Raw genomic sequence first — 57671 nt, forward strand, 5'->3', positions numbered from 1 at the left:
CAAGCACGTTTTCGCACCCGGGGCAGGTGCTCCTACGGTGCGGTGATCCCCAGGGAGGGACGAGCACCAGCTCGTCCGCAATACGGGGTGTAGCGCACCCGCGCTACGCCATTCGCACCCGGAACGTAGTGGTTTTGTTGGTGTAGGAGCACCGCCTCGGTGCGAACGGGGCCAGCACCTTTCTGCATCCGGGAGGGCGTTTTCGCACCCGGGGCGGGTGCTCCTACAGCGCGGTGGTGCCCTGGGAGGACGAGCACCAGCTCGTCCGCAATGCGGGTGTAGCGCACCTGCGCTGGAACTCACACCTCGGGATAGAGGCTTTCCAGCTTGGGTGCGCTTTCTTCTTCGGCTTCGCGGCGCTGGCTCTGGATGACCATGCGGACGGCGCGCCACAGGGGTTTGCCTCGCCATTGGTCGCGGGCGCGGCCGAAGAGGCAAGCGTTGAGGTCGTCGAGGGCTTCTTCGAGCTCCAGGTGGTTGTGGCTCAGGCCGATCAGCCCTTCGCTGTGCTGCTGTCTGGCCCAGAGCTCCAGCGCCTTGCGGGCTTCGGCGGGGCGGTTGGTGCGGCAGGCGGCCTGCAGATCGGCCAGGGGATTGCCCTGTTCCTGATCGTCGAACTGCTCTTCGGTCTCCGTCAGCTGGTACTCCGCCAGTGCCTGCCGGGCGCGGTAGAGGAAGTACAGGCTGACGGCCAGCGCCAGTCCCAGCAGGGCGCAGGCCAGCTGCCAGGGCCAGAGCAGCGCGGGCTCCTCGGCAGCATAGCTCACTGGCGGGCTTGCGCTGCCGAAGTCGGTGTCGCGGCTGACGTTGAGCACCACGCTGTCCAGGGTCGCCGTCTCCAGCCGGTCCTCAAGGGTATTCCACCAGTGCACCCGCAGCGCCGGCAGCGTGTAGGAGCCTTCCTCAAGGGCGACCAGGGCGGCACTGTCATGACGGATGCCCCGGGCACCCTGGTCGCTGTAGTCGGTGTGCAGTTGTGGCTGATCAGCGTACTGGCGCAGCTGGTTGTCGTTGTCCGTGTCGGGGTTCAGGCTCTGCAGGGCCGGCAGTTGGGCGGCGGTGAGGCCATCGGCGGCAAGTATCAGGGTGCGGGTGAGCGGCTCACCGCTGAACAGGTCGATGCCGGGGTCCGGCTGCCAGGTCTGGGTCAGGGTCAGGCTGCGGGCAGGGATCCAGGGGGTGTCAGCGGGGTAATCCGTCGGGATGGGCCTGACCTGCAGGGTGATGCTCGGTGAACGTACCTGCACGACCCGACCGCTGCGGGCGCTGGAGCGGCCCGTGCCGGGTTGCAGGGCGGTGGCGCTGAACAGCTGGGATGGAATCTCCAGTTCTCCGCTGTGCTGCGGGTAGATGGCGTAGCGCACCTCGATCACGCCGTGGCGAACGCCATTGATCACCCGCTCGAAGTTGCGGGGCCGGCCGAGGCTTTCCACCCGGGCGTTGGGTATCTCCAGCCCGCTGAGGCTGGAGTCGTCGAACAGGGATACCGAATGGTAGATACGCAGGGTCAGCAGTACCTGGGCCTGTACGTAGGGATTCTCGATATCCACTTCGCTGTCGATGAACACCGGGGCCAGCTGCGCGCCCTGATCGGCGGCGGCCTGGGTGGCGGACAGCACATGCAGACTGATCGGCTGGCTGCTGGACTGGCCCAGATGCACCGGCGGTACCACGAGGAAGCCGGTACGCAATGGCCGCAGGGTAATGACCCAGCGGGTGATCGGTGTGGTGCGGCCGTCCACCTTGCTGACCAGACTCAGCTGGCGGCTGCGCTGAATCTCGAAATGTTCACCCAGCGGGCTCAGGTCCAGCTCGCTGAGTCGCCCCACGGCAGGCGTTTCCAGGGTCAGCTCGACGCTCTCGCCTTCGATCAGGCGGGTGCGGTCCACACTGGCTTCGAGGGCGGCGTGGGCCAAGGGGCTGAGCAGCGTCAGCAGGCAGATGACCAGCAGGCGAATCATGGCGTGGTGTCCTGTTGCTGTAGGTGCTGATAGAGGAATTTGCGGCGCAGCAGTTCCGCCGGGTCGTCGGGAATCTCGCGCAGCCATTGTTCCAGTTCCTGTTGGCGTTCCAGAGTCTGGCGTGGCAGGCGGCTGCCGTTGGCGCTGGCGGGGGCCTCGCCGTCTTCCGTGCCCGGATCATTGCCGTTGGCCGCTTCGCCGTCCGTGGACAGGCTGCCGGTAACCGCCGGGCTGCTGCCGGTGGCACCCGGGTCCTGGCCCGGGGCCTGATCACCGGCGCCATCGGCCGCCTCCTGGGCGCCGGGGCCACCCTGTGTCGTACCATTGCCCGTGCCGCTGTCCTGACCGCCATTCTGGCCAGCGCTCTGGTCGCCGTTCGCTGCTTCGTCTGCGTCGCCCTGTTGCTGCTGCTCCTGCTGCTCGCGGAGCTTCTCCAGAAAGTCCTCCAGCGCATCGCGGTTATGCCGTGCACCCTGGTGTGTCGGGTCCAGGGTCAGGGCATGTTCATAGGCTTCCAGTGCAGCGGAATAGTCACCGGCCATGGCCAGAGCGGTGCCGCGATTGAAAAGATATTCCGGGTTGTCCGGCTGTATATGGCTGAGCGTTGCCCACTCCTCGGCGGCGGCAGCATGCTCACCGGCTTGATAGAGCGCCCAGGCACGCCATTCGGGATCGCGGAAGCGCTGCGCGGCGGCCGCCGGCTGCTGGTCCCGCAGCAGTTGCATGGCCTGCTGATCCGGCCGTTGCCAGAGGTCGTTCCAACTGAAGGCGAGGGCGTCCTGCGGCAGCAGCAGGGCGCACAGCAGCAGCCCCAGCCAACCCCGGCGGGCGCCCAGGGCGGCAATCGGCAGCAGCAACAGCACCAGCCAGTGGCCGTGGTCGACCAGCAGGACGCGGTCACCGGTGGCTGCGGTGCCTGAGCTCTGCAATGGACGCAGAAGATAGTGCAGGTCACGATCGCTGGTGGTGATCTCGTGATAGCGCGCGCCATGCTCGCGGGCCAGATTACCCAGTTGCTGGCTGTTCAGTCGCGGCAGCAGGATGCGGCCCTGGTCGTCACGCAGAAAGCCACCCTCGCTCAGCGGGACAGGGGCGCCTGAGCGGGTGCCGACGCCGAGGATCGACAGCTGCGGACCGAGCTGCCGGGCATGCTCGGCCAGGACATCCCGGGCGCCATTGTCCAGGCCGCTGGTCACCAGCAGTATCTGACTGCCCTTGCTCGGTAATGGAGCGATTGCCTGACGGGCCATGTCCAGGGCGGCGCCCAGATTCTGGCCGTCGGAAGGCATGATGTCCGGGCTGAGGGCGCCGAGCAGGTTGGTCAGGGTGGCGTGGTCGTTGCTCAGCGGCGTGACGCGATGGGCACTGCCGGCATAGACGATCAGCGACAGCTGGCTGTCACCGTAGTCCTGGATCAGGGAGCGTATCTTGAGTCGCGCACGCTCCATGCGGTCAGGCGGCAGGTCATTGGCCAACATGTTGCGTGACAGATCCAGCACCACCACCAGGGCGTTGTCATCGACCCGGCGCGATTCGGCGCCGGTTTCGACGGCGGGGCCGGCCAACGCGACTATCACCAGGGTCCAGGTCAGGCCCAGGGCGGCGAAACGCAGACCGCGGCTGCCCCCGGGCTGACGCCGCAGCAGCCATTGATGCAGTGGTCGCGGCAGCAACTGCTCCCAGTCCGAGTGCTGCCAGCCGTGGCGGTGCAGCTGCACCAGCAGTATTCCGGCGGGGAGCAGGGCCAGCAGCCACCAGGGGCGCAGCAGGGTGAAGCCGAGCAGCTCAGTCATGTTGTCGACTCCTTGCCACCGTCAGCAGTGCGAGGCCCAGACTCAGCAGCAGAGCGGCGCCCAGCGGCCAATGGTACAGGGCGGTGGCCTGCCGATCCGGCAACCCGGCGCGCAGGGCGGGCTCCAGCTCGTCGAGCCGCTGGTAGATGGCCTGCATATCGCTGGCGTTGCGGGCGCGGAAGTACTCGCCGCCGGTCAGGTGGGCTATTTCCCTCAGGCTGGCCTCGTCCAGCTCGATCGACGGGTCCGACTGCAGCCCGAAGAAGCTGAAGGCGCTTTCCTGGGGCAGGGCATCGGCGCCGACACCTATGGTGAAGATGCGGATCTGGTGTTCGGCGGCCAGCCGTGCGGCGCGCAATGGGCTGACGCTGCCGGCGGTGTTGGCGCCATCGGAGATGAGTACCAGTACCCGGCTGGCCGCCGGCTCGGCCTGCAGGCGCTTGATGGCCAGACCGATGGCATCACCGATGGCGGTTTCACGCCCGGCAAGACCGATGAAGCTTTCCTCCAGCCATTGGGCAATGGCATCGCGGTCGTGGGTCAGGGGGGCCTGTACATAGGCCTGGCTGCCGAAGAGCACCAATCCGAGGCGGTCGCCGCGCCGGCCTGCGATGAAGTCGGCGAGCAGCTCCTTGACCATGGTCAGGCGGCTGACCTCCCGACCATCGAGCTGCATGTCGCGAAATTCCATGCTGCCGGACAGATCCACCGCCAGCATCATGTCGCGACCGCTGGAGGCGGTGGGCAGCGGATCGCCCAGCCACTCGGGCCTGGCGGCGGCCATGACCAGCAGCAGCCAGACGACGACATGCGGCCATTTGCGCCCGGCGCTGCGGATCTCGGGCGAGAGGCTCTGCAGCTCCTGCAGGCGACTCATGAAACTCACCTGCAGTGCGGCCGATCGGGTCTGGGCCGCCGGCAACAGGCGGCGATACAGCCAGGGCAGGGGCAGCAGGAGAAAGCTCAGGGGCCAGGCGAATTCAAACATCGTCGTGTCGCATCCACTGGCGCAGTTCGCGGAGCAGTGCCTCGCGCTTCTCCTCGCCCAGCTGCACCTGGGGGCGATAGAGATCGGCGGCCAGCGGCTGCAGGGCAGATCGCCGGGCGCTCGGGTAGCGGCTGCACAGGTAGTCGAGCCAGGCCTCGCCGAACAGGCGGGTGGCGGAATCTTCGCCGCGCTGTTTGAGCAATTGCTTGATCCGCGTGTTGACCTCCGCCAGCCAGTGGCTGTCGCTGAGGCCCGGCGGGATCGAGGAGAACAGGCTCATATGCGGCTGCACTCGTCGGCGACGGCGCCGCCGACCCTGACGTCGCAGCCAGGGGAGCAGAAGCAGCAGGAGCAGCAGACTCAGGGCGAGCACCCACCAGCCCGGCGCCGGTGGCCACCAGGATATGGGCGGCGGGGCCGCCGGCGGGATGAGCTGCTGGTGCAGTTGCTCGATCAATTCCGCCTCCGGGTGTGCTGTATCAAGAGGTGCTGGAGTTGGTCCACGGCGCTGCGACTGGTGTCCAGTGGATGCAGACTGGCGCGCAGCCGGGCGGCGAGTTTCTGCCAGTTCTGCTGGCGGGCCAGGAACTGGGCGGCCCATGCCTCACGCAGGGCGGTGCTGGTGGTGTTGAGCGTCAGCCGCTGCTCGCCCTGAGCGAACTCCAGCGCGGGGCTGCTGGGCAGGCTGGCTTCCAGCGGATCATGCACGGGCAGCAGCACCAGGTCGTTGTGGCCGGCCAGGGCGGTGATCAGGGGCAGGCTGATCTGGTCGATCGCCGAGTGGTCGCAGAGCAGGTAGAGCAGGCTGCCGGGGCGGATGATCTCGCGACTGCGGCGCAGGGCCAGATTCAGCGGCTCGTCGGGGACAGCGGCGGTTTCCGGGGACAGGCGAAGGTTTGCCTCCAGCAGCTGGCCGAGCAGTTGCAGAATGGCTCGGCGGCTGCGTCTGGGACGCACTTCGTGGCAGCCACCGGCACCGAACACCATGCCGCCAACCCGGTCGTTGTGCGCCAGCGCCATCCAGGCAGTGAGTGCGGCGGCCTCGGCGGCCAGCACCGACTTGAAGCGCGGCCGGGTGCCGAAGAACAACCGGGCGCTCTGTTCACAGATGATGAAGACCGGTCGCTCGCGTTCCTCGTTGAAGACCTTGGTGTGGACCTTGCGGGTGCGTGCGGTTACCCGCCAGTCGATATTGCGGATGTCATCCCCGGGCTGGTACTGACGGACCTGATCGAAGTCGATGCCGCGACCGCGCAGGCGTGAGTGCTGACGGCCGGCAAGGCGCCCGAGCATGGCCTGGCGCCGGGTGGCGGGCAAATCCTGACAGTGGCGGCGCATGTCCAGCAGCGTTTCCAGCGAGGTATAAGCCGCAGGTGCGTCCATTACCTAGACCACGGCAACCGATTCGAGCAGCAGGTTGATTGCCCGGTCCGCATCTATTCCGGCGGCCTCGGCCTCGAAACTGAGGATCAGACGATGGCGCAGTACGTCGTGGACTATCGCCTGGACATCCTCGGGACTGACGAAGTCCCGGCCGGCCAGCCAGGCGTGGGCCCGGGCGCAGCGATCCAGGGCGATGGTGCCCCGGGGGCTGGCGCCCATCTGGATCCATTCCGCCAGCTGCGGGTTGTACAGCTCGGGGCGACGGGTCGCCATGATCAGCTGGATCAGGTACTCCTCCACCGCGTCAGCCATGAACAGCCCGAGGACCTCCTGACGTGCGGCCAGGATGCTCTGCTGGGTGATGCGCTCGGCAATGCGCGGCTCGAAACCCTTGGCCTCGCCCCGGGCCAGATGCAGGATCTGACGTTCCAGTGCGGCATCCGGGAAGCCGATGCGCACGTGCATCAGGAAGCGGTCCAGCTGCGCTTCGGGCAGCGGGTAGGTGCCTTCCTGCTCGATGGGGTTTTGGGTAGCCATGACCATGAACAGCTCCGGCAGCGGCCAGGTTTCCCGACCGATACTGACCTGCTGTTCGGCCATGGCTTCGAGGAGCGCGGACTGGACCTTGGCCGGCGCGCGGTTGATTTCGTCGGCCAATATAAGATGATGGAAGATCGGCCCCTGCTGAAAGCTGAAACTCGCGGTCTCGGGACGGTAGATTTCCGTGCCGGTAATGTCCGCGGGCAGCAGATCAGGGGTGAACTGAATACGATGAAAGTCCGCCTCGATGGCTTCGGACAGGGTTTTTATTGCCTTGGTTTTAGCCAGTCCAGGTGCACCCTCCACAAGAAGGTGGCCGCCAGCGAGCAGGCAGATCAGCATGCGCTCTATCAGCGTTTCCTGACCGAAGATCTGCTGGGCCATGAAGGTTTTCAGTTGCAGCAGTGAGGCTCGATGGGGCATGGGTCTTCCTTTGGGCACCAATAATTTACGTCCTGTGTCGGGTACTTTACCGAAATCCACCCGGACAGGACTAATCTGGAATCAGCTCCAGAGCACATTTTACCTTTTACAGCGGCTTTCGCTCGGATTTGAGGGAGTAGGTTCATGAGTTTTATCGTTGCCAGCAGCAAGGCGGATTTTCAGCAGTACATCCGCCAACGGGTCAAGGAGCTGGCCGAGCCGGGCGAGCAGGAAGCCCTGGCGTTGTTTGCCGAAGAATATTTCGGTGTCACCTCTCTGGAGGATCTCGGCTCACGGCACGAGCGCGAGTTGATCGACGGTCTGCTCTGCGCCTGGCGGATGATGCAGCAGTCCGGTAATGCCGACGGCGAGCTGCTGGCGCGGTTTCGTGGGGGCTTCCCCCCGGGCTACAGCACCCGTTTCAGTCCGGCCACTGCCGTAGCCGACCTGCAGTTTCTGCAGGGGCTGAGTGCGGAAAACCCGCTGGCGATGAGTTTCTACCAGCGTGAGGGGGGCAAGGACACCGAGCTGCACTGCAAGCTCTATCATTTTGGCGGTTCGCTGCCGCTGTCGGACGTGATGCCGGTGCTGGACAACCTGGGCCTGCGGGTACTCGGCGAGTTTCCGTTCCAGATCACCCGGGATGACGGCCAGACGTTCTGGATCCATGACTTCGTGTTCTGCAACGCGCTGGACGCCGAGCTGGACATCGAGGATGTCAATGAGCTGTTCCGCGGCGCCTTCACTGCGATCTGGAACGGCAAGGCGGAGAATGATGCCTTCAACCGGCTGATTCTGCTGGCGGGTATCCACTGGCGCGAGGCGGCGCTGCTGCGTGCCCTGGGTCGCTATATCAAGCAGATCCGCATGGGCTTCGAGCTGCCCTATATCGCCGCCACCCTGGCCAACCATGCGCCCATTGCGCGGGAGCTGGTGCGGCTGTTCAAGACCCGCTTCTTCCTGGCACGCAAGCCCAGCGCCGGGGAGCTCGAGCAGAAGCTGGAGCAGGCCATCCTCAGCGCGCTGGACGGCGTGGCGGTGCTCAACGAGGACCGCATTCTGCGCCGCTATCTGGACCTGATCAAGGCCACCCTGCGCACCAACTTCTACCAGACCGACGCCGAGGGGCAGCCCAAGGAGTACTTCAGTCTCAAGTTCAACCCGGCGGCGATTCCGGAGCTGCCTCTGCCGCGGCCGATGTACGAGATATTCGTCTACTCGCCCCGTGTCGAAGGCGTGCACCTGCGCGGCGGCAAGGTGGCCCGGGGCGGTCTGCGCTGGTCTGACCGGGAGGAGGACTACCGCACCGAGGTCCTGGGGCTGACCAAGGCCCAGCAGGTGAAGAACGCGGTGATCGTGCCCGCAGGCGCCAAGGGCGGTTTCGTGCCGCGGCGTCTCCCGCACGAGGCCGGTCGCGATGCTGTCCAGCAGGAGGCCGTTGCCTGCTACCGCATCTTCATCCAGGGTTTACTGGATATCACCGATAATCTGGTCGACGGCAAGGTGGTACCGCCGCCGCAGGTGATCCGTCACGATGACGATGACTATTACCTGGTGGTGGCCGCGGACAAGGGCACGGCGACCTTCTCCGACATCGCCAACGGCATTGCCGCCGACTACGGCTTCTGGATGGGCGATGCCTTCGCGTCCGGTGGCTCGGTGGGGTATGACCACAAGGGCATGGCCATCACTGCCCGGGGTGCCTGGATTTCGGTACAGCGGCATTTCCGCGAGCTGGGTGTTGACGTGCAGAAGGACCCGATTACCGTCATAGGTATCGGCGACATGAGCGGTGACGTGTTCGGCAACGGTCTGTTGCGCTCCCGTTCGGTGCGCCTGCTGGCGGCCTTCAACCACCTGGAGATCTTCATCGACCCCAACCCGGTGGATGCCGGTCGCAGTTATGATGAGCGTCAGCGTCTGTATCATCTACCGCGCTCGGGCTGGTCAGATTACAACACCGAGTTGATTTCCGAAGGTGGCGGCGTGTTCTCCCGCCAGCTCAAGCAGATCACTCTCAGCCCGCAGATCCGGGAGGTCTTCGATATTGCCGAGGAGCAGCTGACTCCCAACGAACTCATCAATCGCCTGCTCAAGGCTCCCGTTGACCTGATCTGGAACGGCGGCATCGGCACCTATATCAAGGCCTCCAGTGAAAGCCACGCGGACGTGGGCGACAAGGCCAATGACGGCTTGCGGGTCAATGGCAGCGAAGTGCGCGCCAGGGTGATAGGCGAGGGCGGCAACCTCGGCATGACCCAGCTGGGACGGGTTGAGTACTGCCTGCGGGGCGGTGCCTGCAACACCGACTTCATCGACAACGCCGGCGGGGTTAGCTGCTCCGACCAGGAGGTCAACATCAAGATCCTGCTCAATGAGCTGGTGGCCTCCGGGCAGATGACCCTGGAGCAGCGCAACAGCCTGCTGGTGGATATGACCGACGAAGTAGCGCGACTGGTACTCGACAGCAACTACAAGCAGACCCAGGCCATCAGTCTGGCCCGGTCACAGGTGGTGCCGACCATGATCGAGTACCGTCGCTTCATCAACGTGATGGAATCCAGCGGCCGTTTGAGCCGTGTGCTGGAAGCCCTGCCCGAGGATGAACAACTGGCCGAGCGGGCCAGTACCGGTCAGGGCCTGACCCGACCGGAGCTGGCGGTACTGGTCAGCTACGCCAAGGCTGATCTCAAGGAGCGGCTGGTGGCTGCCCCTGTGCTGGACGATCCGCTGCTGGCGGCGACCCTGCAGCGGGCCTTCCCGCGGCAGCTGGTTGAAGGCCATGCCGAGGCGCTGGGCCGCCACAAACTGCGCCGCGAGATCATTGCCACCCAGCTGGCCAACGACCTGGTCAACCACATGGGCATCACCTTCCTGCGGCGCATGGAGCAGTCCACCGGTGCCAATGTGGGTCAGATAGTGGCCGCCTATGTGCTGGCGCGGGAGGTGTTCCACATAGCTGAAGCCTTCGAGGCCATCGAGCAGCTGGACAACCAGCTTCCTGCGGAGCTGCAGCTGGAGCTGATGCACGAGCTGGTGCGGCTGGCCCGGGGCGCCACGCGCTGGTTCCTGCGTCGCCGGGGGCCGGAGCTGCAGCCCTCCGTGGAAGCCGAGCATTTCGCACCCAGAATCCGGGCACTGAACGCCGGCTTCGACAGCATGCTGGAAGGCTCGGTACGGGCGCTGTGGCAGGAGCGATTCGATTATTTCACCCAGTCCGGGACTCCCGCCGCCATCGCCCGCCAGGCAGCCAGTACGGTACATCTGTATACACTGCTCGGGGTGATACGAGCCGCCGACGCGACCGGCCAGCCGCAGGAGAAGGTCGCCAAGGTTCTGTTCACCCTGGGCAGCGAACTGCAGTTGCCCTGGCTCGGCGAGCAGGTCAACAGCCTGCCCGCCACCAGCCAGTGGCAGGCCTTGGCCCGGGAGGCCTACCGTGACGAGCTGGAGAGTCAGCTCAGTGCCCTGACCATCAGCGTGTTACACAGCGGTCAGGCCGAGGCGTCGGCGTCGGAGCTGGTGTCGACCTGGCTGGAGGACAACCGGACGCCCATGCAGCGATGGCAGAGGCTGGTCGCGGAGCTGCGCGCCGCCGGCCCCAGCGACTATCCGATGATGGCGGTAGCAACGCGGGAGCTGGCCGAACTGGCCAGCACTGTGGACAGGTGACGAATGCAGCAACTCATCGTTGATCTGGCGTTGCCAGCCGACCGCTTCCTGGCCTGGTACAAGGGCCAGGCCGACCGAGTGCTGATGCGCAGCCGCGATGGGCGCAGCATCAGCCTCCCGGCCCACCACCTGCGCCCCTTTCTCACCCATGAAGGGGTGCACGGCAGCTTCGTCCTGAAGTTTACCGACGAGGGCAAGCTGCTGTCCCTGGAACGGCTGGGCTGACCTCTGTCACCTGCGTCTGTGCTGCCTTCGCAGCTGCGGCGCAGGTGACATTCCCTTGCAGCCGGTGATCGGTGATCCGGCGTTTATGGGGTATACTCCGCGCAGCTTTTTTCCTGCGGGGCATGCCATGTATTCCACCTTACGTTCCCTGATGTTCCGCCTGCCGGCGGAAACTTCCCACGATCTGGCGCTGGATATGCTGGGTGCTGCCGGGCGTCTGCGTCTGGCCAGGCATCTGGCGCGGCCGGTGGCGTCCCATCCGGTACAGGTGCTGGGCATGACCTTCGACAACCCGGTAGGGCTGGCGGCGGGTCTGGACAAGAACGCGGTGGCAGTGGACGGCCTCGCCGATCTGGGTTTCGGCTTCATCGAGGTGGGCACGGTCACGCCCCGGCCGCAGCCCGGCAATCCCAAGCCGCGCCTGTTCCGCCTGCCGGAAGCCAACGCCATCATCAACCGCATGGGCTTCAACAACCTCGGCGTGGACGCGCTGGTCGAGCGGGTTGGCCGGCTGCGCTACCAGGGACCACTGGGCATCAATATCGGCAAGAATGCCGTGACCCCGGTCGAGCGGGCGGTGGACGACTACCTGTACTGCCTGCGCCGGGTCTACGCCCATGCCAGTTACGTTACGGTGAACCTGTCCTCGCCCAACACCCCCGGTCTGCGCACCCTGCAGTACGGCGATACGCTCAAGGCACTGCTGGGCGAAATCAAGGCCTGCCAGGAAAATCTGGCGGCGGAGCAGGGCCGCTACGTGCCGGTGGCCATCAAGATCGCGCCGGACATGACTCCCGAGGAGCTGGTGCTGGTGGCGCGTACGCTGGTGGAGGAGGGGATGGATGCGGTGATTGCCACCAATACCACCCTGGATCGCACCCGCGTTGAGGGGCTGGAGCACGCGGACGAGGCGGGCGGGCTGTCCGGCGGGCCGCTGACCGAGGTGTCCACCGAGGTGATACGGGTACTGGCGGGCGAGCTGAAAGGCAGGCTGCCGATCATCGGCGCCGGCGGGATTCTCCAGGGTGCCGATGCAGCAGCGAAGATCGCCGCCGGGGCCAGCCTGGTACAGGTATACAGCGGTTTCATCTACCGTGGCCCGGAGCTGATCCGTGAGTGCGTGGATGCAATTGCGGCGCTGCCGTCGGCGGACCGGGGCTGACGAAGACGTAAAATCGGGGGCCTGAATGAAATGGCCCCCGGTGATGTTCCGGGGGCCTGGGCCTCTAGGGCCCGGCGCTTTGAGTAAGCGCCCTGGGAGAAAAAGGTCAAGCTTGAGGGGATTACCCTACTGCGCGCATCTCGTTGAGGCGATGCACGCCTGAAATTCCGGTATATCCTGCCCAGTGGTCGGCTCTGCCCTCACGCCAGCCGTTGATCCAGTTCTGTCTGTTGGGTCCGCCATTGAAGGGACAGGAATCTTGAGATTTGCCTTGAACGCCGTTCTGATACCCGCGCAAAAATGCTCGTTCCATCGGATCACGCTTTAGTCTTCTCATAAAGTACAGCCCTCATGTAGTAGGACAACCCGGACCGCGGTGTGCGGCCCGGGAAAGATACGGGACAAGGCCCGCATCGATGCAGGAGTTGCTCCTGCATCCAGGGATTCCGCAAAAGGCGAAATCCCTTGTTTGCACTTGAGTCCGTTGTACCCTATTGGGCAGGGTTCACAAAGATCAAATTGGCATATGTACAGCACCCTTAATCCTCAGGGTTGCCTGCCAGATATTACATAACGATGGAAATCAAACAGATGCGCGACACCCTTGAATTTTTTATTACCTGCCCGAAAGGAATCGAGGGGCTGTTGCTCGACGAGGTGCGCGCATTGGGAGCGCAAAGCGCCCGGGAAACCGTGGCCGGCGTCCATGCCAGCGGCAATCTGGAACTGGGTTATCGCCTGTGCCTGTGGTCGCGCCTGGCCAACCGGGTGCTGTTGATTCTCCAACGATTCCCGGCGGACAGCGCCCAGGCCCTGTATGACGGTGTGGCGACGCTGGACTGGGCGGATCATCTGGCCAGCGACGGCACCCTGGCGGTGGATTTCAGCGGTACGCTGCCGGGGGTCGACAATACCCATTTCGGCGCGCTGCGGGTCAAGGACGCCATCGTTGACCGCCTGCGCACGCCCTCTGGCGAACGGCCTTCGGTAGACAAGGTCAACCCCCAGCTGCGGATCAACGTGCATTGCCGCAATGGCGAGGTGCAGCTGGCGCTGGATTTGTCCGGCAACAGCCTGCATCAGCGCGGCTACCGTCTGCAGCAGGGCGCTGCTCCGCTCAAGGAGAACCTGGCGGCCGCCGTGCTGATACGTGCCAACTGGCCGGCCATGGCGGCCCAGGGGGCGGCATTGGCAGACCCCATGTGCGGTTCCGGTACCTTCCTGGTCGAGGCCGGGCTGATGGCCGCGGACATCGCGCCCAACCTGCATCGGCAGCACTGGGGCTTCAGTCACTGGCTGCAGCACGTGCCGGCGATGTGGAATCGGCTGCTGGAAGAGGCTCGCCAGCGTGCCGAAGCCGGCCTGGCCCGTACGCCGGCATGGATTCGCGGCTACGAGGCCGATCCGCGTCTGCTGCAGCCGCTGCGCAACAACATCCAGCGCGCCGGGCTGGGCGAATGGATCAAGGTCTACCAGGGCGAGCTGGCTACCTTCGCACCCCATCCGGACCGGGGGCAGACCGGTCTGATCGTCTGCAACCCGCCATACGGTGAGCGTCTGGGTGAGGCCGCGAGCCTGGTCTACCTATACCAGAAGTTGGGCGAGGTGCTGCGTCGGGAATGCACCGGCTGGCAGGCGGCAATCTTCACCGGCAACCCCGAGCTGGGCCGGCGCATGGGTATCCGCAGCCACAAGCAGTACTCGCTGTTCAACGGTGCCTTGCCCTGCAAGTTGTTGCTGATGGATCTGCAGCCCGAGCGCTATATCACCGGCAGCAATCAGCCGGATTCGGCGGGGGAGAAGGCCGGCGCTGCGCCGGCTGGCGAGGCGCGCCTGAGCGAATCGGCGCAGATGTTCGCCAACCGCTTGAAAAAGAATCTCAAGACCCTGGGCAAGTGGGCCCGACAGCAGGGCATCAGCTGCTACCGGCTGTATGACGCGGACATGCCCGAGTTTGCCGTGGCGGTCGATCTTTATGATGGTTGGGCCCATGTGCAGGAATATGCCGCGCCGGCCAGCGTCAGCGAGGAAAAGGCCCAGGCCCGGCTGCAGGATGTGCTGGTGGCCCTGCCGCAGGTGCTGGGCACATCCGCCGAGCGGGTGGTGCTCAAGCAGCGTCAGCGCCAGACCGGCAAGCAGCAGTACGAGCGCATGGATCGTCGGGGCGAGTTCCTCACGGTGCAGGAGGGACAGGTCAGGCTGCTGGTCAACCTCACCGACTACCTGGATACCGGGCTCTTCCTAGACCACAGACCCATGCGCTTGCGCATCGCCGAGGAGGCCCGCGGCAAGCGCTTCCTGAACCTGTTCTGCTACACCGCCAGTGCCACTGTGCACGCGGCGGTGGGTGGCGCACGGCGCACCACCAGTGTGGACCTGTCGAAAACCTATCTGGATTGGGCGCGGCGCAATCTGGCGCTCAATGGTTTGTCGGACCTGCACCAGCTGGTGCAGGATGACGTGATGAAATGGCTGGAGCAGGACAGGGGCGAGTACGACCTGATCTTCATCGACCCGCCGACCTTCTCCAACTCCAAACGCATGGACGACGTGTTCGATGTGCAGCGCGACCATGTGCAGCTGCTGGACATGGCCATGGCCCGTCTGGCACCCGGCGGGGTGCTGTATTTCTCCAACAACTTCCGCCGCTTCAAGCTGGACCCGGCACTGGAGGAGAAGTACCAGGTCGAGGATATCTCCGCCCAGACCCTGGACAAGGACTTCCAGCGCAACCCGCGGATCCACCGCAGCTGGCGGATTACCCGCCGGCAGTAACAGCGCACCCCCGGCTTTGTACGAGCACCCGCCCCGGGTGCGAATGGGGCTGGTTCGGTGTCTTGGCTGGAGTCCGCTTTCGCACCGGGGCGGTGCTCCTACAAATGAAGCTGCCACCACCTCGCACCGTAGGAGCACCCGCCCCGGGTGCGAATGGGGCTGGCTCGGTGTCTTGGCTGGAGTCCGCTTTCGCACCGTGGCGGTGCTCCTACAAATGAAGCTGCCACCACCTCGCGCCGTAGGAGCACCCGCCCCGGGTGCGAATGGGGCTGGCTCGGTGTCTTGGCCGGACTTCGCTTTCGCACCGGGGCGGTGCTCCTACAAATGAAGCTGCCACCACCCCGCGCCGTAGGAGCATCCGCCCCGGGTGCGAATGTGGGCTGGGCCGGTTCGCACCGAGGGCGGTGCTCCTACACCCAAGCCGGGATTTTCCTGCACCGAAACCGGGATTCTCCCCGAACCGTAGGGGCACCCGCCCCGGCTCAGCGGCGGTCGGCTACGTCGGTGGGGCCGCGGCGGTGGACGTCGGTGAGGACCAGGTCCAGGGCTTCGCGGCTGCCGCCGGCGGCGGGGTGGTTTACGATGGCGGTGACGGCCCAGCTCTGGCCGTTGTTGTCGCGGGTGATGCCGGCGATGGCGCGGACGTTGCGCAGGGTGCCGGTCTTGATGTGGGCCTGGCCGGCCACCGGGGTATTGCGCAGGCGTCGGCGCATGGTGCCGTCCATGGCCGCCAGGGGCAGGGAGGCGACGAACTCGGCGGCATAGGGGCTGCGCCAGGCGTGGCTCAGCAGCTGACTCATGTCCCTGGCCGTCATGCGCTCCATGCGCGACAGCCCGGCACCGTTTTCCAGTACCAGCCCATTGGCCTGAATGCCCTTGTCGGCCAGCCACTGGTTGATGATGCGGGTGGCGGCCTTGTGGTCGTCGGCGTCCGCCGCACTGCGCTGTTCGCGGCCTATGGTCAGGAACAGCTGGCGCGCCATGGTGTTGTTGCTGAACTTGTTGATATCCCGGGCAACGTCCACCAGGTCCGGTGAGGTGCTGCGGGCCAGCAGGCGTGCGCCGCTGGACGAATGGCCGATGCGGTTGCCACCGTGGATACGCCCGCCCATTTCGTGCCAGAGGGTGCGGATCAGGCTCGCGGTATATACCGGAGCGTCCAGTGCCGACAGGTAGCGCTCGGCGCTGCAGCCCTGATGCAGGGAGCCGGTGAGGGTGATGGTGGCGCGCTGGCCGTCATCCTTCACCGCGTAGTGCACGTTCGGCCAGGGGCAGCTGTTGACCGGGGCCAGCACGCTCAGCTGATTGTCGATGGTGACCTCGGGCAGCGCCGGCTCCAGATGGGTGCGTACGCCCCCGGCTTCACCGTAGGTACGCAGCGACAACAGCTTGAGGTTGGTCAGCAGCGGGTCGGGTTCGACCAGAAAGGGGCGTGTCGGATCATTGCCGTCGTCCTGGAAGGGTGGCAGATCAGCGGGCATGCGCAGGTCCGCGGGCTGCAGGACCAGATCACCGCGCACCTCGCGCACGCCGGCGGCACGCAGATCGCGCAGCATCATCCACAGGCGTTCCATGGTCAGCTTGGGGTCACCACTGCTGCGGAATATCAGGTCGCCCTGGAGTTCGCCGTTGCTGACGGGGCCTGTACCGTAGAGATCGGTCTGCCACTGGTAATTGGGGCCTAGCAGCTCCAGGGCGGCGTAGGTGGTGACCAGCTTCATGGTCGAGGCCGGGTTGACCGGTTGATCGGCATTGACGAACTGGGCCATGCCCTGGCCCTCCAGCGGAATCACCGCCAGAGACATGGCATCGGTTGGAATCTTGGCCGCGGCCAGCGCGGAGCTGACACGGGCCGGCAGGGACCCACGGTCACTCTGGGCAAGGATCTCGCTGCTGGTCAGGAAACCGGCGAGCGGAATCAGGCTGCAGAGGAAGAGTTTTTTCAGGTGCAGCATCAAGGGTGACTCCCAGGGAAAACGGCGTTGGGGCTGTGCCGAGCATCCATTCCCGAAGGGACAGCCGATTGCGCACAGAATAGCTCAAGGGCGCAGGGGAGACTAGCTGGTAGCAAGGGGCTGGACGAGGTTTTTACTGCCCCCGTGTTTCAGCCGCTGCGCTTATGTCAGCTGGCTGCCATCAGGCGCGTCGAGGCGGAAGAAGGCGCGGGCGGTTGCTGTGGTGTGGGCGGCCAGTTGCTCGAGACTTTCCTCTCGGCAGCGGGCGACCATGGTGGCCACTTCGGGGATGAAGGCGGGTTCGTTACGACGGTTCTTCGGCTTGGGGTTCAGGGTGCGCGGCAGCAGCCAGGGCGCATCGGTTTCCAGCATCAGTCGTCCGGCGGGGATATCCCGAACCAGCGGCTGCAGGTGGGTGCCCCGGCGTTCATCACAGATCCAGCCGGTGATGCCGATATGCAGATCCAGATCGAGGTAGCGGTACAGGGCGTCCCTATCGGCGGTGAAGCAATGCACTACCGCAGCGGGCAGACGGTCGCGGAAATCCCGCAGGATGGCGCTGAGCGTGTCGCTGGCCTCGCGCTCATGCACGAAGACCGGATAGCCCAGCTCCGCCGCCAGTTCCAGTTGACGCTCGAAGGCGCTGATCTGCATCGGGCGTGGGGAGAAGTCCCGATTGAAGTCCAGGCCGCATTCACCGATGGCCCGCACCGGGTCGGACTGGGCCAGCAGGCGCAGATCGGCTTCGGTATCGGCACTCCAGTCACGGGCGTGATGGGGATGGATACCCGCCGTGCAGAACAGCCGGTGCGGGTCGGTGTTGCAGAGTGTCTGCAGGGCAGCGCACTCTTCCACGGTGGTGGCGGTCAGTACCATCTGGCTGACCCCGGACTCCCAGGCGCGTTCCAGCACCTGGTCCCTGTCCTTGTCAAAGGCGGCGTCAAGCAGGTTGACGCCGATATCGACCCACTGCATCAGTGGCTACTCAGGCACGCCGCGCCGGTTTGCTGGTGCGGGGCTTGCCGGCAAAATCCTTGCGCGGCGGGCGGGGGCTGCGCGGACGTTCGACTTCACCGGGTGGCAGCGGCCATTCGCGGATCTGCAGGGCGACGCCGTTGACTTCCACGCCGGCCAGCTTGTTGAGCACCGACTGGTCCAGCTGGGGCAGATAGACACCGGTGTGTTCGGTGAACATCTTGATGTGGCCGATCTGCTGACGGCGCAGGCCACCATGCTTGACCAGTACATCGACCAGCGGCTTGGGCATCAGGTTGTTGGAGCGGCCACCCTGGACCTTGTAGCGGACCAGGCCGGCGTCACGGTCATCACCTATCTCGCGCTCGCGACGTGGCGGGGCGACCGGCAGATCGGCCACGGGCTCGATCAGGGTCTTGGCGCCGGGCAGGATCGCCAGCAGGGCGGCAGCCAGCTCCAGGGGTTCCATGTTGGTCACCTGCAGCAGCTCCTCGACCAGCTGCCGATGCAGCGAGCCGGTGCCTTCGGCAGCGGTCTGCAGACGGGTGGCCAGCTTGCTCAGGCGACCGCTGCGTACCGCGTCGGCGGTCGGCAGTGCCTGCTGCTCGATCTTCTGGCCGGTAGCCTTCTCCAGCAGGTGCAGCAGTCGACGCTCGCGCGGGGTGGCGAACAGGATGGCGGTCCCGGAGCGACCGGCGCGACCGGTACGGCCGATGCGGTGTACGTAGGATTCGCTGTCGTGGGGCAGATCGTAGTTGAGTACGTGGGAGATACGCTCCACGTCCAGACCTCGGGCCGCCACGTCAGTGGCCACGACAATGTCCAGCAGACCGCGCTTGAGGCGGTCGACCACCTGCTCACGCAGTTGCTGACTGAGGTCGCCGTTCAGCGCCGCGGCGGCAAACCCACGGGCTTCCAGACGCTCGGACAGCTCCAGACTGGCAGTCTTGGTGCGAACGAAGACGATCATGGCTTCCACCGGCTCGACTTCCAGCAGGCGGGTCATGGCGTCCAGCTTGTGGTGGTTGGCCACTTCCCAGACTTTCTGGGTGATGGTGTCCAGGCTGCTGCTCTTGCCGCTGTGCAGACGGATTTCCTTGGGCTCGCGCATGTGATTGCGGGCCACGGTACGCACGCCGGCGGGCATGGTGGCGGAGAACAGCGCTTTCTGCGTGTGCTCGGGCACCTTTTCGAAGACGGCTTCCAGATCGTCGGCAAAGCCCATCTTGAGCATTTCATCCGCTTCGTCGAGGACCAGGAAACGGATGTTGTCGAACTTGATGCTGCCACGGCGCATGTGGTCGGTCAGACGACCGGGGGTTGCCACTACCACATGGGCACCACGTTCCAGCGCCTTGAACTGGGGGGCGAAGGGGGAACCACCGTACAGGGCCAGTACGGAAAAACCGCGCATGTTCTGCGCATAGCGCTGCAGCGCTTCGGCGACCTGCAGAGCCAGCTCGCGGGTCGGGGTAAGAATCAGCGCCTGGGTGGCGCGCAGGCTGACATCGATGCCTGCCAGCAGGGGCAGGGAAAAGGCAGCGGTCTTGCCGGTGCCGGTCTGGGCCAGGCCCAGCAGGTCCTCGCCGGCCAGCAGCGTCGGGATCGCCTCGGCCTGGATGGGAGAAGGTGTTTCATAGCCGAGGCTGTTGAGGGCCTCAAGAAGCGGTGCAGGCAAGCCAAGATCGGCAAATTGCGGTGCCGCCGGAGCGGTATCGGACATACGGGAAGTAAACCTTGGGGGATTGAAGATCGCGTAGTATACGCACTTTCAAGACCGATTGCTTGAGGCATTTCGTTCAGCCGACCACCTGCAGCAGGTGATGGAAGGAGTAGCCGTTGAAAACCCCGTTGATTACCCGTCAGGGTTACGAGAATCTGCGTCAGGAACTGGACCATCTCTGGCGCGTGGAACGCCCCGAGATCACGCGCAAGGTCACCTGGGCCGCCAGCCTGGGCGATCGCAGCGAGAATGCCGACTATCAGTACAACAAGAAGCGCCTGCGGGAGATCGACCGGCGGGTGCGCTACCTGCGCAAGTGTCTGGAATACCTGAAGGTGGTGGACTACCGGCCGGAGCAGGAGGGCAGGGTGTTCTTCGGCGCCTGGGTGGAGATCGAGAATGAGGAAGGGCGCAAGCTCAGATTCCGGATCGTCGGTTACGACGAGATCTTCGACCGCAAGGACTACATCTCCATCGACTCGCCCATGGCGCGGGCGCTGTTGAAGAAGGAGGTGGATGACGAGGCGCAAGTGACCACCGAGGCGGGGACGACGGTGTGGTATATCAATTCGATCGAGTATGAGAAGAGCTGAACTCGGGCACCCGCTCGACGACAGGCGTTGTCTCGCGGACCAGCACTCAGGCGTAGCGCAGGTGCGCTTCACCCCGGCAGCCCGTGGACGAGCTGGTGCTCGTCTCTCCCAGCTCCTTCCGGGAGCGCCGAGCCCACTACCCCCTGCGCAACAACCCCAGCGGACTCTGATTGACCACTGCCCGTGTGCCCAGCGCTCCCGCCAGGCCGATCAGCAGGGCGCCGGCGCCGGGGACCAGCAGCCACAGCAGGTAGTGCGGTTGCCATTCCAGATTCAGGGCGAAGCGGTAGAGCAGCCAGGTGACCAGCTCGGCGGCGAGCACCGCCAGCAGGCCGGCGAGGGTGCCGAGCAGGGTGAACTCCAGGCGGTTGGCCTGGCGCAGTAGTTGCCGGCGGGCGCCGAGGGTACGCAGCAGGGCGCCTTCGTATAAGCGGGTATCCAGGGTCGACTGCAGCGAGGCGAACAGTACCGTGAAGCCGGCCAGCAGCACGAATACCAGAACATATTCCACGGCGATGGTGACCTGGCGCAGGATGTCGCGCAGCTGGGCGAGAATGGCTTCGACTTCCAGCAGGGTCATGGCTGGAAAGGCGCGGGTCAGCTGGCGCAGACCCTCGCGCTGATCCGCCGGCAGGTGGAAGCTGGTCAGCAGCGTGGTGGGCATGCCGTCCAGCGCGCCGGGGGAGAACACCATGTAGAAGTTGGGGGTGAAGTTGTCCCAGTTGACGCTGCGGATACTGCTGACCTCGGCTTCCAGGGTAGTGCCGGCAATGACAAAGCCGAGCTGGTCGCCCACGCCTATGCCCAGACTCCCGGCCAGCTCCGCCTCGACCGAGACGCGATGGCCCTCTGCCTCGGGCAGGTCCGGCCACCAGTGCCCTGTGACCAGTTCGTTGTCGGGGGCCAGTTCGCTGGCCCAGGTCAGGCTCAGGTCCCGGTTGATGGCCCGCTCGCCCGGGCTGTCCTTGGTCACCTGGGTGCGCACAGGCTGGCCATTGATGCTGGTGAGGCGGCCCGGGGTGACCGGGTAGAGCGGGGCGCTGGTGGCGCCTATCTCGCCCAGCGCCTGGGCAAAGGCCTGTTCCTCATCCGGCAGTATGTTGAGGGCGAAGTGGTTGGGAGCGTCGTCGGGCAACTGGGCCTGCCAGGTATCCAGCAGCTCGGTGCGCAGAATGAAGATCACCACCATGGCCATGAGAATCAGACCGAAGGCCAGGACCTGACCTGCCGCAGCAGCGGGGTGCTTGAGCAGCTGGCCGCTGCCCAGACGCCAGGCCAGCCCGAGGTGGCGCAGCCGCTCGCCGCTGGCGCGCAGCAGCAGCCAGGCCAGGGTGCCCAGCAGCAGGGCGGCAATGGCGCCTCCTGTTATTACTGCCAGGGTCATCGGCAGATTATCGGTGAACTGCCACATCAGCAGGCTCAGGGCGGACAAGGCAAGCCCGTAGATGAACCAGCCGCTGCCGGGCAGCGGCGTCAGCTCCCGGCGCAGCACGCGCAGGGGGGAAACCCGGCCCAGGCGCAGCAGGGGTGGCAGGGCAAAGCCGAACAGGGAAACCATGCCGGTAGCTGCGCCCACCAGAAGAGGCCGCAGGCCGGCGCCTGGCAGGTCCGGCGGCAGCAGTTCGCGAAGCAGGTATACCAGCCCGGCCTGCATCAGCCAGCCGCTGGCCAGGCCGAGCAGGGTGGCGATGATGCCCAGACCCAGCAACTGCAGCAGGAACAGCCGCAGGGTGCGGGTGCGGCTGGCACCCAGGCAGCGCAGCAGGGCGCTGGTGTCGAAGTGGCGCTGGGCAAAGCGACTGGCGGACAGGGCCACGGCGACTCCGGCCAGCACCACGGCGGCGATACTGGCGAGCCCGAGGAACTGGTTGGCGCGGGTCAAAGCGCTGCCGATCTGCCGATTGTCATCGGCCACCGAGGTGATGCGCTGGTGACTTTCCAGGCGTGGTTCCAGCCAGCTGCGCAGGCGTTGCAGATCGGCCTCCTCGCCGCTGACCAGCAGGCGGTAACGCACCCGGCTGCCCGGCTGGATGACCCGGGTTGCCGGCAGGTCGCCAAGGTTCATCAATACCCGGGGAGTCAGGCTGTAGAAGTCGCCGGCGCGATCGGGTTCATGGGTCAATACTGCAGCCACCCGCAGCTGGGCATAGCCCACTTCCAGCAGATCGCCGACCTGCATGTCCAGCTGGCTCAGCAGCCTGGCTTCAACCCAGACGGTGCCGGGCTCCGGGATTGCGGTGGCGGTGCGCTCCGAGCCATGGGGCTCATCGCTGATGCGCACCTCGCCCCGCAGCGGGTAGCCCGGCCCGACGGCCTTGATGCTGGAAAGCAGCATCTCGGTTTCGCTTGAGGTGATGCTGGAAAAATCAACGATATCAGTGTGTTGCAGACTGTTCTTGATGGCTTCTTGAAGAGCCTCATCGGGCCATGGGTCCCGGGAAGAGAGGCGCATGTCGGCACCGAGAAACTCGGCGGCGCGGGTGACCATGCCCCGTTGCAGCCGGTCGGTGAAGAAGCTGATGGCGGTGCTGACCGTGACGGCGATCAGCAGCGCCAGGAGCATGACCCGAAGCTCCCCGGCACGCCACTCGCGCAACAGCAGGCGCGAGGCCAGTGGCAGATCGCCGCTCATGCGGAGTTCTCCTGCAGCCGTCCGGCGTCCAGGTGCAGGGCGCTGGCGCAGCGTTGGGCCAGGCGCTCGTCATGGGTGACCAGAACCAGGGTGGTGCCCTGTTCCCGGTTGAGTTCGAACAGCAGGTCGGTGATACGTGCGCCGGTGGCCGCATCCAGATTGCCGGTGGGCTCATCGGCGAACAGGATCGCAGGATCACTGGCGAAGGCGCGGGCAATGGCGACCCGCTGCTGTTCGCCACCGGACAGCTGGCGCGGATAGTGAGTCAGGCGGTGGTCGAGACCGACGCGGCCGAGCAGATGCCGGGCGCGGTTGGCGGCGTCGCGGCGGCCGTCGAGTTCCAGCGGCAGCATGACGTTTTCCAGCGCGGTGAGGCTGTCGAGCAACTGGAAGGACTGGAAGACGAAACCGACCTGCTCGGCCCGCAGGGCGGCGCGCTGGTCCTCGTCGAGCCCGGTCAGCGAGCGGCCGGCCAGAATCACTTCGCCGGTACTGGGCAGATCAAGCCCCGCCAGCAGGCTCAGCAGGGTGGACTTGCCCGATCCGGAGGCGCCGACGATTGCCACACTGCTGCCGCGGGAGATGTCCAGGCTGACATTGTCGAGGATGGTAAGCCTGGCTTCCGGGGCATTTACGACTTTGCTAAGGTGGCGGGCAGTGATAACGCTCTCTGACATGGAATCGGCCTTGATGACTGTCCTGAAAAGATGCGCCGCGGGCGTGTTGTTGTTGCTGCTGGCGCTGCCCGTGCCGGCGCAGAATATCCTGCTGATCGGCGATAGTATCAGCGCCGCCTTCGGTCTGGAAATCGAGCAGGGCTGGGTTTCACTGTTGCAGAAGCGCCTTGCGGATCAGGATTATCCCCACCGGGTGGTCAACGCCTCGGTCAGCGGAGAGACCACGGCGGGCGGGCTGGCGCGGCTTCCAGTGCTGCTGGAGCAGGTGCAGCCGGAGCTGGTGATCATCGAGCTCGGGGGCAATGACGGGCTGCGCGGATTGCCGGCGGCCAATATGCAACAGAATCTTTCGGCGATGGTGGAGCAGTCCCGGGCCAGCGGTGCGGATGTGATACTGCTGGGCATGCGCATCCCGCCCAATTACGGCCCCCGTTACAACGATGCCTTCGAACAGGTATTCGTCGACCTGTCGCAGAGCCTGGATGTGCCGCTGGTGCCTTTTCTGCTGGAGGGCGTCGGCACTGTTCCGGAACTGATGCTGGACGACGGCATTCACCCGGGCGCTGCAGCGCAGCCGCTTTTGCTGGATAATGCCTGGCCCGTCATCCGGCAGTGGCTGGACGGCATCGATTCACGGTAAGGAGCAGGTCAGGTGACATTGTCCTGGATGGCCAAGCGTTGGTGTGTAGTGGAACAGGACGAGCAGCAGGACCTGTTTGTGGGTGATCCCTGGCACGTACATCTGGTGGATATCAATCTGCGGCTGGATGCGCCGCTGGAGCGCTCGCTGTGCGGTGATCTGCTGCCGTCGCAGCCGGTGTACCGGGAGTTGCAGCGGCAATCGCTTCGCAGCCTGTGTCCGCAGTGCGTGGACGTGGCCCGAACCATGCGCGCGGCCGGTCGCCGTTCCGCTGCGCGCCCGGGAACCGGGACAGTGCCAGAGACTCAACAGTATGATCTGTATGCATAGAGGGGGAGCCCCGGTGAAGCTTCTGCAGCGATGGCTGGTGGCGTTGGGGATGGCTGTGCCGTTGTGCGGCGTTCAGGCGGCGGACTATCCGCTGACCGCGAGCGGGCAGCAACTGGTGGGTGAGGTTCGCGTCCTCAAGGCGCGCTATGAGGATACCCTGGCGGACCTGGCCGATGCCCATGGCTTCGGTTTCAACGAGATAGTGGCAGCCAACCCCGGGGTGGATCCCTGGCTGCCCGGCGACGGCACGGCGATCACCCTGCCGGGCATGCATATCCTGCCTGACGCGCCGCGCGAGGGCATCGTCATCAACCTTCCGGAATACCGGATGTATTTCTATCCCCGGGATGAGCAGCGGGTCAGTACCTGGCCGGTAGGTATCGGCCGGGAGGGCTGGTCCTCGCCGATAGGCCAGACCCGGGTGGCACGCAAGGAAGCCAATCCCTCCTGGTATCCGCCCAAGTCCATCCGCGAGGAGCATGCTGCCCAGGGCGAGATACTGCCGGCGGTGGTGCCGCCGGGCCCGGACAACCCGATGGGGCCGTACAAGATGAATCTGGCTCTGAGCGGTTACGTGATCCATGGCACCAACAAGTCCTTCGGGATCGGCATGCGGGTCAGTCACGGCTGCTTCCGCATGAACAACCAGGATGTGACCGAGCTGTTCCCGCAGGTGCCGGTGGGCACTCCGGTGACCATAGTCAACCAGCCCTACAAGTTGGGTGTGATGGACGGCAAGCTCTATCTGGAAGTACACACGCCGCTGGACGAGCATGGCTTCCCGTCTGTACTGGACAAGCAGGCGGCGATTCAGCAGCTGCTGCAGGAACGCAATGAACTGGTGTCCGGTTTCCGCCTGGACTGGCAGAAGATCCGTGATCTGGTGTTTGCCGAGGAGGGGGTACCGGAGGTGATTGGTGAGCCCTACGGGCAGTTCTGAGGGATTCGACAAACCCCTCCCCCCTGACTGCTGGAGGGGAGGGGATAAACAGCCCTGTTACTTGCGGCTGGAACGCTCGAGCATGCGCAGGGCGCGCTCGTTGGCTTCGTCAGCAGTCTGCTGTGCGCGCTGGGCGGCAGCCAGAGCTTCTTCGGCCTTGCGGTTGGCTTCGTCAGCGGTGGATTGAGCGCGGGCTGCTGCATTCTCGTTGGCAGACAGGCGAGCGCTTGTTTCTTCATAACCCTTGTTGCTTGCACAACCGACAGCCAGCAGAGCGGCCATGGACAGTGCCGACAGTTTCAGCGCAGTTTTCATCGTGATACTCCTTTAACTCTCATCGAAGGGACTGATCGTCAGGACCAGAATGAATGACGTCCTGCCGGTTCGCTTTTTAAGGCAGTTCGTCACCAAATGCAATTATGGCAGCAAATCTGACAAACGGATCTTGACACCCGTCATCACCAGATTGCTTTTCTGCATATTCAGCACAGTGACCTGTGCATTCACCGGTTTGTTCCCTACAGCAGCTGGGGTAATGTTGACGGCGCGATAACACAAACATAAAAAGGATTGCGTCGTATGCTGGGATACCTTGGCCTGTTCGCTGGTCTGGCGTTGTTGATCTGGTTTGCGCTGCGGGGCGTGAACATCTTTCTGGCTTCGGTCATCTGTGCGCTGGTGGTGGCTATCCCCAATGGGATACTGCTGCCCGCGGCACTGCTGGAGCATTATCCCTTCGGGCCCCTGGGGGCCTACACCTTCGCAGGCAAGTTCTTCCTGCTGTTTCTCTGTGGTGCCATTTTCGGCAAGGCCATGGCCACCAGTCAGGCGGCCAAGAGCATCGCCGTGGCCATTACCCGCGGGCTCGGGGTCAAGCACACGCTGCTGGTCGGGATGGTGGTCTGTGCGTTGCTGACCTACGGTGGAGTCGTGGTGTTCGTGGTGGTGTTCACCATGTATCCGCTGGGTATCACCCTGATGCGCGAGGCCAATCTGCCCAAGCGTATCTGGTGTGCTGCCACCTCCATTGGCGCAGGTACCTTCACCATGACAGCCCTGCCGGGCTCGCCTTCCATCCACAACGTGATCTCCGCCAGCGCCCTGGGCACCGACCTGTTCGCCGGTGGCTGGATAGGGCTGTTTGCCGCTGTGGTCATGGCCGGCCTGGGCATGTGGTATGTGGAGCGCGAGTGGCGTCTGGCCAGAGCCACGGGCGAGGGCTTTGTCGAGAACGAGCAGGACCGGCGCATGGAACAGCTGATCGGTGATCCGAACGAGGCCCCGCCGTGGGGGCTGGCGCTGCTGCCGCTGGCGCTGGTACTGGCGGTAATCATGCTGCCGCGACTGATTCTGGGCCTGGGCGACTGGTCAGGCGCAGAGGGTCTGTTTGCAGATCTCCTGCGCTTCAGTGCAGCGCAGCCGATCATCTGGCCGAGCATCGCGCTGATCGTCGGCTCCATTGCCTGTGTGCTGCTGTTCGGCAATGCCCGCCGCCAGGTGGGCAAGGTGTTCGGTCAGGGTGCCGAGGATTCGGTCATGCCGCTGCTCAATACGGCTGCGGTCATCGGCTTCGGCGGGGTGGTGACCCAGACCGCCGGCTTCGGCGAGTTCGCCCAGTGGATCCTGGGTGTGAATCTGCCGCCGCTGCTGTCGGTGTTCACCTCCATCAGTACCCTGTCGGCGATTGTCGGGTCCTCCTCCGGCGGGCTGCAGATCTTCATGCAGACGCTCGCGCCGAGCTATCTGGAGATGGGCATCCAGCCCGAGATCCTGCACCGTATCGCCGCCATTGCCTCCGGCGGTCTGGACTCGCTGCCACACTGCGGCGCCGTTATCGCCACCTTCATGATCATGGGTCTGAGTCATCGGGAGGCCTACAAGGACATGTTCGTGGTGACAGTGGCGGTGCCCGTGGTGGCCTGTCTGCTCTCCATCGGGTTGCTGATGGCGCTTGGGATGGGTGTCTCCGCCTGATGGGAATGCCGGGGTGGAATCTTTCACCCCCGGCTCCAGTCAATTTGTGTAACATCCCATTTCCATGCACGCGTAGGAGGTCGCCATGAATTCAGAGGTTGCGGTTCAGCACGATATCGAAGGCCGGATTTTCTATATCGATGATGACGCAGGGCGCGCCTATCTGACCTACATGGATCTGGGTAAACAGACAATGGATATCTATCGTACCTTCGTTCCGGAGGCGTTGAGGGGCAGGGGGCTGGCAGCACAGCTGGCCGCCGAGGCTCTGAAGTACGCAGCGGAGCAGGGTTACAAGGTGATCCCTTCCTGCTCCTACATGGAGCGCTACATGTCCCGCCAGCAGGCTGGCTGAGAACTGAAGCCGGATCCCGCGCCGGTCCGGCGTCGGGATCCATCGGGTCTGTCGATCAGGCCCGCTTGCGCTGGGGCAGTACGTCCTTGACCTTGGCATGCATGCTGCGCACGGCCTTGACGGTGGTATCCCAGTCGATGCAGGCGTCGGTGATGGAGACGCCGTACTGCAGCTGCGACAGATCCTTGTTGATCGGCTGACTCCCCCAGCCGATGTGGCTCTCGACCATCAGACCGACGATGGAGTTGTTGCCTTCGGCGATCTGGTTGGCAACGTTGTCCATCACCAGCGGTTGCAGCGCCGGGTCCTTGTTGGAGTTGGCGTGACTGCAGTCGATCATGATGTTGGGCTTGATCCCGGCCTTCTCCAGTTCCTTCTCGCACAGGGCGACGCTGACCGAGTCGTAGTTCGGCTTGCCGTTGCCGCCGCGCAGCACCACGTGGCCGTAGCGGTTGCCACGGGTGGTGACGATGGAGACCTGGCCTTCGGCATTGATGCCCATGAAGCGGTGCGGGCTGGCGGTGGACTGCAGGGCGTTGATGGCGACACCCAGGTTGCCGTCGGTACCGTTCTTGAAGCCGACCGCACAGGACAGGCCGGAGGCCAGTTCACGGTGGGTCTGGGACTCGGTGGTGCGGGCACCAATGGCCGACCAGGAAATCAGATCCTGCAGGTACTGGGGCGAGATGGGGTCCAGTGCCTCGGTGGCGGTGGGCAGACCCATTTCCACCAGATCGCTGAGCAGCTGACGGCCGATGTGCAGGCCATCCTCGATCTTGAAGCTGTCATCCAGATAGGGGTCGTTGATCAGCCCCTTCCAGCCGACGGTGGTACGCGGCTTCTCGAAATATACCCGCATGACCAGATAGAGGCTGTCGCTGACTTCGGCGGCCAGCTCCTTGAGCCGGCGGGCATAGTCCTTGGCGGCTTCCACGTCGTGGATGGAACAGGGGCCGATGACGATGAACAGGCGCTGGTCCTTGCCATCGAGGATGTCGCGGATCACCTGGCGACTCTCGGTAATGGTGGCCTCGGCCGCTTTGCTCATGGGGATTTTGGCCTTGAGTTGGGCCGGCGTAATCATTGCTTCGTTGGAAGCAACGTTCAGATCGTTAATAGGTAAATCAGCCATCTTCCTTCCCAGCGAGTCGGTCAGGCCGGCAAACCGCCAGCCCGTCATCAAATGGCGGACAGCTTAAAGCATGGATGCCTGCCAGGGCTAGCCTGTCAGGGCTATTGATCCGATCAATGTCACATGTTCGACCCCGGGCATTGTCGGCTTGGTGACTGTTGCCGGCGCGGTACAGGGTTTACCATGGGTGGCAATTCATACAGCACATGAAAGAGGGGACTGACGGATGGCGAAGCCACGTATCGGTGTGATCGGCACCGGCGCTATCGGTGGATTTTACGGCGTGATGCTGGCCCGGGCGGGTTATGACGTGCACTTTCTGCTGCGCAGCGAGTACGAAGCGGTCAAGCAGAATGGCATCACCATCGACAGCATGGTGCACGGGGAACTGAACCTCAATCCGGCTCAGGCCTATGACGATGCAGCGCAGATGCCTGCCTGCGACTGGCTGCTGGTGGGTGCCAAGTCGACCAGCAATGCGGCACTGGCACCGCTGATCGCCAAAGCGGCGGCTCCGGGCGCACGGGTCGTGCTGTTGCAGAACGGGCTGGGGAACGAGGACCAGCTGCGCGATGAGCTGCCGGCGGATCTGCATCTGATCGGCGGGCTGTGCTATGTGTGCCTGTACCGCAAGGGTCCGGGCGTGGTGGTGCATCAGGATAACGGCATGATCGACCTGGCCTACCATTCCGGTGGGGCGGATGCCCAGGCCCAGGAGCAGATCATTGCCGAGGGTGCGGCCATGTTCCGCGAGGCGAGCCTGCGTGCCCGGGAGCAGGACAACCTGGACAGCGCCCGGTGGCAGAAGCTGGTGTGGAACGCTCCCTTCAATGGTGCGTCGGTGGTACTTAACGCCGGCACCCATGCACTGCTTGCCAATCCGGCCAGTCGTCAGCTGATTCGTGATCTGATGCAGGAGGTGGTGGACGCGGCTGAGGCCTGTGGCCATCCGATGCCCGAAGCGCTGGCAGACAAGCTGCTCATGGGTACCCAGATGATTCCGGACTATCTGCCGAGCATGCATCAGGACTGGCAACACAAACGCCCCATGGAGCTGGACAACCTCTATGGTGAGGCGTTGCGCCGTGCCGAGCAGGCCGGCCGGCCGATGCCCCGGATCGCGGCCCTGCGGGATATGCTGCAGTTCATTCAGGACGGCTATCAGTAAGCGCAGCCGAACTCCTCCGATGCTCGTTGTCCCGGGCGCCCTGCGCGGCGCCTGGGGTTTTACCAGCACGCCATTGGTCGCTGTCTCTTCACTATCCCTGTTAATGGTCTAAGCTCTGCCTTGCATCTACCATTTCGGTTATAAAGGGTTCATGATGTTGGGCTTGCACGAACAGGGGGTTTGCATCGATGAAATTGCAGCAACTGCGCTATATCTGGGAAGTGGCCCATCATGGCCTGAATGTGTCGGCTACCGCTCAGAGCCTCTATACCTCGCAACCGGGCATCAGCAAGCAGATCCGCCTGCTGGAGGATGAGCTGGGCGTCGAGGTGTTTTCCCGCAGCGGCAAGCATCTGACCCGCATCACACCTGCCGGTGAGCGCATCATCCAGATTGCCGGAGAGATCCTGCGCAAGTGCGAGAACATCAAGCAGGTGGCGCAGGAATTCAGCCACGAGCGCCGCGGCACCCTGACGCTCGCCACCACCCATACCCAGGCGCGCTATGCGCTGCCGCCGGTGATTGCCCGCTTCATCGAAGCCTACCCCGAAGTGTCCCTGCACATGCACCAGGGCACGCCGACCCAGATCAGTGAGATGGCGGTGGACGGCACCGCTGATTTCGCCATTGCCACCGAGGGTATGGAGCTGTTCAACGAGCTGGTGATGATGCCCTGCTACCGCTGGAACCGCTGCGTGATAGTGCCCAAGGGGCACCCGCTGCTGGAAGCCGGCCCCCTGACCCTGGAGCTGCTGGCAGAACAGCCGATAGTCACCTATGTGTTCGGCTTCACCGGCCGTTCGAAGCTGGATGAGGCCTTCAGTCACAAGGGACTGCAACCCAAGGTGGTGTTCACCGCGGCGGATGCCGACGTGCTCAAGACCTACGTGCGACTCGGCCTGGGTGTGGGTATCGTCGCCCGCATGGCGGTGGACCCCAAGCTCGACAGCGATCTGGAGATGATTGATGCCAGCCACCTGTTCGAACCCAGCGTGACGCACCTGGGCTTTCGCAAGGGGACCTTCCTGCGTGGCTTCATGTACGATTTCATCGAGGCCTTCGCACCGCACCTGACTCGCGAGCGGATCGAAGAGGTCCTGCAGTGTGCCATCAGGGCAGAGGTGGAGGCGCTGTTCGAGTCGGTCGACCTGCCGACCTACTGAGCGGCTTATGTGTCCCGCTGTTGATAGAAAAAGCCCCGAGAGCCTGGCTGTCGGGGCTTTTTCGCGTCCGAGTCGATTGGCAGTCTTGTCTCAACCGACTCTGAAGAACCACCCCCCGAACAGTCGTTGCCAGCGACCGTTGCGGTCGGTGATTTCTCGGCAATGTGCCTTGCGAGGCGCGTAGGCGAGGCGATAGACGCGCCAGTTGTACCACTTCATTGATGATCCCTCATTGCATGATCTCGACCCTTTGAGTACAGGATCCTTCCTTTGTCTCAGGGAAATGATTTTTATCTGACGAGATCGGAAGTAGCAATGGGGATCTGTGGCTTAATGCTAGTTTTTTGCTATCAGATTGCCTGCATGCAGCCCGCACTCCTTCTGCGTGGCTTCTTCCCACCACCAGCGGCCCTCCCGTTCATGCTGGTTGGGCAGGACCGGACGGGTGCAGGGCTCGCAGCCAATGCTGACAAAGCCACGTTCGTGCAGCTTGTTATAGGGAATTTCCAGCATGCGGATGTAGTTCCACACGTCCTGGCTGCTGTAGTTGGCCAGCGGGTTGAACTTGATCAGCTGGCGGTCGGCAGTGGAGAAGGCCGAATCGACTTCCACCACAGGCACATTGGCGCGGGTGCCGGGGCTCTGGTCACGGCGCTGGCCGGTGATCCAGGCATCCACGGTGGCGAGCTTGCGGCGCAGCGGGGCGATCTTGCGGATGCCGCAGCACTCGCCGTGACCGTTTTCATAGAAGTCGAACAGGCCCTTCTCCCGGACGTAGGCTTCCAGCACCTGGTGGTCCGGCGAGAGAACCTCGAGCTGAATGCCGTAGTGTTTGCGTACCTCTTCCAGGAACTGGTAGGTTTCCGGGTGCAGACGGCCGGTGTCCAGGGTGAAGACCTTGAGTCCGGGATTGAGCTTCCAGGCCATGTCCAGCACCACGATGTCGTCGGCGCCACTGAAGGACAGCCAGAGATCATCGAAATGCTCGAAGGCCAGCTTTAACACTTCCTGGGGGGATTTGGCGGCATATTCGACCGCAAGGGCATCAACATCGAACAACGGGCTGGACATCAGGCTCTCCTGCATTGCAGCTCTCTTCGGAGCATCGTGTACCGCACATTCTACCCGCTGACACTTAGCACTTGTCCTTCTATTTGGTTATAGTTTTATGCCTCAGTGCTATTGATGATGGGCAGGCCGGCGGCTGGAGATTGCACCACGCCAGCGTAGCCGGTAGATTGTCACGCCATCCAATCAGCCATCCCATAATTGCTTCAGGAGTATTCTGTGGAAATCGCCTGCCTTGACCTCGAAGGTGTTCTGGTCCCCGAAATCTGGATTGCCTTCGCCGAGAAAACCGGTATCGCCGAGCTGCGCGCGACCACCCGGGATATTCCCGACTACGATGTGCTGATGAAGCAGCGCCTGCGTATTCTGGACGAGCATGGCCTGAAGTTGGGTGACATCCAGGAAGTGATCGGCACCCTGAAGCCGCTGGACGGCGCCGTGGAGTTCATCAACTGGCTGCGCGAGCGTTTCCAGGTGGTGATCCTGTCTGACACCTTCTACGAGTTCTCCCAGCCGCTGATGCGCCAGCTGGGCTTCCCCACACTGCTGTGCCACAAGCTGATCACTGACGAGAATGACCGTGTGGTGGACTATCAGCTGCGCCAGAAGGACCCCAAGCGTCAGTCGGTCATCGCCTTCAAAAGCCTCTACTATCGCGTGATCGCCGCCGGTGACTCCTACAACGACACCACCATGCTGTCCGAAGCCCATGCCGGTATCCTGTTCCATGCACCGGACAACGTCATTGCCGAATTCCCGCAGTTCCCTGCAGTGCACACCTTCGAGGATCTGAAAAAGGAATTCATCAAGGCGTCGAACCGACCCCTGAGTCTGTAAGAAGCTCTTCCCCCTCTCCCCAGCCCTCTCCCGCGAGGGGAGAGGGGGGATCCGCGCGTGCAGCACCTCCGATTTTACAGCTAACCTGAAAACCCCCTTCGATCCCGAAGACTCCTACCGGCCGCAGCCTCCTCTGATAATGCACCCATGTTCATGGCCGACTTCCACGTCGTCGGCGATACAGGGGGCTGTATGCATTCATTCGATGTAATCGTTCTGGGTGGCGGCAACGCCGGGCTCTGTGCTGCGCTGTCCGCGCGGGAGAGTGGTGCCCGGGTGGCGCTGCTCGAGCGTGCGCCGGAGCAGCAGAAGGGTGGCAACTCGGCCCATACCGGGGGCGCCTTCCGGGTCGCCTACCAGGGTAACGATGATCTGCGGCTGCTGATGCCCGATCTGCTCGACAGCGAACTGGAGAACAGCGACTTCGGCAGTTACACCGAGGACGACTTCTTCGGTGAGCTGGCGACCATGAGCCAGTACCGCGCTGACCCGGACGTGCTGGATACGGTGGTCACCCGGAGCCTGGATACCCTGCGCTGGATGACCACCAAGGGCGTGCGCTTCATGCCGATCTATGGCCGCCAGGCGTTCAAGGTCGACGGCAGGTACAAGTTCTGGGGTGGGTTGACCGTCGAGGTATCCGGGGGCGGGCGGGGGCTGGTCGAAGCCCTTAGCAGTCGGGCGCAACGGGAAGAAGTGGAGATCTTCTATGGTGTGCGTGCCAAGCGATTGAACCGCTGTGGTGATGGTCGCTGGCAGGTGCTCACCGCCGGCGGCGAGTTCTTTGCCGCACCCACGGTGATCATCGCCACCGGCGGCTTTCACGCCAACCTGCGCTGGCGCGCCCAGTACCTGGGGCCGGGCTGGGACCTGGCCAAGGTGCGGGGCTCGCGTTTCAACACCGGCGACGGTATCCAGATGGCGCTGGATATCGGTGCCGCAGCCCACGGTAACTGGTCGGGCTGCCATGCGGTGTTCTACGACCTGAATGCTCCGGCGATGGGCGATATCGACCTGCTCAACATGCAGAAGAACTATTTCCACCTTGGCGTGGTGGTCAACGCCGATGGCCAGCGCTTTGTCGATGAGGGTGAGGATTTTCGCAATTACACCTATTCCGGCATGGGCGAGAAGGTCCTGCGCCAGCCGGGTGGTGTGACCTGGCAGATCTTCGATCAGCACAGCGAACAGCTGCTGCCCGATGAATACCGGGTGCGTCAGGCTACCCGCATTCAGGCGGACAGCCTCGAGGAGCTGGCCGGCAAACTCGAAGGCATCAACGCCAGAGCGCTGTTGCAGACGCTGGACGAGTACAACGCGGCGGTTCGCACCGATATTGCCTTCAACCCGGCGGAGCGCGATGGGCGCTGCACCGAGGGCCTGGCGATCCCCAAATCCAACTGGGCCAACCCGCTGACCAAACCACCCTTTGTCGCCTACGCGGTGACCTGTGGCATCACCTTCACCTTCGGTGGGTTGCAGGTCGACAGCCAGGCGCAGGTGCTGGATGAACAGCAGCAGCCGATTGATGGCCTGTACGCCGCCGGCGAACTGGTCGGCAACCTCTATTACGTCAAATACGCCGGCGGTGCCGGGCTGACCTCGGGCTCGGTGCTGGGGCGTCTTGCCGGGGCGGGGGCGGCGGCGCGCAGTGCGGCCTGGCAGCAGAGCGGTGCACCTGGCTGCGCTGATAAACAACTTCACGAGGATCAAGCATGAGCATTCGTATCTGGCACCAGAGCTTTACCGTACTGACCGACCTTGGCGCCTATGATGCTGCCCTGCGCGCCCATTTCAGAAAGGTGGCGCGCCCGGATACGGTCATCGACATGCACGGCATGCAGCCGGGCACCTACCGCAGCAACTATCCCGGCAACGACATCAAGTACGCCGCGCTGCAATACCTGCATGGTCTGCAGTTCATGGCCAACGGCATCAATGCCGAGGCCCAGGGCTACGATGCCTATGCCATCAGCACCCTGCCGGAGCCTGCGCTGCGGGAGATCCGCAGTCTGCTGCGTATCCCGGTGGTGGGCTATGGCGAGTCGGCAATGCTTACGGCATGCATGCTGGGGCGCAGGTTCGGCGTGCTGGTCTTCATTGACGAACTGGCCGAACTGGTCACCGACAACGCCATACGCCACGGGCTGGGTGAGCGGCTGACCAGTGTGCGTCACGTCGGCTTCCATTTTACCGATGTGTTGGAAGCCTTCGAGGACCCGAGTCGACTGATCGAGCAGTTCCAGGCATCTGCCCGCGCGCTGATTGCCGACGGCGCCGAGGTGATCATTCCAGGGGAAGCGCCGCTCAACGTGCTGCTGGCCACCCATGGGGTCAATCAGGTGGACGGGGTGCCGGTACTCGATTCGCTGGGTGCCTGGATCAAGCAAGCCGAGGGCATGGTCGATCTGCAGCGCGCAAACGGCACCACCAGCTGCGATCGCAACTATTTCTCCGCCCGCCCGGAGCCGCAGCGGGTACGCGAGATCTTCGATTTCTATGGGTTGGGCGAGCGGCTGCTCGTACCCGCGGAGGGACTCTGACATGAGCAACTTTCTGAACACCCAGCTGTTGGTGGTCGGCGGCGGGCTGGCCGGATTTGCCGCAGCCCTGAGCGCCGCCGAGGCGGGCCTGCAGGTGGTGCTGCTGGAGAAGACCGCCGCCACCGGAGGCTCGTCGGCCATGAGCGGCGGTTGCCTGGCCTTTGCCGGTACGGATCTGCAACGCGAGCACGGCATCGAGGATTCCGCCGAGCTGCTGTTCCGCGATCTGGTCGAGGTGGGCAAGGGTGAATGTGACGAGGACCTGGTGCGGGCCTATACCAACAACCAACTGGCCTCCTACGAATGGCTGAAACAGCATGGCGTACGCTTCCAGCCGGTCATCGAAACCGCCTCGGGGCAGTCCGTGCCCCGAGTGCATAACGTGGACCCGGCGGACATGGTGCGGCAGCTGCAACAGGCTGCCCTGAATACCGGCCGGGTCGAGCTGCTGCACCAGACCCGCGCCCGACGCCTGCTGCGGGACATGGGCGGACGGGTGATCGGCGTAACCGCAGAACAGGCAGGCCGTACCCTGGAGATCCATGCCGAGCGCGGCGTGATACTCGCCTGTGGCGGCTTCGTGCATGACCGGGAAATGATCCATCGCTTCGCCCCCCTGTATGACGAGGCGGTATTCATCGGCGGTGAGGGTAACGAAGGCGATGGTCTGCGCATGGCCTGGGCGCTGGGCGCCGATGTGCGCGATATGGTGCATATCAAGGGCACCTTCGGTAAGCATCCGATGGATGAGAACAACCACCACGCCTGTCTGGCGGTCTACAAGGGCGCGATTGCGGTCAACCAGGACGCGCGGCGCTATGTTGATGAGTCGCTGTCCTACAAGCTGCTGGGCGATGCCTGCATGCAGCAACCCTATGCGGTGACCTACCAGATTCTCGATCAGGACATCATGCTCAGCGGTGATAACCGGGTACGCATCCTGGATTTCGAGCGGCGGCTGGAAGAGGGGCTGTTTGTCGAGGCGGACAGCCTGGAGCAACTGGCGCGGTTGCTGGAGTTGCCGGAGCAGGTATTTATCGATGAGGTCAACGCCTATAACGCAGCGGTCACGGCGGGGGAGACACCGGCGTTCGGGCGTCAGCATCTGGTGCATCAGTTCGGTGAGCTGCGTCCCATTGTTCGCCCCCCTTTCTATGCCTACCCGTCCACAGCGGCGGTGTTCGGCACTTACTGCGGGGTGCGAGTCGATCCGCAGATGCGGGTTCAGGACGTGTTCGGTGAGCCGATCGAAGGGCTGCTGGCGGCGGGGGAAATGGTCGGTGGCCTGCACGGCGCGGCTTACATGACAGGCTCGGCGCTGGGCAAGGCGGCCATCTTCGGTCGGCTGGCAGCGGCGACGGTGGCCCAAGGCTGACAGGAGGCGGAGATGAATATTCTGGTACTGCTGGCCGGGGTGGCGGACAGCCGCTATCCGCTGCATGAGGTCGGTCTGGAGAACGGGCTGATCAGCGAAGCAGGGCAATCCCGTCGCATTCTCAGCCCCTTTGACGAGGGTGCGCTGGAGCTGGCGCTGAAGCTGCGCGATCAACGACCCGAGTGCCGCATCGAGGTGTTGGTACTGGGCGGCAGTAATCAGGACAACCTGCTGCGCAGCGTCGCGGCTTACAAGCCCGATCAGCTGCGCTGCCTGCAGCTGCAGCCCAGTTGCCCGTGGGATGCGGCGCTGAGCAGCGAGCAGATAGCCGATCTGCTCGCGCGGGAGCATCTGACGCCGGAGCTGGTGCTGATCGGTCGCGAATTCGGTGATCTGGACGAAGGCGGTCTGCCGGTCATGCTGGCGGCGCGGTTGGGCCTGCCGCTGTTTGCGCTGGCGCAGTTCGCCGAATGGCAGGACGGCCAGCTGAGCCTGCTGCGCGAGCGCGGCACCCGCCAGCAATGGCATCGCCCGCAGGGGCCGCTGGTGGCAACGGTGACCAATGATCGTCGCAACAAGCTGCGCCATCCGCTGATGAAGAACGTGATGATGGCGAAGAAGATGAGTTTCGACTGCGTCCAGGCACCCGCGCAACGGCCGGAGACGGTCCAGCCGGTGGCGCTGTTGCCGGCGCGCGAGGTGCAGCGGGGCGGGCACTGTCACATGCTTGAGGGTGATGTACAGGCTCAGGCCACAGCCCTGCTGGCCTATCTGCGCAAGGAGCGTGAGGCATGAGTGAACACAGGATAATCGCGGTGATTCCGCTGGCGTGGGGGCAGGATGCACTCCTGGCCACCCTGGGTGCGGCGCAGCGGGTCAGCGCCGAGGCGGGCTGTGAGCATGAGGTGATATTGCTGGGTGACAGCGCCGAATCCGACCTTGTGCCCGGCGCAGGCTTTTCCTCTGCTACGCGGGTGCAGCTGCTGGTGCATGGCCAGCTTGCCGACGGGGAGAACCCGCTGGCGCTGGCCAGCGCGGCCGCCCAGGCGCTGGCCGGGCAGGGCGCTCAGTCAGTGTTGCTGGTGCCGCCGGGTGCCGAGGGGGAGGAACTGGCTGCCCAGCTGGCGGCGCAGCTGGACGCCACCCTGCTGGGACGCTGCACGCAACTGAGCTGGGAAGACGATGGCTGGGTGGCGGAACGTTCGGTCTGGGGCGGGCGGCGGACGCTGAGTCTGCGGCTGAATGCGGCCCTCGGCGTGGCCTGTCTGCGGCTGGGCAAGGCCGACTCCGGCGGCGGCCAGCTGGCGCCCGAGGTGGTGGAGCTTGGTGGCAGCTTGCCCTTGCCGCTGGAGCTGGAGCAGACCCGCAGCGAACAGCGCCTGGCTCCGGTACAGGGCGCCGGGCTGGTGGTCTCCGGCGGGCGCGGACTCAATGAACAGGGTTTTGCGCTGCTGGAGGAGATCGCCGCCCGACTCGATGCCGCGCTGGCAGGCAGCCTGCCTGCGGTGGATGCGGGTATGGTGCCGGTAGCCCGGCAGGTGGGGATTTCCGGGCATTTTGTCAGTGCCGACATCTACCTGGCGGTGGGCATTTCCGGTACCCCGCAGCACCTGGCGGGTATCAGTAACGAGACCTGCATTCTCGCGGTCAACAAGGATCCGGCGGCGGATATCTTTAAGGTTGCCAATGTGGGAGTGGTGGCGGAGTGGGAGCAGCTGCTGCCGGCGCTGCTGGAGCAGCTGCCAGGCTGATGCTGATGGGATGTCGGGTTGTCGTGCACCCGCGCGACGACTGACGCTTACCTGATAGTACTTTGATGCCGGATAGTTGGCGTGGCGCGGGGGCGCCACACCCCCGGTCGCTATTTGCGGCCGTGCTCCAGATTCACCTGCACCCCTGCAGGCACCCGCCGTTGCGCGTCCAGGCAACTCGCCATGTAGTCGATAAAGGCCCGGGTGCGGGGAGCAACGAAACGCGACTTGGGTGTGACACTGAAGAAGGTTCGGCCGTAGGTGCTCCATTCGGGCAGTATTTCAACCAGTAACCCTTTCGATATCAGAGGGTTAACAAACACATCCAGCACATAAATGTAACCCCGATCCGCCAGCGCTGCATCAATCAGTGCATCGGTACTGTTGAAGTGCACGGGGCCCTCGGGCTGCAGCTCGTAGTGCTCGCCGTCGCGGCTGAAGGACCAGACCGCCGGGTTGTAGCTGGCCTTGCGAAACAGTCCCAGACAGCGGGCTGCACGCAGCTCGCCAGGGTGCTGTGGTGTACCGGCCCGTTGCAGAAAGCTGGGAGTGGCGCAGGCCACATAGTGGGCCTGGTACAGCGGGCGGGCGACCAGGTCGGCATCGTTCACCGAGTCGATACGGATGGCCACATCCGTGCCGCTTTCAATCAGTCCCTCGGGATGGTCAGTCAGACGCAGGGCAATCTGCAACTCCGGATACTGGTCGGCAAAGTTCGCCAGCAGTGGGGCAATGACTTCCTTGCCGAAGGCCGCCGGGGACTCGATGCGCAGCTGGCCGCTGATGTTGCCGGTCTCTTCCATCACTTCGGCTTCGGCCTGGGCCACATGGCGCAGCAGATCGACACAGTGATGGAAGAAACGCTCACCGGGATCGGTAAGGCGCAGGGTGCGCGTGTTGCGGCTGAGCAGGGTGACGCCCAGGTAGGTTTCCAGGTTGCGTACGCTGGCAGTGACGGTGGCGTTGGCAATGTCCAGGGATTCCGCTGCGCGGCTGAAACTGCCGCATTCCACCACTCTGGTGAACACCTGCATGGCCCAGAGTTTGTCCATTCTGCTCTTCATGTTTTTCTAAAACCCCATTAGCCCAGCCAGCCTCGAACCCATTCGAGCGGGTTTCTATAGTAGCAATCACTTGAGGGAGGCACAAAAATGACTGAACTGAACTTTGATCTCATTGTGGTTGGCTGCGGCGCGGCGGGACTGTCTACGGCGGTGACGGCAGCGGAGCGGGGTCTGAAGGTGGCGGTGCTGGAACGCTCGCTGCGCGAGGAGCGCGGTGGCCAGACCCGCTGGACGGAAGCCTACCTGCGGATGCAGAGCCATGATGAGGTGACCGACGATTTTGACCTCTTCCTCGCCGAGAATGCGGGCTTCTATCAGGACCCGGACTTTGTCGCCGAGACGCTGGGCGAGCGCTCGGCATGGTCGACCCAGGCGCGCAACCAGCCATTCATCGATGCCAGCCTGATCGGCACCTTTACCGAAAACGTGCCCGGTACCATCAACTGGCTGAAGGAGCAGGGCGTACGTTTCGATTTTCTGCCGACCCAGTTTCTTACCAGCACCCAGCCGCGTCTGCTGCCGGTGGGTGGCGGTGAGGCCATTGTCGAGTGTCTGGCCGCCCGGGCCGAGGCGTTGGGCGTGACCTTCTTCTATCAGACGACTGCGCGCAGGTTGATCAGCAGTGAACTGAACCGGGTTGATGGCGTGGAGGCCTGGTCGGTTGAGCAGGGGGCGCTGCAATTCAAGGGCTCGGTGATGCTGGCCTCCGGCGGTTTTCAGGGCAACCTGGAAATGCTCACCCGCTATATCGGCCCCAAGGCCGCCTTTATCCGCCCGGTGTGCAAGGGTGGTTACTTCAACCGGGGTGAGGGCATCCAGATGGCGTTGGATATGGGCGCCGCGCCAGCGGGGGAGTACGGCAATTTCCACGCCGAGCCGGTGGACCCGCGCTCGGGGATTTCCGAGCCGTCGATCTTCATCTTCCCCTACGGTGTGCTGCTGAACAAGGAAGGCAAACGCTTCACTGATGAGGCGCCGGGCACAGTTGATGCCTGGTATGAGCGGGTGACCCGGAAGATCGTGGCGCAGACCGAGGGCATTGCCTGGGTCATTCTGGATCAGAAGGTCAAGGATATTCCCAATTACACCCTGGGCATCCGTACCGACCAGCCAGCCATCGAAGCGGCGACGCTGGGAGAGCTGGCGCGCAAGCTGGAGCTGCCGGTGGAGCAGGTCGAACGCAGCATTGCCGAGTACAACGCGGCCTGTCGGCCGGGTAACTGGAAACCGCTGGAACTTGACGGCGTGGCGACCGAAGGTCTGCATCCGCCGAAGAGCAACTGGGCGCTGCCGCTGGATGACGGCCCCTATTTCGCCTACCCGATCATTTCCGCCAACGTGTTCACCTTCGGTGGTCTGAAGATCGATGAACAGGCCCGGGTAATCAATATCGATGGCGCGCCGATCGAGAATCTGTATGCCGCCGGAGAGGCCGCTGCCCTGTATTTCGACAACTACTGTGGCGGTACCTCGGTGCTGCGCGGGCTGGTGTATGGCCGGCGTGCCGGGCAGACCGTGGCGCAGGTGCTGGCATGACGGACGACAGGGGGCTGGCGCTGGTAACCGGTGCCTGTGGAGCCATCGGCATGGCTACCTGCCAGCGGTTGCTGGACGAAGGCTACCGGGTGCTGGCCACGGATATGCAGCCCGGCTCATCGCTGCCTGCTGCGGTGTCCTTTCGGCGTCTGGATGTGACCGACGAGCAGGCGGTGGCCAACCTGGTCAATGAGGCCGAACAACGCTACGGACGCCTCACCGCCCTGGTCAACGTGGCGGGTGTGGTCTCCCAGGGGCGCGCCCTCGATCTGTCGACCGCCGAGCTCGAGCGGGTCTGGCGCATCAATGTACTGGGCACCGTGATTGTCTGCCAGCAGGTAGGACGGCGGATGGCGGCCCGCGGGCGCGGTGCCATCGTCAATATCGGTTCGGTGGTCGGCAAGAATTCCGGCAATGCCCGGCCCTGGCTGGATCCGACCGAGCCGGAACGGGCCGGTAACGTGGCCTACGGCATGTCCAAATCGGCGATTCACACCCTGACCGGCTTTCTCGCCAAGGAGCTGGCGCCCCAGGGGGTGCGGGTCAATGCGGTTGCACCGGGGCCGATTGCCACCCGGATGACGGACAGCTTTCCGCCCAGTCTGCAGGCGCTGGTGCCCGCCGGGCGGATGGGCACACCCGAGGAGGTGGCCCACGCCATTCATTTTCTGCTCGATGAACGCTCCGGCTTCATCAGCGGTGAGATTCTCGATGTCAACGGCGCACTCTGGTGCGACTGAGTTCTAACAACCATAAGGACGATTGAAATGAAGAGTATTTACCTGGTTCTGGATATGCAGAACGATCTGGTTCACGCCGACGGAGCCAGCGGCCAGGCGCCGATGCAGGCTGATATCCAGCGCCGTGAGGTGATTCAGCGCACCGCAAGCGCCATTGCCCGGGCGCGTGCCAAGGGTATTCAGGTGGGCTTCGTGCGTGTGGCTTTCTCGGATGATCACCGTGAAGCCAACCCCAACTCCCAAGTCTTCGGTCCTATTGCCAAGAACGGCATCTTGAAGATGAACGCCTGGGGCGGTCAGGTGCATGAGGATCTGGCGCCGCAGCCGGAGGACTGGGACATCGTCAAGCATCGGGTTTCGCCGTTCTATCAGACCAGGCTGGAACTGCTGCTCAAGCGCGAAGGCATCGAGCGCATCTACTGCAGCGGCGTGAGCACCCAGGCGGTGGTTCAGGCGACCGTCCGCGATGCCCATGACCGTGACTTCGATGTGGTGGTACTGGAGGATTGCTGCGCCGGCCCCAACGAACAGGAACATGCCAACTCGTTGGCCAGTATCGCCCGCTTCTGCTCCATGGCCACTTCCGAGTCGGCCTTTGTGTAACTCACAACCTGTCATTGGGTGGTGAATTGCGGCCCGGTCTTGCATATTGAGACCGGGTTTTTTGTTTGCGGAGGTGAAGGTGAGCGCACGGGCATCGCGCATGAGTATTGCCGCACTGGGTATCGGCAGTTTTGCGGTGGTGATGTCGGCGACCACCATCAATGTAGCGATTGCGCCGATGATGGAGGAGTTCGGTATCAGCCATCGGCTGGCACAATCCTTCTCGTCGGTGTTTCTCGGGCTGACCGTGGTCTGCGCACCGCTGGCCGCATGGCTGGCCGACCGCTTCGGTGCCTGGCGGGTGTTCTCCCGGCTGTTGCTGGTGTATCTGCTGGTATCGGTTGCGGCCGGGTTGTCCGACAGCTTCGCCGCCATGCTGGGGGTGCGCGGTCTGCAGGGGTTGTGTGCCGGCATCATGCAGCCGCTGTCGCTGTTCCTGGTACTGGAAACCTCCGACCCGGCCCGTCAGGGGCGGACCCTGTCGATGTTCAGTCTCGGTGTGGTCATGGCCCCGGCGCTGGGGCCGACGCTGGCCGGTTTTGTTGTCGAGTACAGCGACTGGCGTTACACCTTCTGGCTGGGTGTGCCGCCGGCTCTGCTGGCGCTGGGTCTGATTGTCTGGTGTCGACCGGGCGACAGCGCTGGCGGCCCGGCCAACGGGCGGCTGGATTTTGCCGGGCTGGGTTTTCTGGCGGTGCTGGTGGGCATGGTGTTCGTCTGGCCGGTGGTGCTTGAGGAGTCGGTCTGGCTGGCCTGCGGGCTGGCGCTGACCTGGTGTGCTCTGCTGCGGTGTTTCTGGCTACGCCTGCGCCGCCATGAGCAGCCGTTGATCGACCCGCAGCTGCTGTCGCACCCGGCGTTTGCCAGGGGGCTGCTGGTGACCCTGGTCTACGGCATCGGCATGTACGGCTCGATCTTTCTCATCCCACTCCTGCTGCAGCATGGCCTGAACCACTCGGCGGTGATTACCGGCAACCTGCTGTTGCTCGGTGGTCTGGCACTGGCGGCGAGCATTGCCCTGTCCGGGCGGCTGGTGGACAGGTTTTCCTCGCAGCTGGTGGTGCTGATCGGCCTGGGCTGCTTTGCCCTGTCCAACCTGCTGCTGGCCTGGCCGGGCGGGCTGTGGAGCGTCGGGTTGGGTATCATCATCAGCCGCTTCGCCCTGGGCATGATCATTCCGGGGCTGTATACCAGCATGGCCAGAGCGGTGCCGGAACCCATGCTGCGCCGTGGAACCGCCGTCACCACCATGACCCGGCAGGCGGGCGGGGCGCTGGGTATCACGCTGATCGGTGCCTTGCTGGCGGCGTTGAGCCAGAGCGCTGCGGCCGATGTGTCGTACCGGATCCTGTTTGTCCTGCTGGCGTTGATGTTCCTGGCGGTGCTGCCTGCGGCCCGGAGCATGGGGCGCAGCAGCCGCTGAATCCCCGCCCGGGCTGGCGAGCATCTGCGCGCCGACAGCCGCCGCTCAGTTGTCGCCCGACCCCTTGCTCGCCATCTTCTTCAGGCGATAATCCATCTGCGCCCGGGTCAGGCCGAGCAGGGCGGCGGCGCGGGTGATGTTCTGCTGGGCCAAGTGCATGGCGGCACGGACGAAGGCATCCTCCACCTCGTTCAGCGACACCGGCCGTTGCTGCAACAGGCGTGCTGCGGTCTGATCCAGCGAGGGGCCGACGGCAGCAGAATCGTTGCAGCCCTCCGGGCTGGTGGTGGCCTCCGGCAGACGAATACCGATGCCCGGTGCCTGATCCCAGCTGACAGTTCCCGATTGGCGCTCGCCCTGGTTGGCCTCCAGACCGGCCAGGTGGCGCAGGTCGATGGTGTCACCGTCGTCGGCCAGGATCACCGCACGTTCGATGACGTTCTCGAATTCGCGGATATTGCCCGGCCAGGAGTAATCGAGGATTGCCTGCAGGGCGCGCGGAGTGATGCCTACCAGTTGCCGCCCATGTTGCTGGCACAGGTGGTTGACGAAACGATCCAGCAGCAAGGGCAGATCGTCCCTGCGTTCGCGCAGCGGCGCTATGGTCACCGGGAAGACATTCAGGCGGTAGAACAGGTCGCTGCGAAAGCGCCCCTCCTTGACCGCCTCGGCCAGATTCTCGTTGGTCGCGGCAATCACCCGCACATCGATCTTCAGCGTCTTGGTGCTGCCCAGCCGCTCCAGCTCACCGCTCTGCAGTACGCGCAGCAGCTTGCCCTGGGCGGTCATGCTCAGGGTGCCGATCTCGTCGAGGAAGATGGTGCCGCCATCGGCAATCTCGAAACGCCCGGGGCGGGCCTCGGTAGCGCCCGAATAGGCGCCGCGCTGTACCCCGAACAGTTCGGACTCGATCAGCGTATCGGGGATGGCGGCACAGTTGATCTCGACGAAGGGTGCGTGGGCCCGGCGGCTGTTGGCATGAACCTCATGGGCGAACATGGTCTTGCCGACGCCGCTTTCGCCGAGCAGCAACACAGTAGCATTGGTCGAGGCCACACGCAGAATCTTGTGCAGTACCGCGTGGTAGGCGGCAGAGCTGCCTACCGGCCGGTCCAGCTCAACGTGGGGCTGCTGTTCGAATTCCAGACCGAAAGGCGCCTTGCCCTGCTGCATGCCGGCAAACTCGCTGCGAGCGGCAGGTTTGCGGTCCGAGCTGGCGCTGCGCGGCTGGAAGTACTGCAGATCGTCGTCGGCATCTTCCCAGTCCTCCACGGGCCGGGCCACGGCCCGGCATACCGCGTCGCCCCGGGCAACGCACTCGGCCTCGCGTACCAGAATGCGCTTGCCCATCAACCGGGTAAGGAAGGCCGAACTGTTGCCGGTCGCCATCCAGCACACCGGGTCGTGACTTTGCCCGTGGGTCGCCAGGTGCAGGTCGCTCTCCAGCGAGTGTTTCCAGATGAATTCGCCATACAGGTAGCCTTTGTGCGGATCGACTTCGATACGCACCGGCTCGATCTCGAGCATGCCGCACAGTGAGTGAATCTGGGCACCGGCGGCGAGGATGTCCAGTTGCGAGCCGCTCTGCCGGGTCTTGATCGCCAGCTCGGCGCTGCGGGTGCCGCTCAGATAGCCGATGCGGGTCAGCAGCCCCCGGGTCTTTTCAACGCCCAGGGTTTCCAGCAGTTCCTGACGCAGTGCGCCGAAGGCTTCAGCGTGCAGCAGCAGCATGCGCTTGTCGCCGAGCCAGATCATGCCCTGCTCGGGATTGAAATACAGATGCTCGGCAAGATCCTGCATGTCAGGAAAACGCAGGTCGGTAATCACATCCTTGAGCGAATGGGGCCCGCTCTTGCCATGAGTAGTAGGAGACATCTTGATCACCATTATTGTTGTTGGCCGGGCAGGGATGTCGTTCTGCCACGCGAGGGAAATAGTACCAGAACCAGAGCTGCCTGATGGCGCCGCACGGCGGCATGTTTTCCTGAATGCATTATTCAATGTAATTGAATTAAATAGTGAATTTTCATATTAAAAAATCTCAGGCTTCTGAAAACTCATGAAATTGATTATGAGTGGGCTTGCAGTCTTACGGCAGAATTAATTTAGGTGTGTCGGCTAACAAATTGAAATATAAGGAGTTAAAAGCATACAAGTCGAACGATGAGAAATATGGCACAGCCGTTGCTATCTCTCTTGTACAACGGGACACAGGCCTGAGTCACATCTCAGTCCTGGTGTTGGACAAGAAAACAAGAATAACGGAGATAGCACTGTGGCTGAGATTTCTGCTTTGGGCTACGTCGGTTTCGGCGTCAGCAACCTTGATAAATGGGAAGTATTCGCCACCGATATTCTCGGTATGCAGGTGGGCCGGCGCGACGCTACCAGCATGACCCTGCGCATGGACGAATACCAGCAGCGCTTCTTCCTTGAACAAAACCCGGTAGACGACATCATTGCCGCCGGTTGGGAATTCACCAGCGAGCAGGAGCTGGAGGAGTACGTCGCCGAGCTGCGCGGCAAGGACGTGCAACTGCAGCCCCTGACCGCGGAGCAGTGTGCACTGCGGCATATCGAGAAGGGCTACCGCTGTGCTGATCCCAATGGTTTCGATCACGAGTTCTTCTTCGGGCATGGGGTTGCCTTGCTGCGCGACCAGTTCCGTTCCAGCGTGCTCAAGGGCGGCTTTGTCACCGGTAATCTTGGCGTCGGCCATATCCTCCCCTTCGCCAATCGAGGAAATGGTCCGGAGACAGTGGACTTTTACAAGAACGTACTGAAATTCCGTGTCAGCGATTACATCCGCCAGGAAGTACAGCCGGGCATGATGGTCGAAGCAACCTTTTTCCACACCCGCACCGGTCGTCACCATTCCATCGCCACTGCGGAAGCGCCCACCGCCAAGGTGCTCAACCACTTCATGGTGCAGGTCGAGGAAATGGATGATGTTGGGCTGGCCTATGACCGCGCCGTCAAGGCCGGGATCCCGATCGTGCTCGAGCTGGGGCATCACCCGAACGACAAGATGTTCTCCTTCTACGCCCAGACCCCCTCCGGTTTCAACTTCGAAATGGGTTGGGGCGGCATCGTCATCGATGAAGACGACTGGGAGGTGCGCACCTATCACCAGATGAGCGACTGGGGCCACAAGCGCAACCTGGTTCCGCCCCCGGAAACCGAAGAACATCCGCTGTCCTGAGCCTGGCATTACTGGAGAACAAGAATATGAGCATCTGGTTGGATTTTCTTGGCGCAGAGATTCGCTATATCGACCTGCCCACCTATGGCCGCACTCGCATTGCCGAAGCCGGCAAGGGCAAACCCGAAGCGTTGATCCTGATGCACGGCATCGGTGGTCACCTGGAAGCCTATGCGAAGAACGTGGTAGCGCTGGGTGAACACTACCATGTCATCGCCTTCGACTACGTCGGCCACGGCCTGTCGGCGAAGAAACTGGATATCGAGTACTCGATCAGCGATTACGTCGAGCAATTGCGTGAGCTCATGGACGTGCTGGACATCGAGCGTGCGCACATCTCTGGCGAATCGCTGGGCGGCGTGGTCACCGGCGGCTTTGCCGTGCGCTACCCCGGGCGCATCCTGCGTGCGGTGTTCAACACCACCGGCGGTATCCCGATTGTCAGCGACAAGGGCCGCCAGGATCTGAAGAATCTGGCCGAGCTATCGGCGCGCAGCTCCGGTCAGCAGCCGACCCGGGACAGCGTGCTGGCACGCATGCAGTGGCTGTTGTACGAGGGCAATTGGGACCTGCTCAACGAGGAGCTGGTCGGTTCGCGCCTGGCGATCTACTCCCGCCCGGATTTTCAGGCCAGCGCGCCGCTGGTGTATGGCCGCCTGAAAAAGGTCAACGAGGGCGGGACCCCGGACATGATCGAGCTGGAGAAGGTGCAGTGCGAGTCACTGTTGCTGTGGACCAGTCACAACCCGATCCATGATGTTGCTGCCGCCGAGTCCGCCCTGCCGCGTCTGGCCCGGGGGCAGCTGTACGTGATGAAGAAACTGGCCGGTCACTGGCCGCAGTATGAGTCCCCCGCCGAGTTCAACCAGGTGATGGTCGAGTTCCTGTCGACCGGGCGGGTAAGCGTATGAATGCCCAGGTCGCGATGATGAGGTCCGCCCGTGAACACCTGCCGGTGGCTACCGGCGATTTCTGCAAGGCCATGCGTAACCTGGCCGGCCATTGCGTGGTGATTGCCAGTGGCAGCGACGGCCAGCGGGCCGGCCTCACCGCCACGGCGGTGTGCTCGGTGACCGCCGACCCGCCGCGGCTGCTGGTGTGTGTCAATCGCAATGTGTACGCCCATGGCGTGATTACCCGTGCCCGCCATCTGAGCGTGAATGTGCTCGGCTGCCGCCAGGAGTCCATTGCCCGGCGCTTTGCCGGGATGGTGGAAGGCGTGGCCGGTGAGCAACGTTTTGATGAGGGCGGCTGGATGCCGGGTATCAGCCAGGTGCCGGTGCTGACCGACGCGCTGGCCAGCTTCGAGTGCCGAGTGGTCGAGGCCATTCCGGCCAGCACCCACGACATGTTCCTCTGCGAGGTCATCCGTGTGACCGGCCAGATGGAGGAACAGGACCCCCTGATTTATTTCAATGGCCAGTTTGCCGCGCTTGCCTGAGCCGCAATTCTGCCTGACCGATAGCGCCAATAAAAACAAAGTGAGAACCGATATGACTACCGCACTGAAAACCGCCACCGCCAATATCAATGACATACCGACCGAGGCAGAGCTGGTTCAGCGTGCCCGTGACATGATTCCCATGCTGCTGGAGAAGGCCGAATCGGTCGAGAAGAACCGCATGGTATCGCCGGAAACCATCAAGGCTTTCGTGGAGGCGGGCTTCTTCAGGATCCTGCAACCGGCCCGCTTTGGCGGTTATGAAATGAACCCGGCGGTATTCTACAAGGTGTTGATGGAACTGGGCCGCGGCTGCGGCAGCAGTGCCTGGAACATGATGATTCTCGGTGTGCACCAGTGGGAGTTCGGCAGCCTGCCGGATCAGGCCTGCGCAGATGTCTGGGGCACCGACGACAGGACCATCATCGCCTCGTCCTATCCGCCCTTTGGCAAGGTCGAGGAAGTGGAGGGCGGCTATCAGATCAGCGGCATCTGGAAAACCTCCAGTGGTTGTGATCATGGCGCTTGGGCGTTCCTTGGCGGTCTGCGCCGTGATGCCCAGGGCAACGTCATTGATCGTCTGTCCATGCTGGTACCGGCGACCGATTATGAGATCGAGGATGACTGGCATGTATTCGGCCTGGCCGGTACCGGCAGCAAGAGTCTGGTGGTCAAGGGTACCTTCGTGCCCTACCACCGGGTGCACAGCCTGATCCAGTATGACAAGGACGATCGCGGCACCCATTTCCTGTATCCCTTCAACCAGATCTTCTTCGGTTCGGTATCGGCGGTGATCGTGGGTATGGCCCAGGGTGGCATCGACGAGTACATCCGCCAGATGAAAGTGCGCACCAGCACCCTGGATGGCAGCAACGCCTCGCTCAGCCCCTACGTCAAGGATCGTCTCGGTAACGCGGTGGTACGGGTGCGTTCGGCCCGTGCGCGCCTGTTGCAGATGATGGCTGAAACCACCGAGATCGTTGAGCGTGGCGAGCTGGTGCCGACCTACGACCGGGTTCACCACATGCTGGATATCGCGCGGGTAGGGCGGGACTGCGAGGAGGCGGTAATGCTGCTGTTCAAGGCGACCTCGGCCCGGGGTATCTATCTGAGCAACCCGCTGCAACGCATCCTGCGCGACGTTATCGCCGCGTCCAACCACATTACCCAGAACGCCGACGACACCGCAGGCATGTTGGGTGCTTACCTGCTCGGTCAGCAGCTTCCACCCATGGTATTCGGGCTGGAACCGGTTTCGCTGAACGACTGATGGATTTGGGGGGTGACCCCCGGATAGATCGTGGCAGCCGCAGGTGCGGTTGCCACGGCAATAAAAATAAAAGGCGGTGTACCGCCCCTATCTGAGGTGCTTTATGTCTTATCCAAGGTTGAACAAGACGTTTCAGCTGTCGGCACTCAGTGCTGCCATTGTGCTCTGTTCTGCATTGCCAGCCCATGCATTCCAGTTTGATACCAACAACGATGAGCTGCGTATCCGCCTGGATACCAACGTCAAGTACAACGCCGCCTGGCGTGTGCAGGACCAGAAAAGCCGACTGCTGGCCGACCCCACGCTGGATGACGGCAACCGTAACTTCGACAAGGGCTCGATGATCAATAACCGCGTCGACCTGTTCTCCGAGTTCGACGTCAATTACCGTGGCATGGGTGTGCGGGTCAGTGGTGCCGCCTGGTATGACCGGGTGTATAACCGCAAGAACGACCACGACAATCCGGAAAGTGCCAACAGCCTGTCGGTGGATTACAACGAATTTACCGATGAAACCCGCGACCTGCATGGCCGCGACGCCGAGCTGCGCGACGCCTTCGTCTATTCGGACTTCAACCTGACCGAGGACATCTGGGGCGTGCTGCGTGTTGGTCAGCACTCGCTGCTGTACGGCGAGAGCCTGTTCTTTGGTAATAACGGTATCGCCGGCGGCATGATGCCGATCAACGCCATTCAGGCCCTGTCCGCACCCAACTCGCAGTTCAAGGAACTGGTGCTACCGGTCAAGCAGATTTCCGGTGACCTTCAGCTGACCCCGGCATTGTCGCTGGGTGCGTACTACCAGTTCGAGTGGGAGCGCACGCGTATTCCGGCGGCCGGCAGCTATTTCAGCCCCGTGGATCTGCTGGATGGCGGCGGCGAGCGCATCATCGCTGGCCTGGATCCGGACATCTCGCTGTACCGCACAAAGGATATCGAAGCACGTGACTCCGGGCAGTGGGGCTTCCAGCTGCGCTACCGGGCTGACAGCATCGATACCGACTTCGGCCTGTATGCCATCAACTACCACGACAAGAACTTCCAGGTACAGACCCGCCCGTTCGCCGTACCCCAGCCTGGCGTAGCCGGTGATCTGGTGGTGGGGGAGCACATGCTGGTCTTCCCCGAAGACGTGCGCGCCTACGGCTTCAGCGCCACCACCGGTATCGGTGATGCCAACGTCGCATTCGAGGGCTCGATCCGCCGTAATGCGCCGCTGGTCAGCCTGACCATGACTGACCTGACGGGTGACCACGACAACGACAGCAACCCGCTGTACGCCGTGGGTAACACTGCCCATGCCCAGGTCAGCATGATTCAGATCATGCCCCAGGGACGTTTCTGGGATACCGCCTCACTGATGGGTGAGTTGGCATGGAACCGCACCCTGAGCGTGACCAAGAACCGCGAGTGGCTGGATCCCAACAATACCCGCGATGCTACCGCCATGCGTGTGGTATTCACCCCGACCTGGTTCCAGGTGTTCGACGGTATCGACCTGTCCGCGCCCATGGGCGTGAGCTACGGCATTGATGGCCGTTCTTCCGCAGTGGGTGGGTTCAGTCAGGCCAAGGGTGGTGGGTTCAACGTGGGCGTATCTGCCGAGTATCTCAAGCGGCTCACCGTGGCGCTGTCCTACAACGGTTTCTACGGGCCGACTGACAGGGTCAACAACCCCGAGTTTGTCGAGGCAATTGGAGCCACCACCGGCGTCAAGACCTACAAGCAGACCAATGGCGACCGCGATTTCATTTCCCTGAATGCTTCCTACACGTTCTGAGGCCTGATCATGCATAACAATAATATTCGTCGATTTGCTCTTTGCCTTTCCGTGCTGGCGCTGAGCGTAGGTACCGCCGGCGCGGCGGTGAGCCCCGAGGAAGCCGCCCAGCTCAACTCCACCTTGACCCCGCTGGGCGCCGAGCGCGCCGGTAATGCCGAGGGCACCATTCCGGCGTGGGATGGCGGTTACAGCACGGTGCCGGCTGGCTTCCAGAACGGCCACCGGGACTTTGATCCCTTCGCCGACGACAAGCCGCTGTACTCGATCACCGCCGCCAACCTGGCCGAGCATCAGGACAAGCTGGCAGCCGGTGTGGTTCAGCTGTTCAAGGACAACCCGGATACCTTCCGGATTGATGTCTACCCGACCCGACGTACCGCCTCCGCACCGCAGTGGGTGTATGACAACACCTTCAAGAACGCGACCAACGCGACCCTGGAGAATGACGGCCTGACCGTGCGCGGCGCCTATGGTGGTGTGCCATTCCCGATTCCGAAGACCGGTATCGAGCTGGTCTGGAACCATCAGCTGCAGTGGCGTGGCGAGTCCACCGAGGCGCGTTACCAGGTCTGGACCACTACTGGTGAAGGCCGCCGTATTCTGGCCACCGCCGCGCGGGACTACGCCCAGTATCCCTATTACTACGCTGACGGTTCGGCAGAGAGCACGCCCAACCCCAAATACATGCTGGCCATTCAGCTGGCCTACGAACCGGCTTTCCGTGCTGGCGAAGCGCTGATGGTGCACAACACCCTTGATTACCATCAGGGCCGTACCCTGTGGCAATACCTGGTGGGCCAGCGCCGGGTGCGTCAGGCGCCGAGCATCAACTTCGATACGCCCAACGTGGTGGCTTCCGGCACCAACTTCGTTGATGAAACCTTCGGTTACGGCGGCTCCCCGGAGCGCTATGACTGGAACCTGATCGGCAAGCGGGAAATGATCATCCCCTACAACAACAACGCGATGCTGGCGCACAGCGATGCCGAGGTACTGGGCGAGCGGCATGCCAACCCGGATCTGGTGCGCTGGGAACTGCACCGCGTCTGGGAAGTGGATGCCATCCTCAAGCCGGGCAGCCGTCACGCGGTACCCAAGCGCAAGTTCTACTTCAACGAGGACACCTGGGGCACAGCCATCTTTGATGGTTGGGATGCCGAAGGCAGCCTGTGGCGCACCTCGGTGAACACGCCGTTTGTGGCTCCGGACATTCCGGCAACTGTGAACTTCTGTGGTGGTTTCTTCCACGATCACCGCACCCGTGCCTGGGTTTACAACTGCGCCATGGGGACGGACGTGAAGGGTAGCCAATTCAGCATGGTGCCCAAACGCACCGAAAGCTACTTCTCACCGCAATCGCTGCTGCGCATGAGTGGCCGTTGATTGATCCATTGCCCCGGCCAATGCCGGGGCAATTCCGCCTTGCGAGGAGTTGCGGAATGAATAACAAGATTGGAACAAGCCTGGCTTGCTTGCTGGTTCTCACCGCCCTGGCCGCTACGCCAGTTACCGGTCTGGCTGCTGAGTTGCCGGACACCCTGAGCCGGCCTGCGACCCTCTCCGAACTGGCACCCCGCTCGATGCTCAGCGCCGTTGCCTGGGCCGGAGAGCGTCTGGTGGCAGTGGGTGAGCGGGGCCATATCATCGTCTCCGACGACCAGGGCGCCAGCTGGCAACAGAGGCCATCCCCGGTGAGCGTGACGTTGACCTCGGTGTGTTTTACCGATGGCCAGCGCGGCTGGGCGGTCGGGCATCGTGGCGTGGTGTTGCATACAGCGGACGCCGGTAACAATTGGGCGTTGCAATACGATGGCCAGCGCTTTGCCGAGGCGGCTTACCAGCAGGCCCGGGAGCAGGGCTCCGAGCTGGAATACAGTACCGAAGTGCTGGTCGAGGATGGCCCGGACAAGCCATTCCTGGATGTCCAGTGCCTGGGGCAGCAGTCAGTGGTTGCGGTTGGTGCCTACGGGCTGGGCGTTCGCAGCAGTGATGGCGGGGCGAGCTGGTCGCCGTTACTCAGCCTGATGGAGGGCACCGAACAGAGCCATGTCAACGCCATACTGGCGGTAGGCGATGCGCTGTACATGGCCGGAGAAATGGGTGGCCTGTATCGCAGCGATGCGGAAGTAAACCAGCTGGAGCGTCTCGACCAGCCTTATGAGGGCAGCTACTTCGGCCTATTGAGCGATGCCAGCCAGCTGTTCGCTTTTGGCCTGCGCGGCCATGCCTTCGCTTCTGACGACGGTGGGCAACACTGGCGGCAGCTAGCCATACCCACCAGCCAGAGTCTGACCGCTGGCAGCCTGTTGCCCGATGGTTCGCTGCTGCTGACCGATGCCGCTGGTAGCGGCTGGTTGAGCCGCGATGGGGGCCATAGCTTCCAACGCGTCCGCGCTGAGCACCGATTTCCACTGACCGAGCTGCTGCCGTTGGCTGACGGCAGCGTATTGGCTGTGGGTGCCAACGGCATCACCCGTTTTTCCGCCGAACAGTTCAACTGACCGGCCCGCCTGAGGTTCATGACTATGGCTATTTCCGCTTCAGATGGCTTCCAGACCATCACCAACCTGAAGGACTTTGATCAGCACTCCGGTAATGCGCTGGAACGTCTGCTGTTCAACTACCGGGGCTGGATTATTGCCTTCTGCGTGTTGATGACGCTGCTGTTTGCTGCCTCGGCGACCCAGGTTCGCATGAATGCCAGCTTTCTCAAGACGGTGCCTACCAGTCACCCCTTTATTCTGAATTACCTTGAACATCAGGATGAGCTCAAGGGCACCGCCAATACCCTGCGTATTGCCGTGGCGCTGGAAGGTGAGGGCGACATCTTTACCGCCGAGTACATGGAAACCCTGCGGCAGATCAACGATGAGGTATTCCTGCTGCCGGGGGTGGACCGTTCCTTCATGAAATCCCTGTGGACGCCGCTGACCCGCTGGCAGGGCGTGACCGAACAGGGTTTTGATGGCGGCACGGTAATTCCGGACGGGTTTGCCGGCCGGCCCGAGGACCTGGAGGTGCTGCGCAACAACGTGCAGCTGTCCGGGGAGATCGGCCAGCTGGTGGCGCCGGACTTCCGTTCCAGCATCATTCTGGTGCCGCTGCTGGATGTGGATCCGGCCACCGGCGAGGCGCTGAACTACAAGGCGCTGTCCGATTCGCTGGAGCAGATCCGCCAGCGCTACGCCGAGCAGGGTGTGTCCTTGCATATCATCGGCTTTGCCAAGGTCATGGGCGATCTGATTTCCGGCCTGTATGCGGTGCTCGGGTTCTTCGCCGCGGCGGTGGTCATCACCACGGCCATTCTGCTGTACTTCACCCGTTGCTGGCGCAGTACAGCAGTGGTGCAGGGTTGTACCCTGGTCGGCGTGGTCTGGCTGTTGGGCGTACTGCCACTGCTGGGTTATGAGCTCAACCCTTATTCGATCCTCGTGCCCTTCCTGGTGTATGCGATTGGTGTAAGCCACGGCGCGCAGAAGATGAATGGCATCATGCAGGATATCGGGCGAGGTACGCATAAGCTGATCGCTGCGCGCTACACATTCCGCCGCCTGTTCGCCGCTGGCATGACAGCGCTGCTGGCCGACGCCGTAGGCTTTGCGGTGATGACCATCGTCGATATTCCGGTGATCAAGGAACTGGCGATCATTTCCAGTATTGGCGTAGCCCTGCTGGTATTCACCAACCTGGCGCTGTTGCCGATCATGCTGTCCTATACCGGCGTATCGCCGAAAGCGGCCCAGCGCCGCCTTGAGTCCGAACAGGCCCACGAGCAGCCAGGCTACCGCAAGCCGGCGGTGGTGCGCGGATTGCTGGCTTTTACCCGGCCGAAAATAGCTGCTGGCGCGCTGATCTGCGCCAGTGTGTTGATTGGTTGGGCGGTGCTTGAGGCGCGCAACCTGCAGGTGGGGGATCTGGATCCGGGGGCGCCGGAGCTGCGCGCCGACTCGCAATACAACCGCGACAACCAGTTCGTCATCAGCAACTACCAGGCCAGCAGCGACGTGTTCGTGGTCATGGTGGAAACGCCCTCCGGCCAGTGTGTGAATTACGAAACCCTGCGCAAGGTGGAGGAACTGGAATGGCGTCTGCGGCAGATGCCGGGCGTGGACGGTACCAACTCCATTGCCGGGGTCGCCCGTCGGGTCAACGTCGGCATGAACGAGGGCTTCCTCAAGTGGAACGAGCTGCCGCCGAACCAGCCGATGATCAACGCGGCGGCCAACCGTTCTCCGCGGGATCTGTTCAACGCGACCTGTGATCTGCTGTCGGTGTACGTATTCCTGCAGGATCACAAGGCGCAGACCCTCAGCGGTGTGGTGTCTACCGTGGAGGCCTTCTCCGTCGAGTTCAACGATGAACAGGCAACCTTCCTGCTGGCGGCGGGTAACGCTGGTATTGAAAGTGCCACCAACATCGTGGTGAAGAAGGCCAATTCGCAGATGGTCATCGGCGTGTATCTGGCGGTGAGCTTGTTGTGTCTGCTGGCGTTCCGCTCCTGGCGCGCGACGGTCTGCGCGATCCTGCCGCTGATGCTGACCTCCATGCTTGCTGAAGCTTTGATGGTCAAGTTGGGCATGGGGCTCAAGGTCTCGACCCTGCCGGTGGTCGCGCTGGGTGTGGGTATTGGAGTGGACTACGCGCTGTATATCCTCAGCGTGATGCTGTTCTGGCTCAAGCGCGGCTCCAGTCTGCGCGAGGCCTACTTCCAGGCGCTGAATTTTACCGGCCGGGTGGTGGTGTTCACTGGTGTGACCCTGTCATTGGGTGTGGTGACCTGGATCTTCTCACCGATCAAGTTCCAGGCCGATATGGGGCTGCTGCTGACCTTCATGTTCTTCTGCAACATGCTGGTGGCGCTGATTCTGGTACCGGCGCTGGCCTGCTTCCTGCTGCAACCCAGGCATTTCGCTTCCCGCTATGTGATCAAGCAGAGCCATTTGGATAAACAGCAGGCCGCGGAACGCCTGCATCCCACCGAACGCCGCGCGTTCGCTGTTGAAGAGGTGCTGTCATGAGTGGTCAGGGATTGACGCTGCCGCGCCTGCGGGGCGATGGCATGACACTAGATCTGGCCCGCATCGGGGTGGATGCCGCGTTGGCCTGTGCACGGGATCTGCAGCTGCAGGTCAGCATCGCGGTGGTCGACAGCGGCGGTCACCTGCTGGCCTTCGCCCGTACCGAAGGCACGCCCTGGCACAGCATCCAGCTGGCCACGGAGAAGGCCCGCACCTCGGCCTCCTTCGGTCTGCCCAGCAGCACCCTGGGCGACATGATCGACAACGCCTGTGAGCGCATCCGCATGAACCTGATGCTGCGCCCGGAGATCGTCGCCATGGGCGGCGCTTTTCCGATCCGGCTGGGCAAGCGGATGATCGGCGCGCTGGGGGTGTCCGGGGCCAGTGAAGAAGAAGACGTTATCTGTGCGCTGGCCGGGTGTGAGGCAATTGCCTGCCATACCGACGCAGCGCTCGAATCCGAAGGAGCTGAACATGAGTAACAACCCCCTGCATGCCCAGTTGGGCGAAGAGCTGTTCGGGGCCCTGCGCGATGCCCGCATGGTTGCGCCGCTGACCGAGCGTTATCCGCAGCTGAGCATCCACGACGCCTATGCAATCCAGCAGCAGCTGATTGCCAGGCGACTGGAGGATGGCGAACGCATCATCGGCAAGAAGATCGGCGTGACCAGCCAGGCGGTGATGGACCTGCTCAAGGTCGATCAGCCGGACTTCGGCATGCTCACCGATCGCATGGTGATCAACCAGGGCCAGTGCGTGGACATGTCCACCCTGATCCAGCCCAAGGCTGAAGGCGAGATTGCCTTTGTGCTCAAGCAGGATCTGGCCGGCCCCGGCG

General features: G+C 63.4%; 48 protein-coding genes and 1 pseudogene (1 of these 49 running past the window's edge). 32 read left to right on the forward strand and 17 right to left on the reverse strand.

The window, feature by feature from the left end:
- Positions 1-299 precede the first annotated feature (299 nt).
- From VF673_RS09450 to VF673_RS09475, 6 genes are read right to left on the reverse strand one after another with little or no spacing between them, the layout of a single operon-like run.
- On the reverse strand, positions 300-1961 hold the full coding sequence (locus tag VF673_RS09450) for a BatD family protein (RefSeq protein ID WP_440291748.1): 1662 nt from the start codon (positions 1959-1961) through the stop codon (positions 300-302).
- Entirely contained in the window at positions 1958-3754 is a 1797-nt protein-coding gene (locus VF673_RS09455) for a VWA domain-containing protein (RefSeq protein WP_440291749.1), read from the reverse strand. Before VF673_RS09455 ends, VF673_RS09450 begins: the two co-directional genes overlap by 4 nt.
- The gene (locus tag VF673_RS09460) at positions 3747-4742 is read right to left on the reverse strand and encodes a vWA domain-containing protein (protein ID WP_440291750.1); all 996 of its coding nucleotides are present in this window, start codon (positions 4740-4742) and stop codon (positions 3747-3749) included. The genes VF673_RS09455 and VF673_RS09460 overlap by 8 nt, the downstream gene beginning before the upstream one ends.
- The gene (locus tag VF673_RS09465; protein ID WP_177197778.1) at positions 4735-5199 is read right to left on the reverse strand and encodes a DUF4381 family protein; all 465 of its coding nucleotides are present in this window, start codon (positions 5197-5199) and stop codon (positions 4735-4737) included. Before VF673_RS09465 ends, VF673_RS09460 begins: the two co-directional genes overlap by 8 nt.
- Complete coding sequence (locus VF673_RS09470) at positions 5196-6125, reverse strand: DUF58 domain-containing protein (protein WP_440291751.1); 930 nt, start codon at positions 6123-6125, stop codon at positions 5196-5198. The genes VF673_RS09465 and VF673_RS09470 overlap by 4 nt, the downstream gene beginning before the upstream one ends.
- Positions 6126-6128: 3 nt before the next feature.
- Positions 6129-7088 (reverse strand): AAA family ATPase, encoded by a 960-nt coding sequence (locus tag VF673_RS09475; protein ID WP_090537114.1) that lies wholly within the window; start codon positions 7086-7088, stop codon positions 6129-6131.
- A gap of 339 nt (positions 7089-7427) precedes the next feature.
- Here VF673_RS09475 and VF673_RS09480 point away from each other — a divergent pair.
- The 3 genes and pseudogenes from VF673_RS09480 to VF673_RS09490 all read left to right on the forward strand — a co-directional run.
- Positions 7428-10760: pseudogene (locus tag VF673_RS09480) on the forward strand (NAD-glutamate dehydrogenase); the annotation flags it as partial.
- Between the two features lie 3 nt (positions 10761-10763).
- Positions 10764-10985, forward strand: a complete 222-nt coding sequence (locus tag VF673_RS09485; RefSeq protein WP_440291752.1) for a DUF2835 domain-containing protein — start codon at positions 10764-10766, stop codon at positions 10983-10985.
- A 127-nt stretch (positions 10986-11112) separates the two neighbouring features.
- Positions 11113-12147 carry a quinone-dependent dihydroorotate dehydrogenase gene (locus VF673_RS09490; protein WP_440291753.1) on the forward strand — a complete coding sequence of 345 codons (1035 nt, stop codon included), beginning with the start codon at positions 11113-11115 and terminating at the stop codon, positions 12145-12147.
- A 121-nt stretch (positions 12148-12268) separates the two neighbouring features.
- On the opposite strand, the gene rmf is transcribed toward VF673_RS09490, so the two are convergent.
- The gene (gene rmf / locus VF673_RS09495) at positions 12269-12484 is read right to left on the reverse strand and encodes a ribosome modulation factor (protein WP_090537108.1); all 216 of its coding nucleotides are present in this window, start codon (positions 12482-12484) and stop codon (positions 12269-12271) included.
- Positions 12485-12738: 254 nt separating this feature from the next.
- Between rmf and rlmKL the strand changes: the two genes are divergently transcribed.
- Positions 12739-14922 carry a bifunctional 23S rRNA (guanine(2069)-N(7))-methyltransferase RlmK/23S rRNA (guanine(2445)-N(2))-methyltransferase RlmL gene (rlmKL, locus tag VF673_RS09500; protein ID WP_440291754.1) on the forward strand — a complete coding sequence of 728 codons (2184 nt, stop codon included), beginning with the start codon at positions 12739-12741 and terminating at the stop codon, positions 14920-14922.
- Positions 14923-15404: 482 nt separating this feature from the next.
- On the opposite strand, the gene dacB is transcribed toward rlmKL, so the two are convergent.
- The 3 genes from dacB to VF673_RS09515 all read right to left on the reverse strand — a co-directional run bounded on the left by dacB (position 15405) and on the right by VF673_RS09515 (position 19575).
- Entirely contained in the window at positions 15405-16880 is a 1476-nt protein-coding gene (gene dacB, locus VF673_RS09505; protein ID WP_440291755.1) for a D-alanyl-D-alanine carboxypeptidase/D-alanyl-D-alanine endopeptidase, read from the reverse strand.
- 159 nt (positions 16881-17039) lie between these two features.
- Positions 17040-17852, reverse strand: a complete 813-nt coding sequence (locus VF673_RS09510) for a TatD family hydrolase (RefSeq protein ID WP_440291756.1) — start codon at positions 17850-17852, stop codon at positions 17040-17042.
- Between the two features lie 10 nt (positions 17853-17862).
- Positions 17863-19575 carry a DEAD/DEAH box helicase gene (locus VF673_RS09515; protein WP_440291757.1) on the reverse strand — a complete coding sequence of 571 codons (1713 nt, stop codon included), beginning with the start codon at positions 19573-19575 and terminating at the stop codon, positions 17863-17865.
- Between the two features lie 116 nt (positions 19576-19691).
- Between VF673_RS09515 and greB the strand changes: the two genes are divergently transcribed.
- Positions 19692-20168: a transcription elongation factor GreB gene (gene greB, locus VF673_RS09520; protein WP_273124114.1), complete on the forward strand. Its 477-nt coding sequence runs from the start codon at positions 19692-19694 to the stop codon at positions 20166-20168.
- Between the two features lie 136 nt (positions 20169-20304).
- Here the strand turns inward: greB and VF673_RS09525 are convergent, their stop codons facing one another.
- Both VF673_RS09525 and VF673_RS09530 read right to left on the reverse strand, forming a co-directional pair.
- Positions 20305-22800, reverse strand: a complete 2496-nt coding sequence (locus VF673_RS09525; protein ID WP_440291758.1) for an ABC transporter permease — start codon at positions 22798-22800, stop codon at positions 20305-20307.
- Entirely contained in the window at positions 22797-23477 is a 681-nt protein-coding gene (locus tag VF673_RS09530; RefSeq protein WP_440291759.1) for an ABC transporter ATP-binding protein, read from the reverse strand. The genes VF673_RS09525 and VF673_RS09530 overlap by 4 nt, the downstream gene beginning before the upstream one ends.
- Positions 23478-23490: 13 nt before the next feature.
- On the opposite strand from VF673_RS09530, the gene VF673_RS09535 reads away from it, so the two are divergent.
- Genes VF673_RS09535 through VF673_RS09545 form a run of 3 tightly spaced genes read left to right on the forward strand, consistent with a single transcriptional unit; the run spans position 23491 to position 25387 of the window.
- Positions 23491-24117 carry an arylesterase gene (locus VF673_RS09535; RefSeq protein WP_440291760.1) on the forward strand — a complete coding sequence of 209 codons (627 nt, stop codon included), beginning with the start codon at positions 23491-23493 and terminating at the stop codon, positions 24115-24117.
- Between the two features lie 12 nt (positions 24118-24129).
- The gene (locus VF673_RS09540) at positions 24130-24447 is read left to right on the forward strand and encodes a hypothetical protein (protein ID WP_440291761.1); all 318 of its coding nucleotides are present in this window, start codon (positions 24130-24132) and stop codon (positions 24445-24447) included.
- A 49-nt stretch (positions 24448-24496) separates the two neighbouring features.
- On the forward strand, positions 24497-25387 hold the full coding sequence (locus VF673_RS09545) for a L,D-transpeptidase family protein (RefSeq protein WP_440291852.1): 891 nt from the start codon (positions 24497-24499) through the stop codon (positions 25385-25387).
- A gap of 57 nt (positions 25388-25444) precedes the next feature.
- On the opposite strand, the gene VF673_RS09550 is transcribed toward VF673_RS09545, so the two are convergent.
- Positions 25445-25702: an Lpp/OprI family alanine-zipper lipoprotein gene (locus VF673_RS09550; protein WP_090537091.1), complete on the reverse strand. Its 258-nt coding sequence runs from the start codon at positions 25700-25702 to the stop codon at positions 25445-25447.
- A gap of 264 nt (positions 25703-25966) precedes the next feature.
- Between VF673_RS09550 and VF673_RS09555 the strand changes: the two genes are divergently transcribed.
- Both VF673_RS09555 and VF673_RS09560 read left to right on the forward strand, forming a co-directional pair.
- A complete protein-coding gene (locus VF673_RS09555; protein WP_440291762.1) occupies positions 25967-27361 on the forward strand; it encodes a GntP family permease in 1395 nt (464 codons plus the stop codon).
- Positions 27362-27446: 85 nt separating this feature from the next.
- Positions 27447-27716 (forward strand): GNAT family N-acetyltransferase, encoded by a 270-nt coding sequence (locus VF673_RS09560; RefSeq protein ID WP_090537086.1) that lies wholly within the window; start codon positions 27447-27449, stop codon positions 27714-27716.
- 55 nt (positions 27717-27771) lie between these two features.
- Here the strand turns inward: VF673_RS09560 and VF673_RS09565 are convergent, their stop codons facing one another.
- Complete coding sequence (locus tag VF673_RS09565) at positions 27772-28848, reverse strand: 3-deoxy-7-phosphoheptulonate synthase (RefSeq protein WP_090537084.1); 1077 nt, start codon at positions 28846-28848, stop codon at positions 27772-27774.
- 226 nt (positions 28849-29074) lie between these two features.
- On the opposite strand from VF673_RS09565, the gene VF673_RS09570 reads away from it, so the two are divergent.
- Together VF673_RS09570 and cysB are read left to right on the forward strand one after the other, a co-directional pair.
- The gene (locus VF673_RS09570; protein ID WP_090537082.1) at positions 29075-30016 is read left to right on the forward strand and encodes a putative 2-dehydropantoate 2-reductase; all 942 of its coding nucleotides are present in this window, start codon (positions 29075-29077) and stop codon (positions 30014-30016) included.
- A gap of 188 nt (positions 30017-30204) precedes the next feature.
- Positions 30205-31179: an HTH-type transcriptional regulator CysB gene (gene cysB / locus VF673_RS09575; RefSeq protein WP_440291763.1), complete on the forward strand. Its 975-nt coding sequence runs from the start codon at positions 30205-30207 to the stop codon at positions 31177-31179.
- 336 nt (positions 31180-31515) lie between these two features.
- Here the strand turns inward: cysB and VF673_RS09580 are convergent, their stop codons facing one another.
- Positions 31516-32250, reverse strand: a complete 735-nt coding sequence (locus VF673_RS09580) for a phosphoadenylyl-sulfate reductase (RefSeq protein ID WP_440291764.1) — start codon at positions 32248-32250, stop codon at positions 31516-31518.
- Positions 32251-32466: 216 nt separating this feature from the next.
- Between VF673_RS09580 and thrH the strand changes: the two genes are divergently transcribed.
- From thrH to VF673_RS09610, 6 genes are all read left to right on the forward strand, one after another.
- Positions 32467-33084, forward strand: coding sequence for a bifunctional phosphoserine phosphatase/homoserine phosphotransferase ThrH (thrH, locus tag VF673_RS09585; RefSeq protein WP_440291765.1), 618 nt, complete (start codon positions 32467-32469; stop codon positions 33082-33084).
- Between the two features lie 192 nt (positions 33085-33276).
- Positions 33277-34803 carry an FAD-dependent tricarballylate dehydrogenase TcuA gene (gene tcuA, locus VF673_RS09590; protein WP_440291766.1) on the forward strand — a complete coding sequence of 509 codons (1527 nt, stop codon included), beginning with the start codon at positions 33277-33279 and terminating at the stop codon, positions 34801-34803.
- A complete protein-coding gene (locus VF673_RS09595; RefSeq protein WP_440291767.1) occupies positions 34800-35627 on the forward strand; it encodes an aspartate/glutamate racemase family protein in 828 nt (275 codons plus the stop codon). Before tcuA ends, VF673_RS09595 begins: the two co-directional genes overlap by 4 nt.
- A gap of 1 nt (position 35628) precedes the next feature.
- Positions 35629-37002 carry an FAD-dependent oxidoreductase gene (locus tag VF673_RS09600; protein ID WP_440291768.1) on the forward strand — a complete coding sequence of 458 codons (1374 nt, stop codon included), beginning with the start codon at positions 35629-35631 and terminating at the stop codon, positions 37000-37002.
- Between the two features lie 12 nt (positions 37003-37014).
- Positions 37015-37797, forward strand: a complete 783-nt coding sequence (locus VF673_RS09605; RefSeq protein ID WP_440291769.1) for an electron transfer flavoprotein subunit beta/FixA family protein — start codon at positions 37015-37017, stop codon at positions 37795-37797.
- Positions 37794-38753 (forward strand): electron transfer flavoprotein subunit alpha/FixB family protein, encoded by a 960-nt coding sequence (locus VF673_RS09610; RefSeq protein WP_440291770.1) that lies wholly within the window; start codon positions 37794-37796, stop codon positions 38751-38753. Before VF673_RS09605 ends, VF673_RS09610 begins: the two co-directional genes overlap by 4 nt.
- 110 nt (positions 38754-38863) lie before the next feature.
- Here VF673_RS09610 and VF673_RS09615 read toward each other — a convergent pair whose 3' ends face one another.
- Positions 38864-39805, reverse strand: coding sequence for a LysR family transcriptional regulator (locus tag VF673_RS09615; protein ID WP_440291771.1), 942 nt, complete (start codon positions 39803-39805; stop codon positions 38864-38866).
- 99 nt (positions 39806-39904) lie between these two features.
- On the opposite strand from VF673_RS09615, the gene VF673_RS09620 reads away from it, so the two are divergent.
- The 4 genes from VF673_RS09620 to VF673_RS09635 all read left to right on the forward strand — a co-directional run bounded on the left by VF673_RS09620 (position 39905) and on the right by VF673_RS09635 (position 44119).
- Entirely contained in the window at positions 39905-41353 is a 1449-nt protein-coding gene (locus VF673_RS09620) for an FAD-dependent oxidoreductase (RefSeq protein ID WP_440291772.1), read from the forward strand.
- Entirely contained in the window at positions 41350-42093 is a 744-nt protein-coding gene (locus tag VF673_RS09625) for an SDR family NAD(P)-dependent oxidoreductase (RefSeq protein ID WP_440291773.1), read from the forward strand. Before VF673_RS09620 ends, VF673_RS09625 begins: the two co-directional genes overlap by 4 nt.
- Before the next feature lie 27 nt (positions 42094-42120).
- Entirely contained in the window at positions 42121-42696 is a 576-nt protein-coding gene (locus VF673_RS09630; RefSeq protein WP_440291774.1) for a cysteine hydrolase family protein, read from the forward strand.
- 79 nt (positions 42697-42775) lie between these two features.
- Positions 42776-44119: an MFS transporter gene (locus tag VF673_RS09635; RefSeq protein WP_440291775.1), complete on the forward strand. Its 1344-nt coding sequence runs from the start codon at positions 42776-42778 to the stop codon at positions 44117-44119.
- Positions 44120-44164: 45 nt separating this feature from the next.
- On the opposite strand, the gene VF673_RS09640 is transcribed toward VF673_RS09635, so the two are convergent.
- Positions 44165-45994 (reverse strand): sigma 54-interacting transcriptional regulator, encoded by a 1830-nt coding sequence (locus VF673_RS09640; protein WP_440291776.1) that lies wholly within the window; start codon positions 45992-45994, stop codon positions 44165-44167.
- A gap of 400 nt (positions 45995-46394) precedes the next feature.
- Between VF673_RS09640 and VF673_RS09645 the strand changes: the two genes are divergently transcribed.
- The 10 genes from VF673_RS09645 to dmpE form a co-directional block, all read left to right on the forward strand.
- The gene (locus VF673_RS09645) at positions 46395-47321 is read left to right on the forward strand and encodes a VOC family protein (protein WP_440291777.1); all 927 of its coding nucleotides are present in this window, start codon (positions 46395-46397) and stop codon (positions 47319-47321) included.
- A 26-nt stretch (positions 47322-47347) separates the two neighbouring features.
- On the forward strand, positions 47348-48232 hold the full coding sequence (locus VF673_RS09650; protein WP_440291778.1) for an alpha/beta fold hydrolase: 885 nt from the start codon (positions 47348-47350) through the stop codon (positions 48230-48232).
- Positions 48229-48762, forward strand: a complete 534-nt coding sequence (locus VF673_RS09655) for a flavin reductase family protein (protein WP_440291779.1) — start codon at positions 48229-48231, stop codon at positions 48760-48762. The genes VF673_RS09650 and VF673_RS09655 overlap by 4 nt, the downstream gene beginning before the upstream one ends.
- Positions 48763-48814: 52 nt before the next feature.
- Complete coding sequence (locus tag VF673_RS09660; RefSeq protein ID WP_440291780.1) at positions 48815-50032, forward strand: acyl-CoA dehydrogenase family protein; 1218 nt, start codon at positions 48815-48817, stop codon at positions 50030-50032.
- A 103-nt stretch (positions 50033-50135) separates the two neighbouring features.
- A complete protein-coding gene (locus tag VF673_RS09665; protein WP_440291781.1) occupies positions 50136-51812 on the forward strand; it encodes a DUF1302 domain-containing protein in 1677 nt (558 codons plus the stop codon).
- Positions 51813-51821: 9 nt separating this feature from the next.
- Positions 51822-53198 (forward strand): DUF1329 domain-containing protein, encoded by a 1377-nt coding sequence (locus VF673_RS09670; RefSeq protein ID WP_440291782.1) that lies wholly within the window; start codon positions 51822-51824, stop codon positions 53196-53198.
- A gap of 56 nt (positions 53199-53254) precedes the next feature.
- On the forward strand, positions 53255-54316 hold the full coding sequence (locus tag VF673_RS09675; RefSeq protein ID WP_440291783.1) for a WD40/YVTN/BNR-like repeat-containing protein: 1062 nt from the start codon (positions 53255-53257) through the stop codon (positions 54314-54316).
- Between the two features lie 24 nt (positions 54317-54340).
- Positions 54341-56833: an efflux RND transporter permease subunit gene (locus tag VF673_RS09680; protein WP_440291853.1), complete on the forward strand. Its 2493-nt coding sequence runs from the start codon at positions 54341-54343 to the stop codon at positions 56831-56833.
- A gap of 41 nt (positions 56834-56874) precedes the next feature.
- On the forward strand, positions 56875-57315 hold the full coding sequence (locus VF673_RS09685) for a GlcG/HbpS family heme-binding protein (protein WP_440291784.1): 441 nt from the start codon (positions 56875-56877) through the stop codon (positions 57313-57315).
- Positions 57308-57671, forward strand: partial view of a 2-oxopent-4-enoate hydratase gene (dmpE, locus tag VF673_RS09690; RefSeq protein ID WP_440291785.1) — the beginning only. Its footprint extends 422 nt past the window's final position; 364 of the gene's 786 nt are visible here — the first part of the coding sequence; its start codon is at positions 57308-57310; its stop codon lies beyond the right edge, outside the window. The genes VF673_RS09685 and dmpE overlap by 8 nt, the downstream gene beginning before the upstream one ends.

Source organism: Halopseudomonas sp. Lyrl_26 (genome assembly GCF_051948695.1).
Lineage (GTDB): Bacteria > Pseudomonadota > Gammaproteobacteria > Pseudomonadales > Pseudomonadaceae > Halopseudomonas > Halopseudomonas formosensis.

Excerpts from the sequence above, each read along its gene's own strand:
- VF673_RS09490 (WP_440291753.1), top strand. The coding sequence starts at position 11,113 with ATGTATTCCACCTTACGTTCCCTGATGTTCCGCCTGCCGGCGGAAACT.
- VF673_RS09655 (WP_440291779.1), top strand. The coding sequence starts at position 48,229 with ATGAATGCCCAGGTCGCGATGATGAGGTCCGCCCGTGAACACCTGCCG.
- VF673_RS09615 (WP_440291771.1), bottom strand. The coding sequence starts at position 39,805 with ATGGACAAACTCTGGGCCATGCAGGTGTTCACCAGAGTGGTGGAATGC.
- VF673_RS09545 (WP_440291852.1), top strand. The coding sequence starts at position 24,497 with ATGGCTGTGCCGTTGTGCGGCGTTCAGGCGGCGGACTATCCGCTGACC.
- tcuA (WP_440291766.1), top strand. The coding sequence starts at position 33,277 with ATGCATTCATTCGATGTAATCGTTCTGGGTGGCGGCAACGCCGGGCTC.
- VF673_RS09450 (WP_440291748.1), bottom strand. The coding sequence starts at position 1,961 with ATGATTCGCCTGCTGGTCATCTGCCTGCTGACGCTGCTCAGCCCCTTG.
- VF673_RS09630 (WP_440291774.1), top strand. The coding sequence starts at position 42,121 with ATGAAGAGTATTTACCTGGTTCTGGATATGCAGAACGATCTGGTTCAC.
- VF673_RS09670 (WP_440291782.1), top strand. The coding sequence starts at position 51,822 with ATGCATAACAATAATATTCGTCGATTTGCTCTTTGCCTTTCCGTGCTG.
- VF673_RS09530 (WP_440291759.1), bottom strand. The coding sequence starts at position 23,477 with ATGTCAGAGAGCGTTATCACTGCCCGCCACCTTAGCAAAGTCGTAAAT.
- VF673_RS09605 (WP_440291769.1), top strand. The coding sequence starts at position 37,015 with ATGAATATTCTGGTACTGCTGGCCGGGGTGGCGGACAGCCGCTATCCG.
- VF673_RS09640 (WP_440291776.1), bottom strand. The coding sequence starts at position 45,994 with ATGTCTCCTACTACTCATGGCAAGAGCGGGCCCCATTCGCTCAAGGAT.
- cysB (WP_440291763.1), top strand. The coding sequence starts at position 30,205 with ATGAAATTGCAGCAACTGCGCTATATCTGGGAAGTGGCCCATCATGGC.
- VF673_RS09560 (WP_090537086.1), top strand. The coding sequence starts at position 27,447 with ATGAATTCAGAGGTTGCGGTTCAGCACGATATCGAAGGCCGGATTTTC.
- VF673_RS09660 (WP_440291780.1), top strand. The coding sequence starts at position 48,815 with ATGACTACCGCACTGAAAACCGCCACCGCCAATATCAATGACATACCG.
- VF673_RS09610 (WP_440291770.1), top strand. The coding sequence starts at position 37,794 with ATGAGTGAACACAGGATAATCGCGGTGATTCCGCTGGCGTGGGGGCAG.
- VF673_RS09565 (WP_090537084.1), bottom strand. The coding sequence starts at position 28,848 with ATGGCTGATTTACCTATTAACGATCTGAACGTTGCTTCCAACGAAGCA.
- VF673_RS09680 (WP_440291853.1), top strand. The coding sequence starts at position 54,341 with ATGGCTATTTCCGCTTCAGATGGCTTCCAGACCATCACCAACCTGAAG.
- VF673_RS09675 (WP_440291783.1), top strand. The coding sequence starts at position 53,255 with ATGAATAACAAGATTGGAACAAGCCTGGCTTGCTTGCTGGTTCTCACC.
- VF673_RS09570 (WP_090537082.1), top strand. The coding sequence starts at position 29,075 with ATGGCGAAGCCACGTATCGGTGTGATCGGCACCGGCGCTATCGGTGGA.
- VF673_RS09460 (WP_440291750.1), bottom strand. The coding sequence starts at position 4,742 with ATGTTTGAATTCGCCTGGCCCCTGAGCTTTCTCCTGCTGCCCCTGCCC.
- rmf (WP_090537108.1), bottom strand. The coding sequence starts at position 12,484 with ATGAGAAGACTAAAGCGTGATCCGATGGAACGAGCATTTTTGCGCGGG.
- VF673_RS09650 (WP_440291778.1), top strand. The coding sequence starts at position 47,348 with ATGAGCATCTGGTTGGATTTTCTTGGCGCAGAGATTCGCTATATCGAC.
- VF673_RS09550 (WP_090537091.1), bottom strand. The coding sequence starts at position 25,702 with ATGAAAACTGCGCTGAAACTGTCGGCACTGTCCATGGCCGCTCTGCTG.
- VF673_RS09625 (WP_440291773.1), top strand. The coding sequence starts at position 41,350 with ATGACGGACGACAGGGGGCTGGCGCTGGTAACCGGTGCCTGTGGAGCC.
- VF673_RS09535 (WP_440291760.1), top strand. The coding sequence starts at position 23,491 with ATGACTGTCCTGAAAAGATGCGCCGCGGGCGTGTTGTTGTTGCTGCTG.
- VF673_RS09555 (WP_440291762.1), top strand. The coding sequence starts at position 25,967 with ATGCTGGGATACCTTGGCCTGTTCGCTGGTCTGGCGTTGTTGATCTGG.
- VF673_RS09475 (WP_090537114.1), bottom strand. The coding sequence starts at position 7,088 with ATGCCCCATCGAGCCTCACTGCTGCAACTGAAAACCTTCATGGCCCAG.
- VF673_RS09665 (WP_440291781.1), top strand. The coding sequence starts at position 50,136 with ATGTCTTATCCAAGGTTGAACAAGACGTTTCAGCTGTCGGCACTCAGT.
- VF673_RS09580 (WP_440291764.1), bottom strand. The coding sequence starts at position 32,250 with ATGTCCAGCCCGTTGTTCGATGTTGATGCCCTTGCGGTCGAATATGCC.
- VF673_RS09525 (WP_440291758.1), bottom strand. The coding sequence starts at position 22,800 with ATGAGCGGCGATCTGCCACTGGCCTCGCGCCTGCTGTTGCGCGAGTGG.
- VF673_RS09515 (WP_440291757.1), bottom strand. The coding sequence starts at position 19,575 with ATGTCCGATACCGCTCCGGCGGCACCGCAATTTGCCGATCTTGGCTTG.
- VF673_RS09595 (WP_440291767.1), top strand. The coding sequence starts at position 34,800 with ATGAGCATTCGTATCTGGCACCAGAGCTTTACCGTACTGACCGACCTT.
- rlmKL (WP_440291754.1), top strand. The coding sequence starts at position 12,739 with ATGCGCGACACCCTTGAATTTTTTATTACCTGCCCGAAAGGAATCGAG.
- VF673_RS09620 (WP_440291772.1), top strand. The coding sequence starts at position 39,905 with ATGACTGAACTGAACTTTGATCTCATTGTGGTTGGCTGCGGCGCGGCG.
- VF673_RS09600 (WP_440291768.1), top strand. The coding sequence starts at position 35,629 with ATGAGCAACTTTCTGAACACCCAGCTGTTGGTGGTCGGCGGCGGGCTG.
- VF673_RS09455 (WP_440291749.1), bottom strand. The coding sequence starts at position 3,754 with ATGACTGAGCTGCTCGGCTTCACCCTGCTGCGCCCCTGGTGGCTGCTG.
- VF673_RS09685 (WP_440291784.1), top strand. The coding sequence starts at position 56,875 with ATGACACTAGATCTGGCCCGCATCGGGGTGGATGCCGCGTTGGCCTGT.
- VF673_RS09470 (WP_440291751.1), bottom strand. The coding sequence starts at position 6,125 with ATGGACGCACCTGCGGCTTATACCTCGCTGGAAACGCTGCTGGACATG.
- VF673_RS09510 (WP_440291756.1), bottom strand. The coding sequence starts at position 17,852 with ATGCAGTGGGTCGATATCGGCGTCAACCTGCTTGACGCCGCCTTTGAC.
- VF673_RS09485 (WP_440291752.1), top strand. The coding sequence starts at position 10,764 with ATGCAGCAACTCATCGTTGATCTGGCGTTGCCAGCCGACCGCTTCCTG.